The sequence below is a fragment of the Shewanella sp. 4t3-1-2LB genome (assembly GCF_017368415.1).
In the GTDB taxonomy this organism is placed as follows: domain Bacteria; phylum Pseudomonadota; class Gammaproteobacteria; order Enterobacterales; family Shewanellaceae; genus Shewanella; species Shewanella fodinae.
Genome location: NZ_JAFNJD010000040.1, coordinates 1 through 43,036, shown reverse-complemented (window position 1 = coordinate 43,036; position 43,036 = coordinate 1). Strand labels below are relative to the sequence as shown.

35 protein-coding genes and 1 pseudogene are annotated in these 43,036 nt (G+C 48.7%); 30 read left to right on the top strand and 6 right to left on the bottom strand.

The features are described 5' to 3' along the window. Positions 1-155 precede the first annotated feature (155 nt). Together J3L11_RS14355 and J3L11_RS14350 are read left to right on the top strand one after the other, a co-directional pair. Entirely contained in the window at positions 156-2,840 is a 2,685-nt protein-coding gene (locus tag J3L11_RS14355; RefSeq protein ID WP_207571436.1) for a TonB-dependent receptor, read from the top strand. 162 nt (positions 2,841-3,002) lie between these two features. After that, positions 3,003-3,248, top strand: coding sequence for a hypothetical protein (locus J3L11_RS14350; protein ID WP_189615740.1), 246 nt, complete (start codon positions 3,003-3,005; stop codon positions 3,246-3,248). Positions 3,249-3,429: 181 nt separating this feature from the next. On the opposite strand, the pseudogene J3L11_RS19380 reads toward J3L11_RS14350, so the two are convergent. After that, positions 3,430-4,236 (bottom strand): annotated as a pseudogene (locus tag J3L11_RS19380) (IS3 family transposase); the annotation flags it as partial. Positions 4,237-4,481: 245 nt separating this feature from the next. Here J3L11_RS19380 and J3L11_RS14335 point away from each other — a divergent pair. From J3L11_RS14335 to J3L11_RS14310, 6 genes are read left to right on the top strand one after another with little or no spacing between them, the layout of a single operon-like run. Then, positions 4,482-5,264 carry a DUF3450 domain-containing protein gene (locus J3L11_RS14335; protein WP_207571435.1) on the top strand — a complete coding sequence of 261 codons (783 nt, stop codon included), beginning with the start codon at positions 4,482-4,484 and terminating at the stop codon, positions 5,262-5,264. Beyond that, positions 5,264-6,619, top strand: a complete 1,356-nt coding sequence (locus J3L11_RS14330; protein ID WP_133037631.1) for a MotA/TolQ/ExbB proton channel family protein — start codon at positions 5,264-5,266, stop codon at positions 6,617-6,619. Before J3L11_RS14335 ends, J3L11_RS14330 begins: the two co-directional genes overlap by 1 nt. After that, the gene (locus J3L11_RS14325) at positions 6,619-7,146 is read left to right on the top strand and encodes a MotA/TolQ/ExbB proton channel family protein (RefSeq protein ID WP_133037630.1); all 528 of its coding nucleotides are present in this window, start codon (positions 6,619-6,621) and stop codon (positions 7,144-7,146) included. Before J3L11_RS14330 ends, J3L11_RS14325 begins: the two co-directional genes overlap by 1 nt. A gap of 13 nt (positions 7,147-7,159) precedes the next feature. Further along, on the top strand, positions 7,160-7,564 hold the full coding sequence (locus J3L11_RS14320; RefSeq protein WP_133037629.1) for a biopolymer transporter ExbD: 405 nt from the start codon (positions 7,160-7,162) through the stop codon (positions 7,562-7,564). Position 7,565: 1 nt separating this feature from the next. Next, complete coding sequence (locus J3L11_RS14315; protein WP_189615733.1) at positions 7,566-8,186, top strand: energy transducer TonB; 621 nt, start codon at positions 7,566-7,568, stop codon at positions 8,184-8,186. Between the two features lies 1 nt (position 8,187). Beyond that, the gene (locus J3L11_RS14310) at positions 8,188-9,432 is read left to right on the top strand and encodes a tetratricopeptide repeat protein (protein WP_207571434.1); all 1,245 of its coding nucleotides are present in this window, start codon (positions 8,188-8,190) and stop codon (positions 9,430-9,432) included. Between the two features lie 35 nt (positions 9,433-9,467). On the opposite strand, the gene J3L11_RS14305 is transcribed toward J3L11_RS14310, so the two are convergent. Further along, a complete protein-coding gene (locus J3L11_RS14305) occupies positions 9,468-9,974 on the bottom strand; it encodes a deoxycytidylate deaminase (protein ID WP_207571433.1) in 507 nt (168 codons plus the stop codon). Between the two features lie 79 nt (positions 9,975-10,053). Here J3L11_RS14305 and J3L11_RS14300 point away from each other — a divergent pair, with 79 nt between their 5' ends. The 9 genes from J3L11_RS14300 to J3L11_RS14265 all read left to right on the top strand — a co-directional run bounded on the left by J3L11_RS14300 (position 10,054) and on the right by J3L11_RS14265 (position 19,804). Continuing rightward, positions 10,054-11,874, top strand: coding sequence for a DUF885 domain-containing protein (locus J3L11_RS14300; protein WP_207571432.1), 1,821 nt, complete (start codon positions 10,054-10,056; stop codon positions 11,872-11,874). A 97-nt stretch (positions 11,875-11,971) separates the two neighbouring features. Continuing rightward, the gene (locus J3L11_RS14295; RefSeq protein ID WP_207571431.1) at positions 11,972-12,526 is read left to right on the top strand and encodes a GNAT family protein; all 555 of its coding nucleotides are present in this window, start codon (positions 11,972-11,974) and stop codon (positions 12,524-12,526) included. Between the two features lie 57 nt (positions 12,527-12,583). Then, positions 12,584-12,814 carry an RNA-binding S4 domain-containing protein gene (locus tag J3L11_RS14290; protein WP_207571430.1) on the top strand — a complete coding sequence of 77 codons (231 nt, stop codon included), beginning with the start codon at positions 12,584-12,586 and terminating at the stop codon, positions 12,812-12,814. A gap of 13 nt (positions 12,815-12,827) precedes the next feature. Continuing rightward, entirely contained in the window at positions 12,828-13,217 is a 390-nt protein-coding gene (locus tag J3L11_RS14285) for a ribonuclease E inhibitor RraB (protein ID WP_207571440.1), read from the top strand. Then, the gene (locus J3L11_RS19560; protein WP_268244718.1) at positions 13,193-13,318 is read left to right on the top strand and encodes a hypothetical protein; all 126 of its coding nucleotides are present in this window, start codon (positions 13,193-13,195) and stop codon (positions 13,316-13,318) included. Before J3L11_RS14285 ends, J3L11_RS19560 begins: the two co-directional genes overlap by 25 nt. Positions 13,319-13,339: 21 nt before the next feature. Further along, the gene (locus J3L11_RS14280; protein ID WP_207571429.1) at positions 13,340-14,116 is read left to right on the top strand and encodes a TSUP family transporter; all 777 of its coding nucleotides are present in this window, start codon (positions 13,340-13,342) and stop codon (positions 14,114-14,116) included. 36 nt (positions 14,117-14,152) lie between these two features. After that, positions 14,153-15,298 (top strand): exonuclease SbcCD subunit D, encoded by a 1,146-nt coding sequence (locus tag J3L11_RS14275; protein ID WP_207571428.1) that lies wholly within the window; start codon positions 14,153-14,155, stop codon positions 15,296-15,298. Further along, complete coding sequence (locus tag J3L11_RS14270) at positions 15,295-18,375, top strand: SMC family ATPase (RefSeq protein ID WP_207571427.1); 3,081 nt, start codon at positions 15,295-15,297, stop codon at positions 18,373-18,375. The genes J3L11_RS14275 and J3L11_RS14270 overlap by 4 nt, the downstream gene beginning before the upstream one ends. A gap of 145 nt (positions 18,376-18,520) precedes the next feature. Then, positions 18,521-19,804: a peptidoglycan DD-metalloendopeptidase family protein gene (locus J3L11_RS14265; protein ID WP_242695259.1), complete on the top strand. Its 1,284-nt coding sequence runs from the start codon at positions 18,521-18,523 to the stop codon at positions 19,802-19,804. Between the two features lie 90 nt (positions 19,805-19,894). Here J3L11_RS14265 and J3L11_RS14260 read toward each other — a convergent pair whose 3' ends face one another. The 3 genes from J3L11_RS14260 to J3L11_RS14250 are packed head-to-tail and all read right to left on the bottom strand — an operon-like array spanning position 19,895 to position 22,218. Further along, positions 19,895-20,401: a M48 family metallopeptidase gene (locus tag J3L11_RS14260; RefSeq protein WP_207571426.1), complete on the bottom strand. Its 507-nt coding sequence runs from the start codon at positions 20,399-20,401 to the stop codon at positions 19,895-19,897. Continuing rightward, positions 20,401-20,841, bottom strand: coding sequence for a DUF3010 family protein (locus tag J3L11_RS14255; protein ID WP_189615995.1), 441 nt, complete (start codon positions 20,839-20,841; stop codon positions 20,401-20,403). The genes J3L11_RS14260 and J3L11_RS14255 overlap by 1 nt, the downstream gene beginning before the upstream one ends. Positions 20,842-20,877: 36 nt before the next feature. Further along, a complete protein-coding gene (locus tag J3L11_RS14250) occupies positions 20,878-22,218 on the bottom strand; it encodes a DEAD/DEAH box helicase (protein WP_207571425.1) in 1,341 nt (446 codons plus the stop codon). Between the two features lie 190 nt (positions 22,219-22,408). On the opposite strand from J3L11_RS14250, the gene rssA reads away from it, so the two are divergent. The 5 genes from rssA (at position 22,409) to J3L11_RS14225 (ending at position 28,771) form a co-directional block, all read left to right on the top strand. After that, complete coding sequence (gene rssA, locus J3L11_RS14245) at positions 22,409-23,365, top strand: patatin-like phospholipase RssA (RefSeq protein WP_133037616.1); 957 nt, start codon at positions 22,409-22,411, stop codon at positions 23,363-23,365. A gap of 297 nt (positions 23,366-23,662) precedes the next feature. Further along, entirely contained in the window at positions 23,663-25,780 is a 2,118-nt protein-coding gene (gene nrdD, locus J3L11_RS14240; protein ID WP_189615717.1) for an anaerobic ribonucleoside-triphosphate reductase, read from the top strand. A 45-nt stretch (positions 25,781-25,825) separates the two neighbouring features. Beyond that, on the top strand, positions 25,826-26,299 hold the full coding sequence (nrdG, locus tag J3L11_RS14235) for an anaerobic ribonucleoside-triphosphate reductase-activating protein (RefSeq protein ID WP_207571424.1): 474 nt from the start codon (positions 25,826-25,828) through the stop codon (positions 26,297-26,299). A gap of 285 nt (positions 26,300-26,584) precedes the next feature. After that, entirely contained in the window at positions 26,585-27,199 is a 615-nt protein-coding gene (ribA, locus tag J3L11_RS14230) for a GTP cyclohydrolase II (RefSeq protein ID WP_133037613.1), read from the top strand. Between the two features lie 390 nt (positions 27,200-27,589). Further along, positions 27,590-28,771, top strand: coding sequence for a peptidogalycan biosysnthesis protein (locus J3L11_RS14225; protein ID WP_242695258.1), 1,182 nt, complete (start codon positions 27,590-27,592; stop codon positions 28,769-28,771). On the opposite strand, the gene J3L11_RS14220 is transcribed toward J3L11_RS14225, so the two are convergent. Next, positions 28,768-29,307 carry a hypothetical protein gene (locus tag J3L11_RS14220; RefSeq protein WP_133037611.1) on the bottom strand — a complete coding sequence of 180 codons (540 nt, stop codon included), beginning with the start codon at positions 29,305-29,307 and terminating at the stop codon, positions 28,768-28,770. The two genes, J3L11_RS14225 and J3L11_RS14220, sit on opposite strands and share 4 nt — an antisense overlap. Positions 29,308-29,719: 412 nt before the next feature. Here J3L11_RS14220 and J3L11_RS14215 point away from each other — a divergent pair, with 412 nt between their 5' ends. From J3L11_RS14215 to J3L11_RS14180, 8 genes are all read left to right on the top strand, one after another. Continuing rightward, positions 29,720-32,434, top strand: a complete 2,715-nt coding sequence (locus J3L11_RS14215) for a TonB-dependent receptor (RefSeq protein WP_207571423.1) — start codon at positions 29,720-29,722, stop codon at positions 32,432-32,434. 101 nt (positions 32,435-32,535) lie between these two features. Then, positions 32,536-34,905 carry a glycoside hydrolase family 2 TIM barrel-domain containing protein gene (locus J3L11_RS14210; RefSeq protein WP_242695257.1) on the top strand — a complete coding sequence of 790 codons (2,370 nt, stop codon included), beginning with the start codon at positions 32,536-32,538 and terminating at the stop codon, positions 34,903-34,905. Continuing rightward, positions 34,905-35,936: a UDP-glucose 4-epimerase GalE gene (galE, locus tag J3L11_RS14205; RefSeq protein WP_207571422.1), complete on the top strand. Its 1,032-nt coding sequence runs from the start codon at positions 34,905-34,907 to the stop codon at positions 35,934-35,936. Before J3L11_RS14210 ends, galE begins: the two co-directional genes overlap by 1 nt. Before the next feature lie 17 nt (positions 35,937-35,953). Next, a complete protein-coding gene (locus J3L11_RS14200; protein ID WP_207571421.1) occupies positions 35,954-37,024 on the top strand; it encodes a UDP-glucose--hexose-1-phosphate uridylyltransferase in 1,071 nt (356 codons plus the stop codon). Next, the gene (gene galK / locus J3L11_RS14195; protein ID WP_207571420.1) at positions 37,021-38,181 is read left to right on the top strand and encodes a galactokinase; all 1,161 of its coding nucleotides are present in this window, start codon (positions 37,021-37,023) and stop codon (positions 38,179-38,181) included. Before J3L11_RS14200 ends, galK begins: the two co-directional genes overlap by 4 nt. A 21-nt stretch (positions 38,182-38,202) precedes the next feature. After that, positions 38,203-39,768, top strand: coding sequence for a sodium/sugar symporter (locus J3L11_RS14190; protein ID WP_133037605.1), 1,566 nt, complete (start codon positions 38,203-38,205; stop codon positions 39,766-39,768). Positions 39,769-39,770: 2 nt separating this feature from the next. After that, positions 39,771-42,341, top strand: a complete 2,571-nt coding sequence (locus tag J3L11_RS14185; RefSeq protein WP_207571419.1) for a hypothetical protein — start codon at positions 39,771-39,773, stop codon at positions 42,339-42,341. A gap of 97 nt (positions 42,342-42,438) precedes the next feature. Next, on the top strand, positions 42,439-43,036 hold a 598-nt coding region (locus J3L11_RS14180), incomplete at its 3' end, for an MFS transporter (RefSeq protein ID WP_207571418.1).

Sequence of the window (43,036 nt, the reverse complement as noted above, 5' to 3'; positions counted from 1 at the left end):
TCTTAATGGTTCTATTTACGTTGATAAAACGTTTGTTATGTGATTTTATTTGCAGTGGAATTTGCATGATGTTCTTAAATGTGATCATTATGTTTACATAAATTGCGGCTAAAAAGCTGACAATTATAAAATTGAAAAGTCCAAGGGAGAATAGTATGAATAACAAAGGTTTCCTTGCAAAATCGATAAGATATGCATTATTGGGAAGTGTGGTAACGGGTGTTTTTGCAAGTGGTTTTGCTATCGCTGCAGAAGAAGCAAAAAAAACTGATAAGGACGAAAATGCCAAGGTTGAACGCATTGAAGTTACAGGTTCTCGCATTAAACAAGTTGATATGGAATCAGCTTCTCCTGTAACGGTTATCACTGCTGCTGATATTAAAGTTACAGGCGAAACCTCGGTGGCTGACGTACTAAATAACACTAGCGCCAATAGTTTTGGTTCTTGGCGCGGGATGTCTGGCTATGGCGCAGGCGCGAGCGCTACCAGTGATATCAATTTGCGTGGATTAGGGGCTCAAGCGACTCTAGTGCTTTTGGATGGGCGTCGCATGCCTGGTACCTCTTCCAGCTCTGGCACAGTTGCTGATACTTCCACTATCCCTATGGCCATTGTAGAACGCATCGAAATTTTGCGTGATGGAGCATCAGCTGTTTATGGCTCGGATGCAGTTGCTGGGGTAATTAATATTATCACTAAAAAAGATTTTGATGGCGTCGAGCTTAACTACGATGGTGAAGTTCCTAAAGTTGAAGGTGGTAATTCTAACCGTTTTTCCATTGCAACTGGTTTTACAACTGATCGAGGCAATATCAATGTGACTTTTGAACACTATGATACTCAGGCTGTATTCGACCGCGACATATGGAAGGTAAATGACCCAGATTATTATGGGTTTAGCTCTTTCAGTTCAGTGCCAAATGGTTATTACAATACCGGTAATTTAGATGAAGATGGCGACCCAATTTACTCCTTTTACAGCAATTCCGATATGTGTGGTCAAACAGAAAATGTTGTAGATAGTACAGATGGCGTAAATAATGGTCGTTGTTTATATAGTTACGGTCAAGTTACCAAACTATTTGGTGATGTTAATAAAAACAACCTGCTTTCTAATTTTAACTATAAGTTAGCAGATGATCTGACCTTACGTGGACGTTTGATGGCCAGTACTTCTGAAACCCAGGCCCGTTATGCGGGTACTCCTGTCTCCACTAATTATCCAGTGATGGCAGCAGATAATCCAAACAATCCAACTGGTAAAGATATGACGTTGTATATGCGTTCTGTACAGATCGGTGAGCGTGATTCAAGTATTGAAAATACATCAATTGATGCTTTGCTAGGATTACAAGGTTATATTGATGTTGGTAATGGCATTGACTGGGAAGTTAATGCACAACATACACGTTCGAAAACCAATGAATTTAGTTACAATCTGATCAACGACAATATTATTCAGTCGCTGATTGATACTGGTGATTACGATATCTTCAATACTACGGGCATGAGTTATACTGATTGGAATGCGCAGATGGAAGATCTGTATTACCAAGCGTCTCATACTGGTGCATATGAAGGTAAGTTTATCAGCTCACAGATTGATGGGCTTGTATCCACAACACTTGTCACTTCTGGTGATTTCTCCCTGGCTGGTGTAGTTGGTTCTGAGTATGAAAAAATCAAGTATGTGCAGAAGAGTGATCCAGAATCGGCGCAGGGCATTATTTCTGGAGGATCTGGTGGTGATGACGTAGATGCAACGCGTGACCGCACCTCCGTGTATGTTGAGTTACAAGCTAACCTTCCATATAACATAGATCTGTCAGCAGCTGCGCGTTATGAAAAGTATGAGCAGGAAGGGAATATCGCCTCTGGTCATGCATCTTCGACCTTTGATGACTTAGTACCTAAATTGTCTGCCAGCTGGCGGCCAATAGATGATTTGCTAGTTCGAGCTAGCTGGGGTAAATCTTTCCGTGCCCCTAATATGGGTGAAATGTTTTCTGGTGAAGCGCTGAGTTTTGAAAGCACTTATGATACGGTTTATTGTTCCGACAATACGGATGCCAACTATTGTCGTTCTGGTCAACAGCATAAAACTCTCTACGGTGGTAACCCAGATCTGAAAGCAGAAGAAGGTGAATCAGCAACAGTAGGTTTTGTATGGAACATTCTGGACAACCTGAGTTTAGAAACATCTTATTACCACATTACATATGACAACAAAATTGAGGTTGTTGATGTAGCTGATTTGGTTCGCGAAGAAGTTGAAAACGGCGGGTCTCCATATATTGTTCGTGGTGACGATGGAAAGATTGAGACCATTCACTCTCAGTACCGTAACCTGTCAGGTGTGAAGACCAGTGGTATCGATTTAGTCTCACGTTACAAACTCGAAACAGGCGTGGGCGACTTCGGTTTCAAACTGGAAGCTTCGAAGATCTTTGAATACAAGCAACAGAATGAAGCCGGTGCCGAATACTTCGATTATTCTGGGCTGCAAGATTACCCAGAACTTCGTGGTAATATATCGGTAGACTGGAATTATGATAACTGGAGTGCTGCGTGGACAACTTATTATATTAGTTCACAGAATTCTGGTAATGAAGAATATGGCGTTGACTATCTGAAGGATATCCCTTCATATGTTAAGCATAACGTGCAGGTCAGTTATACACATCCATGGAATGGTAGCATTACACTTGGTGTTAATAACTTGTTTGATAAAGAAGCACCAAACTGGTACAACGATGGGTATGATTTCCGTGATGCTAATACTGGACTATATGACGTACTTGGCAGGACTCTTTATGTAACTGTTAATCAGAAGTTCTAGTCATTTTATTGGTTGTTTTAAGGTTAAGTCCTCGGCTTTGCCGGGGACTGTTTCTGAGCTTGATAAACATCCACTGTAGATAAAACATGCAATTAGTGATCTATGTCAGGAATAGAGCCTCGTACGGACATTTGTATTTTTAAGGGTTCTATAGGAGTATTTATGGTAGGTAAAATATTAATGGGGACTTGTGCTGCGGTTATACTGAGCGCTTGCACTTCGACAACAAAAGCTACAAAAGATGAACAAGCAAAAAGTGCGGCTAATGGATATCGTTGCGAAACCGTTACTGTTACTGGGTCAAGAATGCCCCAAAGGCGTTGCACCACTGAACAAGAACGTGAACAAGAGAAACGTGAAGCTGAAGCATTGATGCGTCAAAATAGGGTTCTTACGAAAGAGAATTAAGATTAGGAAGGATGTTTTCTAGCATGCATGCGAGGGCGTTCAAAAGTCTGTGTCAGCTAATTAGAGCTAGATAAGACGGAGGGGGTTCAATATTCCGTGTCAGATATAGTCAGAACTAATACACCAATCACAGTTCGATATGAGCGTCTAAGCGCCCCTCGAAGTGTATCGACAACTGTGACATTGTTAGATTACTGTCCGGTGAATAACTCATTGCCCAGCCTATTGGCTTGCGGGCAAACAGGTCGAGTACCACAGCCAGATAAGCCCAGCGGTTGCCCGTCCAGATGAAACTGACATCACCACACCAGACCTGATCCGGCGTTGTAACGGCGAACTGCCTGTCGAGCAAGTTTGGAATAGCAACGTGCTCCTGCGTTGCTTTCCTGTAAGTATGTTTTGGCAACTGACAGCTGAATAAACTCAGCGCTTTCATCAATTTTCCTGCACGGTATCGGCTCAGCGTAATGTCGTGGGACTCGTCGTTCGTGATAATGTCTGAGAGGGTTCTGGCCCCGGCAGAACCGCCACTCTGTCGATACGCTTCACGTACTAAGCTACGCAGCCGGATAGCTTCCGTCGATGGTCGCTTATCGCGCTGCTGCCAGTATTTAAAGGTGCTACGGTGGACATCCAGTACCGCACACAGATGATTAACCGAATAACGGTGCTTATTTATTGCTCTGACTCAGCTTCTCGATTAACGAGAGTGTTTCATGGAGTCCGACATCAACAGAGCAGAAGCCTTTTTTAAAATTTCCTTTTCTAATTCAAGGCGTTCAATTTGCTTTTTCAGTTCACGAATTTCGCGTTGCTCAGGCGTCATGGGTGAGGCCTGAGGTGTTTTCCCCGCACGCTCTTCTCGCAATTGTTTAACCCATTTACCCAGCGTTGAATAACCAACGCCCATCGCTTCAGCGGCTACTCTATTCGTATAACCTTGGTCAACTACCAGTTGTGCTGTTTCCAGTCTGAATTCAGGGCTGAAATTCGGGCCACTCCATTAAATTTAGGGTTAAATTTTTACTGTTTTTTCGCCTCTCCATTAGTTGACACCGGTCAACATTTTATGAAATGATTCCTGCGGGTCTATGCCTTATATAAGGTATAGAAAGGGAAGAAAAATCTAACAATCACAAGAGAAAGATGTACTTATGGGCGGTAAAAGCTGAGTAAAAAGCAAAAAACGTCGATAAGTTGACCTGTTTATTCACTTCAAATTGGTTGGGAACTATGTCCAAGGTAAGCAATAGAACCAAAATCGCTTCTGCGCTTGTTGGCGCGCTGGCATTAGCCAGCAGCAACTTAGTTGTTGCCGATCCTCTTGCTGATGCCCAAAAAGCAGCTAGTCAGATCCATGCTGATGCTGCGGCGTCTCAGAAGAAGATCGATAAGTACTTTGATCAGGCTCAGGATATGCTTTTTGAATATTCTAACGTAGCAGATCAAAGAGAATCGCTGAAAGCCTATAATGATTATTTGGCAACGCTGGTTGCCGATCAGGAAAGAACCATGAAGGGCATTCAGGACGACATCAACGGCGTAGATAAGCTGCGTCAGGGTGTTGTGCCTTTGATGTTCAAGATGGTAACTGCACTGGAAAAATTCGTAGCGCTGGATCTTCCTTTCAGAAGTGAAGATCGTCATGAGCGTGTAGAAAACCTCAAAAACCTGCTGAATAGCGCCGATGTTACTCTCGCAGAAAAATTCCGTATGATCTTGGATGCGTATAGCATCGAGCGTGATTATGGCAATTTTGTTGACGTTGAAACCGGTAAGCTAAATCTGGATGGTAAAGAAGTGCTGGTTGACTTCTTCCGCTTGGGTCGCGTTGCTCTGTATGCACAGAGTTTGGACCAGAAGACTGCCTGGATGTACAACACTGAAACTAAGGGTTGGGATAAGCTGGACGACGGCTATCTGCGTGACATCACCAAAGGCATTCGTATTGCTCGTAAGCAAGGGGCAATGGATCTGTTCGCGTTACCTATTCCAGCTGCGGAGGCTGCTAAATAATGAAGAAGTTAATCACTACAGCGCTAGTTGCTGCAAGTTTCTCTTTGGTCTCTGGAATGGTTAGCGCTGCTGACGCTCCAAAAACCATTGATCAGTTATTGCAACAAATCAAAACTGAACGTGCCGATCAGGGTAAGATTAACGCGAAACGCGAAGCTGAGTTTCAGGCTGAACGTGGTGACAAAGCTGCTTTGTTACAGCGTGAAAAGAACGCTTTAGCTGCCGAAAAGAAACGTGGCGAAGATCTGAATAAACAATTTAGCGACAACGAACATAAAATCGCCCAGTTAGAAGACGACCTGAAAACTGCTCAGGGTGACCTTGGTGAAATGTTTGGGGTGGTTAAAGGTGAAGCTGGTGATTTTGCCGGTAAGCTGATCAACTCTAACGTCAGTGCTCAATATCCAGGCCGTGACAAGTTCATCGCTGATTTAGGTGCTCGTAAACAGCTGCCAAAAATTGAAGAGCTGGAAAAGTTCTGGGAAGAAGAACTGTTTGAAATGAACCAGAGCGGTAAAGTGGTGAAGTTTGATGGTTCTGTGACTGATATTGATGGTAACGTTCAGACAACCTCTATCACGCGTATTGGTGCTTTCAACTTACTGGCTAACGGCAAGTATGTGGTATGGAACCCTAACCTGAACCTGATTCAGGAACTGTCTCAGCAGCCTGAAGGTTATATGGTTAGCGCTGCCGCTGACTTTGAAAAGGCGACTTCTGGCACTGCAAAGGTCTATATTGATCCGGGTCGTGGTGCTCTGTTGAACATCTTCACTCAGAAAGCCAGCCTTGAAGACCGCATTGAGTCTGCAGGTATTATCGGTTACATCATCATGGCGGTATTGGCTTTAGGTCTGGTGATCGCGATTGAACGTATGATTACTCTGTCAGTTGTTGCTGCCAAAGTTAAATCTCAGGCTAAGCACATTGACAAACCTGGTAATAACCCATTGGGTCGTGTCCTGAAAGTTTACTTCGATAATAAAGATATCGATGTTGAAACTCTGGAGTTGAAACTTGACGAAGCAATTCTGAAAGAAACTCCGGCGTTAGAAGCGCGTATCTCTATCCTGAAAGTGATGGCAGCGATTGCACCAATGTTAGGTCTGCTGGGTACCGTAACAGGTATGATTGCTACCTTCCAGTCAATCCAGCTGTTCGGTACTGGTGATCCAAAACTGATGGCGGGTGGTATCTCTATGGCTCTGGTAACGACAGTTCAGGGTCTGATTGCTGCGTTGCCGCTGATGCTGGCTCATGCTTTGTGCGTAACTCGTAGTAAATCCGTTGTTCAGATTATTGAAGAACAGAGTGCTGGTCTGATCGCGATGCATGCTGAGAAGAGGGCTGACTAATGATGCTATACCTGATGGACGTTTGGGCAACCGTCAGGGGCTTCATGGCCGCCGGGGGAAATATCCTTTGGCTGGTAGCGCTTGTGCTGTTCCTTATGTGGGCATTGATGCTTGAACGTTATTGGTACGTCAATTGGGTCGCACCGAAAGTTCATAAGCAGATCATAGCCTCATGGAATGCCAGAGAGGACAGACATTCTTGGTATGCACACCGCATCCGTGAGGCCTGGGTGTCCCAGGCAACTCAAGAGATTAGAGCTCGTATGCTGATCATTAATACCCTAGTAGCTATCTGCCCGATGATCGGGTTGTTAGGTACGGTAACAGGGATGGTGTCAGTGTTCGATGTGATGGCAGTTCAAGGGACGAGTAATGCTCGTCTAATGGCTGCGGGTATTTCATTAGCAACCATGCCAACTATGGCGGGAATGGTGGCAGCATTGTCAGGTGTGTTTTTTAGCACGCGTCTCGATGCCAAGATGAAGATCCGCATGGAAAAGTTAAAAGACAGACTGCCTCAGCACTAGAGAGAGATTTAACATGGCACGTAAGAAGCATTCCAGTATAGACGAGGAAGCGCAGATCGATATGACCCCGATGCTCGACATCGTGTTCATTATGTTGATCTTCTTCATCGTAACTACGTCGTTTGTGAAGCCATCAGGTTTGGACTACAACAAACCTCAGGCGGCACATGCGACTTCTAAACCATCGGCTAACATCTTTATCGGCGTCAGTAAAACTGGTGTGATTATGATGGAAAACCGTCAGGTTGATATTGAACGGGTGTCAGCAAACGTTGAACGTATGCTGGCTGAGGCTCCTGAAGCCGCAGTGCTGATCCAAGCTGACAAAGAAGCCAAACATGGTTTGGTGGTTCGTGTTATGGATCAGGTTAAAGCTGCTGGTGTAGACAAGATCTCGGTATCTGCGGGGAAAGACTGATATGTTTAGAGCACTAGTATCTATCATTATTGGTGCTGCTGTTACATTTGGTCTGTTTTGGTTTATGGCTACTCTGGTTGGTGGCGGCGCAAAACGTGCCGACACCTCCGCTGACTCGCCGGTCATTGAGATCACAATGGATAAGCAGGACTCCCAGGCGCAGAAGAAGGTCAGAGAAACCCCTAAACCACCACCACCACCAGAGCAACCGCCTCAGATGGATGAAACTCCACCTGATGACTCCTCCAATATTGATACTTCTATGAGTTTCAGTTTTGGCGCTGTTGCATCAGGTCCGGCTAGCACCGGATTTAAGCTGGGCAATATGATGACTCGTGATGGCGATGCGACTCCTATCGTTCGTATCGAACCACAGTATCCGATTGCTGCAGCACGTGACGGTAAAGAAGGTTGGGTGCAGCTGAGTTTCACGATTACTGAAACCGGTAGCGTTGATGACGTAGAAGTTATTGACGCCGATCCTAAGCGTATCTTCGATCGTGAAGCGATCCGGGCGCTGAGGAAGTGGAAATACAAACCAAAGATTGTTGACGGCAAGCCCCAGAGACAGCCTGGTCAGAAAGTTCAGTTGGACTTTAAGCTGAATAAGGGAGGCAACTAAGATGCATAAAGTGACAAAACTTGCTGCAGCTTTAGTGTTGACTTTTTCAGGCAGCATAGTGATGAATACCGCAGTTGCGGCCGAGAAGTGTCCTATTGACCTTCGTCAGTCAAAAGCTGTGGGGGAATCATCTGCGCGTAAGGTTCAGAAGGCTTTTGAAGCATATCAGGCTGGTAAGTTGGATGATGCTATTGCAACATTGCTGGAAGCTGACCCACGTGGCGAGTTTGATAAAGCTTATGTCGACCGTATGCTGGGTAACTTCTACGCAGAAAAGGGCCAGATGGATAAAGCCATCAAGTACCTGAAAGTTGCAGTAGATGCTGATGTGTTGGGCGGTGTAGACCACGCTGCGACCTTGCGGCTTTATTCTGACCTGTTGTTGCAGGAGAAAAAGTACAAGGAAGCCATCACCTACTATCGTAAGTGGATGAATTTCACCTGTAAGAAAGATGCGATTGTCTATCGTCGTATGGCGATTGCTTACACAGAAATGCAGCAATGGGATAATGCGTTAAAGACCGTAAATGAAGGGATATCTGTTATGGATAAACCGGATAAAGGTCTGTATCAGCTGAAATTCCAATCACTGTTCAACCTGAAAAAATACAAAGATGCTGTTGGTGTGTTAGAGGTGATGGTACCGCTGTTCCCTGACGATAAACGTCTGTGGGTACAGTTGGCGCAGCTCTATCTGTTGACAGAAGACTATGACCGTTCTCTGGCTACCTATGAAATCGCCTATGAAGGTGGTTTCTTAGAAAAATCAGACAACATCGTTCGTTTATGTCAGCTGTTGGCTTCTAAAGGGTCACCATATCGTGGTGCAACAATCCTTGAGAAGCATATCAAGAGTGGCGTAGTGCCTAAAGATGAGAAAAACCTTAGCATGCTGGCAGGTTTCTTCCATCAGGCTAAAGATCTGAAGGATGCGGCTAGCTATTATGGTCAAGCCGCGTCTATGAGCACAGGTGGAACCCTTTATCTGAAACAGGGACGTTTGTTGTCTCTGGATCAGAAATATAAAGAGTCTATCCCAGTGTTTGAACAGGCTCTGAAGGCCGGCTTGGATAATCCAGGTGAAGCTCAGTATGAATTGATGTTGGCGTATTTGAATCTGAAGCAATACAAGGAAGCATATCGTTATGCGGAATTGGCTGCCAAAGATAAGAAGACCGCAAAAAGTGCAACCAACTATATCGCCTATATCAAAGATAAGGCGCGTATTCATAAGGTTTCGCTGTAAATTGAAAAGCCCCGTAAGGGGCTTTTTTATGCGCATTAATTCCCAGTGATATACAGCACATCGTTGTTGGTTCTATCATTTTTCATGCAGCGGCTTTCCGCTTCAATAAATAACAACTCCGGCTTTATGTCAGTATTTGGCAGACATAGACAAGCGGCAATTCTGTAGTCCAATCCAATACCATGATGTTGTTTGTATTCGGCTGAAAACTCTCGCAGCTGGAGGTTTATTCTTTCGAGAACGGTGCGAGTACCTGCCTCATCGGTATTAAATAGGCCAACGGCAAAAAGTTGTTGATTCAGCCTGGCGAGTAAGTCGGTGGCTCTTAATAAAGATGCTTGAACTCTGCCAGTGAAAAAATCGAGTAAATGCGGCTGATTAATCATCCCGGGCAATAACGGCGACAAATATAGCAACGCCAAGCTTTGCTGTTCACGTAAATGTCGATACCATTCGCGATGAAAAACTTCCATGAAATAGGTTTGGTTATATACGCCGGTTTCAGGATCACGAAAGCCTGAATTGCTAAATGAATAGATCATGGAGCCCCGCCCATAGTTTGGTGTTTTCAAAGTATAGTGGAGCTTTTGCGACGAAGTGTCGTCTTGGAGAATTATCATAATGAACAAAGGGTTTAAGTTGGCTGTGGTAGGTTTTGCGGCGTTAGTCAGCACAGCATGTAACGAGCGGACAAATTCGGCAGCGGTTGCTCCATTGGCAACAGCAATACAAGCTCAAACGGTAGACAAGCAATATCTGGATATTGTCGATCAATATTTCAAAGCGTACCTGAAGCTGGAACCTCTTTACGCAACTTTTGCTGGTGTTAACGACTATAACGCTGAGTTTGGCGGTGATCTTACCGAACAATATTTGCAGGACAGTCATCAGCTTAATAGTCGGTATTTGGCGCTAGTGACGGCGTTGGATAGAAACAAATTATCGCCACAGTTGCAACTCAGTTATGACATGTTCATCTATGATCGGCAGATGGCTTTAGCAGGAGAAACGTTTCCCAGTTATCTGATGCCTATTAGCCAATTTTACAGCACTGTTATCACTATGGTGCAGCTCGGCAGTGGTGAGAGCGCTCAACCATTTAAAACTTCGACAGATTATGCAAATTGGCATCATCGGGTCACCGGGTTTGTACATTGGATGACATTGGCGCAACAGCGAATGAACGAGGGCATTAGCGCCCGGGTGGTGCTGCCCAAAGTGTTGGTGGAACGCATTATTCCACAATTGGACGCCCAACTTGTCGCTGCACCGGAAGATAGTATCTTCTTTGCTCCCGTAAAACATCTGCCAGCGCAGTTGTCAGATGTAGAGCGTACTAAAATCACGGCAGAATACCGTAATATGATTGTCGCCGAGTTATTGCCGGCATTTAAATCACTGCGTGATTACTTTCAGAACACCTATTTACCAGCCGCCAGAGACTCAGCTGGATTTTGGGATCTGCCCGATGGCAAAGCCTGGTATCAATACTTAGCCAATTATCACACCACGACCACCATGCCCGTTGAGCAGATCCATGCAATAGGTCTGCAAGAAGTGGCGCGTATCCGCCAAGAAATGGATAAAGTACGTCAGCAAGTAGGGTTCCAGGGTGATTTACCCGCGTTTTTTGCCTCGCTGTCTTCTGAACCGCAATATTTTTTCAGTACTCCTGACGAGCTAATTCGCGGTTATGACGTGATTAAACAGCGAATTAATGCAGTATTGCCGCATTACTTTAATGTGATGCCAAAAGCGGATTATGTGGTCAAGCCAGTAGAAGCGTTCCGACAACAGTCTGCGGCGGGTGCATCTTATGATGCGCCTGCGGTAGATGGCAGTCGCCCGGGAATATTCTACATCAACACCTATAATCTCAAGGCGCAACCCAAATGGGGGATGACTACTTTGTCACTGCATGAGGCATCACCTGGGCACCATTTCCAAATCTCTATCAAGCAGGAACTGACCGGTGTCCCCGAATTTCAGCGTTTTGGCAGTTATACTGCCTTTGAAGAAGGCTGGGCACTCTATGCGGAATATTTAGGGATTGAAATGGGGATGTTTAACGATCCGTACCAGTATTTTGGCAAGTTATCAGATGAAATGCTGCGGGCCATGCGCTTAGTGGTCGACACCGGGATGCATGCTAACGGTTGGACTCGTGAACAGGCGATTCAATACATGAAAGACAATTCCCCTATGGCCGAGAGTGACATTATTGCCGAGGTGGAGCGTTACATGGCAATCCCAGGGCAAGCGTTGTCTTACAAAGTCGGACAGTTGAAAATTCTTGAGCTACGGCATAAGGCGGAGCAGACCTTGGGGGATAAATTTGATTTGAAAGCATTTCATGATCAAATGCTGACCTCGGGATCACTGCCACTGGCAGTGATGGAAGCCAAGATAAACAGCTGGATAGCGAGTCAGCAGCAATCCTGAGTTATTGCTCGCCTTCTGGCGGCATTTTGTGGACATTTACCGCTGTTGCAATTAATGATAATTGTCAGAAATTGCAGCTTGGCTGGAGAGTTTACGATTGTCTTCCTACATCGCACTGAGTGAGCGTATTTGTCTGCGGTTGATGGCCGCGCAGGATTGGCCGATTTTTTTACGCCTCAATCAAGATCAACAGCTTAACCAATATATCCGGGAAGTCGATACGGAGGATGTTCTACTAGAACGCTTTAAGCAACGTTGCAAAGGTCTGGACATCGATTGTGGTGAGTGGATTTCATTGGTGGTGGAGTCCGTCAGCGGTGATTTTATCGGACTCATGGGAATTTGCCTGATTGATGAAGCGCTGCAGCAATGGGAAGTAGGTTATCTAATCGCTCAGGACCAGCAAGGAAAGGGTTACGCCACTGAGGCGTTACAACTACTGCTGCCATGGGCTATAGCGCATTTTGCTGTTCATAAGGTCGTTGCTCGTTGTGTTGCAACTAATCTGGGCTCTGCAAGAGTGTTGCAAAAGTGCGGCTTTAAACAGGAGGGGCTGTTACGACACAACCATCGGATTTTTGGTGAGTGGTTGGATGAATGTTATTTTGGTTTACTGGCGGAAGATGAGGTGATTGCCGAGCAATCGAGGTGACGGTTCATATCTGTCATTGTTATAATCAGCCACAGTTTTTCTGATAAGGCAAACCGAGTGTCACAAGTATCTGAATTTTCCCTGAGAGCAGACGAAGCGTTTATTGAGCTTTATAAACTGTTGAAGGCGGAAGGTCTAAGCGCTGATGGCGCTGAAGCCAAACATGTCATTGCCGAAGGCATGGTAACTGTTAACGGCGAAGTTGAAACCCGAAAGCGCAAAAAACTGCAGGCAGGCGATCTGGTGTCATACCAGGGCAAGCAGGTTAAAGTTGTGGCTGCGGCCTAAACGAGGATTAATGATGCAATTTCCTGATGATGATAACGGCCAGATGCTGCAGGCAATGAGCGATTCCGGTATGGATTTGCGCCGTGCGATGGCGGTGGATTTTTTTCTAGTGTTTGCTGACCAGCGTGATGCTGAATCGGCGCTGGAAGACTTAACCGCAACCGGTCACGGTGATGATATAGAACTTAATTTCAATGACGAAATTGAGAAATGGGAAGTGATCGTTTCGGTAGAGATGGTGCCAGAGTATGACGCCATTGTCGCCAAAGAAACGGAATTAAATGATTTCGCAGCAGAATTTGATGGTATGACCGATGGCTGGGGCGTGATGCAGCATCAGGACGGCGATGAATTTGCCGACGATGATGATGAGCATGAATGCGACGAACACTGTCACCATTAGTCACTGTTCCATCTGAAAAAACCACCTTCATCGGTGGTTTTTTTATCGTTGGTTCCTTTGCCTTTTACTACGAAACACCGTCTAATAACGGTCTTGCCTGAATATGCTGACAACAACTCAAGATGGAAATCGAATTTACCCTGCAATTAGTGTTAATTTTATTTTTGGTGGCATTAGTCGCCGGTTTTATTGATTCAATTGCAGGCGGCGGTGGGCTGTTGACCATCCCGGCGCTGATGTGGGCCGGCTTACCGCCTGCAGCCGCTCTGGCAACCAATAAGTTACAAGCTTGCGGTGGCAGTTTTTTTGCCAGCGTGTATTTCGTGCGTAAAGGCACGGTTAAGCTCAGCGACATGAAGCTTGCCATCGGCTGTGCGCTGGTTGGGGCCGCCATCGGTACCACCTTGGTACAGATGATCGATGCCAACATATTGAAGACGATACTGCCATTCCTGATCTTGGCGATTGGCGGCTATTTCTTGTTTTCCAAAAAAGTATCCGACGGTGATCGGGCTCGAGTACTCACTCCCACCGCATTTGCTTTTACTGTAGCGTTGGGGGTGGGGGTATATGATGGCTTCTTTGGCCCTGGAACCGGCAGTTTTTTTGCGTTGGGATTTGTGACGTTGGCTGGCTTTGGCTTGGCGAAAGCTACTGCGCATGCCAAGGTGCTGAATTTTGCTACCAATATCTCATCACTATTATTTTTTGCGCTGGGCGGTAAAGTAGTGTGGCTACTTGGCCTTATCATGCTCGCGGGACAAGCGCTAGGCGCTACACTTGGCTCACGTTTGGTGCTGACACAAGGTACTAAAATCATTCGCCCGCTGGTGGTGACAATGTCACTGGCGATGAGCATCAAATTGCTCGCAGAACAGTACCATTGGCAGCTGTTTTGACCTCAGCGGCATTGTCTTAATTAGCAGGGATAGTCGATGAAATTTATCCATACTTCTGACTGGCATCTTGGACGGCAACTGCATGGTGAATCTCTGCTAGAGCAGCAGCGCCTTGCGCTGGCGCAAATCGGCGCATTGGCCGTTGAACATCAAGTGGATGCACTGATTATTGCGGGGGACATTTATGATCGCGCGATTCCACCTGCTAGTGCAGTGATCTTGCTGTCAGAATTTCTGGATGAGCTGATTGAAAAGCATAAAATCCAAGTACTTATCACTTCCGGTAACCACGATAGTGCCGAGCGTCTAGGCTTCGCCGCCAAGCAGATGCGCAGCAGTGGCCTGCATATGGTGGGCAGTCTGAGCTTGCCACTAACGCCGATAAAACTGCACGGCAAACAATCCGATGCATGGTTTTATCCCATCTCTTATGCGGAACCTGCGGTGGTGCGTCATGCGCTAGCAGATGACACTATCAACAGCCATGAGCTGGCGATGCAAGCGTTGCTAGAACAAGTGACGCAACATGATAGCGAAAACCTCCCCAAAGTGGTGGTGGCGCATTGTTTTTTGGACGGTAGCACTGAATCAGAATCAGAGCGGCCGCTGAGTGTGGGCGGTGCTGACCGTATTGCTCCAGCGTTATTTGCGCCGTTTGATTATGTTGCACTCGGGCACCTGCACGGGCCGCAATATCGCGGTGTTGAACATGTGCGTTACAGCGGCTCACCACTGAAATACTCTTTTAGCGAAGCCACCCAGAAAAAATCTGTCACCTTAGTAGAATTAAGCACCGGTAAGGCACCAACCATCAAACTACTGCCAATCAATACTGGCCGCGATGTGCGCATTATTGAGGGCAACTTGGCCGACCTGCTAGTGCGGGCTAAAGATGATACGCACGCCGATGATTACCTGATGGTACGCCTCAGCGACACCCATGCCTTGCTCGATCCTATGGGTAAACTGCGCAGTGCCTATCCCAACGTGTTGCACCTTGAGCGTACTGGTTTGATGGCGCAGCAGCAACAGCGCGACATCGGCCGTGACCGCATTAAAAAAGGTGAACTGGAGATGTTCAGCGACTTCTTTGAGCAAGTGGCGGGTGAGCCATTATCCGCTGCGCAGCAGCAACATCTACACCATTTGCTGGATGAACTGCATCAGGGAGAAGACGCATGAAACCGCTAGTATTGACCATAAGCGCCTTTGGCCCGTTTGCTGATCGCCAAACTATCGATTTTCGGCGCTTGGGTGATAACCCGCTGTTTTTGATTAACGGCCCAACAGGTGCCGGTAAAACCAGTATCTTAGACGCCATCTGTTTTGCGCTCTACGGCAAAACCACCGGCAATGAACGTGAAGCACCGCAAATGCGCTGCGATTACGCCGATGATAACTTGCTAACAGAAGTAAGCCTTGAATTTACACTAGGCGAACGACGTTACCTGATAAAACGGTTACCGGATCAGCAGCGGCCGAAGGCTCGTGGTGATGGTTTTACCAACCAAAGTGGCGAGGCAGAGCTACAGCGGCTGTATGACGACGGTCGCAGCGAAATTCTGGTCGCCAGTAAAGTGACCGAAGCTACCCAGATGATCGAGTCATTAACCGGGTTGGATGTCGATCAATTCCGCCAAGTGATGGTGTTGCCGCAAGGTAAGTTTCGTGAGTTATTGCTGGCAGATTCCAAAGCGCGCGAGAAGATTTTTAGTCAGTTATTTCAAACCAATATCTATAGCCGTATGGAAGAGCGCTTAAAGCTGCAAGCGGCAACCATTCGTAAAGATGCGCACGATTTGGAGCAAAAACGCCTTGGCATTTTAGAAGCGGCAGGCGTGGCATCAATCGAAGCACTGGCACTAGCTATCAGCGAACTAACACCACAATTCGAACAAGCCAAAGCCCAAAAACAGCAAGCCAACATAGCACTCGAACAAGCAAATAAACAGCTAGAGCAGGGCAAGCAACTCAGCGCTGAACTAGCAGAAAAAACGCGGCTTGCCGCCAGCCTGGCTGAGCAACAAGCACGTAAAGTAGAAATGGATGGCCTAAAGCAACAGTTGTCGTTGGCGCAATTAGCCCAGCAAGTGCTGCCGGTGTATCGGCAGCAACAGCAACGTAGCCAAGAACTCATTAGTCAGCAGCAAGCTCTGCAAGCGGCAGAGCAGCAACTCACCCATGCCACCACGCAAAAGCAGCAGGCAGATAAGCAAGCTGCCAACATTACTGAGTTAGATCAACAGCTACAACACAGCCGCAGTGAGTTGCAGCAAGCTGAGCAACTGCAACCATTGCTGCAGAGCTATTACCAACAGCAACAGCAGCTTAATCAGGCCAATCAGCAACAGCAGCAAGCGGCTAACGCCCAACAAGCGGCGGAACAACAACTGCAGCAATTGCAAACACAAAAGACACAACTGGCGCAAACCATTGCCGAATTACAGCAGCAAGCGAACCGCCAAGCCGAACTGCAAACCCGGCAATATCAGTTAGAGCGGCAGTGCGACCAAGGACGACAAATACTGGAACTACAGCGCCAACAGCAAACCTTGCAGCAACAACTGGAGCACAAGGCGCAGCATGGAAAACAGGCCAAGGCACAGTTTGATGCCGCCGAGCAGCAACTCACTACGTTACGCCTGCAATGGCATCAGGGCCAAGCAGCACTGCTGGCGCAACAGTTGGGGCCGAATACACCATGCCCGGTGTGCGGCAGCGCCGAGCACCCCAATCCGGCCCACAGCGAAGTGGCGATTCCGTCAGAGCAGCAGCTAGAAGACTCACAGCAACGGCTTGAGAGTGAGCGCCGTCGCTGCGAGCAGTTACGTAGTGACTATCGCAGTCTGCGTGAGCAAATTGCCGCGATTGATAAGCAGCTTACGCCGTTATTTACTGCCCTAAATGCTGACAGCAGCGTGGCGCTGCCAGTGACGGAATGGCAGCAGGCGTTGACGCAAACGCAGCAACAGTTGGCCAGCGCGCAGCAGGCCGCGCAACAACTTAAAAACCAGCAACAGCAACTGACGAACTTAGAGCAACAGCTTGAGGTGCAGCGACAACAGCTCAATGACGCCCAGCAGCAATTAGCTGCGCAGCAAAGTCGTAGCAGCAGTTTGCAAGGCGCTTTGCTGGAGATCCAACAGCGCTTGCCGACAGAGCTACAGAATTTGACCGCTGAGGTGGCGCTGGCGCAGTTAACCCAGCAACGAAAAGCGTTACAGCAACAGCAAGCAGCGTTGCAGCAGCAGATACAACAGCTACAGCAGGCGCAGCAAACAACGGCGTCACAGTTGGCACAAGCACAAAGCTCGCTGCGCGAACGTCAGCAGCAGTTGCGCCAAGCAACACAATACCGTGAGCAGGCGCAGCAAGAGCTAGATACCGCGCTGCAACAGGCAGGGTTTACTGATGTGCAAGCGTTAACAGCGGCACAACGCGAGCCGCAGTTGCAGCAACAGTTAACTCAGCAAATTGAACAATGGCAGCAGCAATGCCATGCGTTAGCGGGGCAACTTGAAGCGCTAACACAAAAACTCCAAGGTGTGGTGGCACCAGATATTACCGCGTTAACGGCGCAATTGGCGCAACAACAACAATTGCTACAAGCCGCCGATGAGCAATATCAACAACTCAGTAGCCGCTTGAGTAACCTGAACAACTGCCAGCAAAAGCTCACCACGGATGCCAAGACATTAGCTGCATTAGAGCAGCAGTTCGCGGTGATTGGCACCTTGGCCGATATCGCCAACGGTAACAACCAAAGTAAACTCAGTTTGCAGCGCTTTGTCTTGAGTGTGTTACTGGATGATGTGTTGCTAGAAGCTTCTGAACGGTTGGCGCACATGAGCAAAGGCCGTTATCGCTTGCTGCGTAAAGAGGAACGAGCCAAGGGTAACCGCGCGTCAGGGTTAGATTTAGAAGTTGAAGATGCCTACAGCGGCAAAGTCCGCCCCGTGGCGACCTTAAGTGGTGGCGAGAGCTTTATGGCGGCCTTGTCATTAGCGCTGGGGTTAAGCAATGTGGTGCAAGCATACGCCGGTGGCATCAAGCTCGATACGCTGTTTATTGACGAAGGCTTCGGTAGTTTAGATCAGGATTCGCTAGAGCTAGCGATTCGAACCTTGACCGATCTGCAGTCGGCAGGCCGCATGATTGGGGTTATCTCCCATGTCACCGAAATGAAAGAGCAAATACTGACGCGAGTCGATGTGCATAAGCAGGCACGCGGCAGTCATATTCAGGTGGTTACACCGTGAGATAGTGTACAAAATTGGCGAAATTTGTATCTAATGTGACATAGGTAGCATGTAGCGCTTGTATCTCGACCTTTTTTTGATATAACTTTGGCGTTTCCCCCTATTTCTGAGGGGGTTTTATTGATGTCAGTGCAGGAGAGAAGTGTTGCAAGCAGAGAAAATCTCATGGTTGAATTTTAACCCGGTGATGCGTTTGCAGGCGCTTCCTTCTATTCATAAAACCTTATTGTTGGCTAGCGGCTTGTTAATCGGTGCCGCTATCTTGTGGCCCACGAGTCAGGACGTCAGCCCTCAGCGTGTACCGTTGCAGCTAGATGTTGAATCCATTCTGACCCAGCCCGCACCGATAACTGCCCCTTTAATCAAACATCCTTCCTTTGTGCATACTATTGAGCCTGGTGATACTTTGAGCGCTTTGTTTGCCAAGGCCGGGGTCGATCAGCAAACTATGTATAAAGTGCTAGAAGCGGATCTGGATGTGCTGGCATTAGACACCTTGATGCCGGGTAACCGCATCAGTTTCTGGCAGGATGAGCAGGGCAACCTCAGTAAGTTGGAATTGTACTTTAACGCCGCGCGGCAAGTGGTGTTCAACCGCTATCCCGAAGGTGGTTACGAAGTTAATGAAATCAACATCCCCGGGAATTGGCAGGATCGTATTATCAGTGGTGGCATCCAAGGGTCTTTCTATCGTTCCGCTGAAAAAGTTGGTTTGAGTGCGGCAGAAATTCAGCGTATTGAAATGCTGCTGAAAGATAAACTAAATTTTGCCAGAGATTTACGTGCAGGCGACAGTTTTTCAGTCTTACTCAATGATCAGTATGTGGCAGGAGAATCTACCGGGGTTAGCCGTATTCTTGGTGTCAGCATCAATATGGGCCGGAGCCATGTCACGGCGTTTCAGAACAGTGATGGCAACTTTTATGACGAGAACGGCCAGAGTCTGGTTAGAGCGTTCCAGCGTTTTCCATTATTGAAGCAGTATCGCGTCAGCTCGGCATTTAACCCCCATCGGCACCATCCGGTCACCGGACGTATTGCACCGCATAACGGCACTGATTTCGCGACACCAGTGGGCACCAAAGTGGTTGCGACCGGTGATGGCGTGGTAACGCTGGTGACAAATCACCCTTATGCCGGTAAATACATAGTGATTGAACATGACAGTAAATACACCACCCGTTACTTGCACCTGTCAAAAGCGCTGGTACATAAGGGGCAGCGCGTTAGTCGTGGCGATGTGATTGCCTTATCTGGTGCTACTGGGCGTATTACCGGGCCACATCTGCACTATGAATTCCATATTAATGGTCATCCGGTCAATCCGATGACAGCTCAAATCCCAATGGCAGGGCATTTGGCTGGTCATGATAAACAGTCATTCGAACAGTTAGTCGCTTCCCGTAAGCATATGATGAATCTTGGCTGATGCCATGTGAATGAGATAAAACAAGGCTGCCATCAGGCAGCCTTGTTATTTCTAGCATTGTCAATGCGTATCTGCGTGGGGGGCCGCGGGTTACGACTGATATGGGTCGCTGTCTGTATCTGCCAGCATCAGGTACAGCCGTAATTCAAATTCCAATTGATGGTAATCCGGCTGCATATGGCAGCAAAGCTGATAAAAAGCTTTGTTGTGTTCTTTCTCTTTCAGATGCGCCAGTTCATGTACGACCAACATCCGCAGAAACGCCTCAGGTACCCGTTTCAGCCGTGACGAGATACGGATTTCATTTTTGGTTTTTACCTTATTACCTTGCCACCTAGCGGCGTAGGTATGCAGGCCTAATGCTTGGTGACTAAGGGTGATTCTGTCGTCAAAACATACTTTTGCTAATGGCGCTGCTTGTCGCAGATAACGGTTTTTCAAGGCTATGGTGAAGTCATAAAGCGCACGATCGGAGCGGATTTGATGCACATCTGGATGGCGCTGTAACAAAAATGGCGCTAGCTGGCCCTGCTGCTGCAGTGCGGCGACTTTAGCGCGCACCTCTTCACTGTAATGGGCCAGATAGTCAGTTGCCATCAGTCTTCTTTGGCGAAACGTTTTTGGGTGAGGTAGGCGTAAGCGGCTTCAAAGGCCGGTTGCTGGAACTTACGCAACTCCAATGCTGCAAAATCTACCAGTGGTGGATTCCGTTTGTTCTGTTCGCGGATAGCTTGGGGGGTCAGCATCGCGACTGGTGTCTTTCCGAGCTGGATAGCACTCTCTAGCTTGTAGCTGACGGCACTGCCAACAAACTTACCTTTGTACTCGCGGGCAATCACGACCACTTCGTCAACCTGATAGTCTTCCAGCAATTTATGAAACGCGAAATGAAATTCGCGAATGGCTTCCAAATCAGCCGGGTCAGTCAGGGTAAAAGAGTGGCGGCGGCATTCTGGGACGTTATAGCTGTCACCTTTATAGCTCACCAAACAGATAACAGCTTCGCTGCCTTTTAATTCAACACCACAAACGCGCATAAATATCCTTGCATTGATTGTTGGCTTATCGCCGCATTATTCTTCTGATTCATCAGTATTTACCGTCTGCGCCGGTTTACGGCGCATCGGCATATCCCCAGCATCTACGGCCGTGAGGAAACGCTTGTCGCGAGCCTGTGATTTACGAGGTTTATCAACAGTCGCGCCTAGCTTAGCGGTAGACTTACTCGCAACTCGACGCTTGGCCTGTGACTGTTTGGGTGCCAGTCCGTTAAATGTCGGTTCCAGGCCTGCTATCACCTCTGTTTCCGGCGCTTGTGCCAAGAAGGCAACCACGCGGGTATAGGCCGCCCAGTCCTTTGGGCCCACTAATGATATAGCATCACCTTTTGCACCTGCTCGTCCCGTCCGTCCGATGCGATGCACATACTCTTCGGCAAACTTCGGCATATCGAAGTTTATCACCAGCGACACGTTGAGCAGATCCAAGCCTCGGGAGGCAACATCGGTTGTCACTAGGATCTGCTGCTGACCACGACTGAACTGATCCATAATCTGGTTACGGCTAGCTTGTTTCAGTTCACCACTGAGCGCGATGGCCGAGTAACCTTGCTGATCCAGTTTAGTCGCCAGTCTTTCAGTATCATCTCGGGTAGCGGTAAAAATCATTATCTGCTTGTGTGTCCCCGCTTTTAGTAGTGCCAGCAGCAAGGATTCTTTATGATCTAGATGGTCGCACAGATAGACCCGCTGATGAATGTCCTGATGGGTTTCATGACTGGAACCAATGGCCACATGCTCAGGCGAGTTCAGTAACTCTGCCGCCAGTTCGTGAATATCATCATGAGCCAGTGTGGCAGAAAACATCAAGGTCTGCCGTCGCCGATGATCAGCAGCCTGATGAATAGCGCGCAATTGCGTGGCAAATCCTAGATCCAGCATACGGTCTGCTTCGTCGAGGATCAGCAATTCCAATCCGTTAAGGTAAAGATGACGTTGCGCCAGATGATCAGCGATACGCCCTGGCGTTGCCACAATAATATGGGGATTCCTTGCCAGCGCCTTGGCTTGATCGTTGAAATTCTCGCCACCAAGAATGCTTACGGCTTTGAACTGAGTATTGGCCACCAATAGCCGTAATTGACTGTAAACCTGATTGGCCAACTCACGGGTAGGCAACAGGATCAAAGCGCGCGGGTCTTGTTTGCTGAGGGCGCGTGTCGCCATCAGCCTTTGCAATGCTGGCAACAAAAATGCCAGGGTTTTACCCGAGCCAGTTTGGGATGACGCCATCAAATCGTGTCCTGCCAGCGCTATCGGGATAGCACTAGCTTGGATCTCGGTTGGCTGATCAATACCCAAATGTTTAAGGGATTGCAGCAGGCGTTTATCCAACGAAAAATCGGAAAATTGCAAAGATTGTCTCCATAAAATTCAGCGGCGCGTATTATAGCGGTTTTTACAGCGTTAGGCAGTTTTCATGTTAGTTCTATTGGAATTTTCTGCCAGTCAGCATTTGATATGCTTGAGTTTGATTTTGTCACCCCGATAGAATGGGGGCGCTATAACCTTGCATGAGTTATTGCCAACGAGGAGAAACACACAGATGGAAAACGCTTCACCCATCATAGGTATTGCCTTGGGCAGTGGCGCCGCCAAGGGCTGGGCACACATTGGTGTGCTTAAAGGGTTGGCGGATATGGGGATCCATCCGCAAAAGATTGCCGGTTGTTCCGTTGGTGCTTTGGTCGGGGCTGCCTATGCTAATGACCGACTGGAAGAGTTGGAAGAATGGGTCTGCAGTTTTTCCAGCTGGGATGTGCTTGGGCTAATGGATATTAGTTGGCGCCGAGGTGGACTTATCAGCGGCGATAAGGTTTTCGATGCGATCCAGAGCCGGATTGGTGACTTGTTAATTGAAGATCTGAAAAAACCGTTTATCGCGGTTGCCACAGATCTGTATTCGGGGCAAGAAGTCTGGTTTCGTAATGGCGATTTACGGCAGGCGGTGCGCGCTTCTTGTTCGATGCCGGGCTTCATGTCGCCGGTGCGGCAGGGCAAACGGTGGCTGGTGGATGGTGCGGTGGTGAATCCTATTCCGGTATCTGTGGCGCGAGCGATGGGCTGTCAGGTGGTGATTGGGGTGGATTTACACGGCTACCGACGTGAAAAGCTGCAGGTGTTGCCCGTGAATGTGCAAGGTAAAAATACCCGCCAGGAAGTCGTGACAGCGACTGCAAAATCAGGCAACCACAATGACTCTGGCTTTATGGATCTGTTGGCAAAAGGGAAAGACTACATTGCCGGCCTCACCAACAAGTTCTCCTTGGGGAATAAAACTGAGCCCGGTATGCTGGCGGTGATGTCGCAATCGATGGATATTTTGGAACAGCGTCATAAACGTGCGCGATTGGTGGGCGATCCACCAGACTTCTGCTTGCTGCCCAAAGTATCGGAAATTGGGACTATGGAATTTCATCGCGCAGCAGAAGCCATTGCCGCTGGAGAAAATGCGGTCAAGCAATCAGCGCATTTAATTGATGCGGTATTGGGTGAGTTATAACACGCGATCCAGTTATACACAGCCGCCGGTTCGTATGACCGGCGCTTGTGTTTGGAGTCAGATATTTTCCGCGGAGTTTGCGTTACTATCGCTGACTGGCCATTGGGTCAAGTAGCAAATGGTCACAATTAGCTGACCGCAACAACAATTTCTGCCAAGTTACGACAGCCGTCCTTTTACATGATCCAGATCAATATATCCCTAGTGGTTTTGTAGCCTAATCTTACCACATATAGTGTTTAGCTAAAAAATGAGCACTATATATGGTGATAACAATGACAAAACGGAGTGAAGATCATGCCAGTAGTGATAAAGAGGGATGGGTGCCGTACCCAATTCGATGAAAACAGAATCCGGGATGCGGTGCTGGCAGCCTCGACGCACTGTGGTATTAACGATGTCGACTATGCTGCAACTGTCGCTGCCGTTGTCTCTGCGGCAGTGAGAGAAAAACCAGAGGTTGCTATCCAAGAATTGCAGGACCGAGTAGAAAACCTGCTGATGGATGGCCCCTATAAAACTGTTGCTCGAGCTTATATCGAATACCGTCACGATCGTGACATCTGCCGGGAAACCGGTAGTAAACTGAGCCTAGAAATCCGCGGCTTAGTGGAGCAGACCAATACTTCACTACTGAACGAAAATGCTAACAAAGACGCCAAAGTCATTCCAACTCAACGCGACTTGTTGGCCGGAATTGTGGCAAAACACTATGCCAAGCACCATATCCTGCCCAAAGACGTGGTGGATGCCCATGAACGTGGCGAAATCCATTATCACGACCTGGATTATGCACCTTTCTTTCCGATGTTCAATTGTATGTTGATCGATCTGGGTGGCATGCTGAACCATGGTTTCAAAATGGGTAATGCGGAAATTGAAACCCCTAAATCTATCTCTACCGCCACAGCGGTGACAGCACAGATTATTGCGCAGGTAGCCAGCCATATTTATGGCGGTACTACCATCAACCGTATCGATGAAGTATTGGCACCTTTTGTGACCAAAAGTTATGAAAAACATATGGAAGTGGCGCAAAAGTGGGGTATCGAAAACGCGGCAGCTTACGCTGAAGAACGCACTGAAAAAGAGTGCCACGATGCCTTCCAGTCGCTGGAATATGAAGTCAATACGCTGCACACTGCCAATGGCCAGACTCCCTTCGTTACCCTGGGGTTTGGATTGGGCACTAGCTGGCAGTCGCGTCTGATCCAGCAGTCAATCCTGAAAATCCGCATGGAAGGCTTGGGGAAAAATCATAAGACTGCGGTATTCCCGAAACTGGTATTTGCCATTCGCGATGGCGTTAACCATAAGCCCGGTGATTGCAATTATGATGTGAAACAGTTAGCGCTGAAATGCTCTACCATGCGCATGTACCCAGATATCCTGAACTACGACGAAGTGGTACGGGTAACCGGCTCCTTCAAAACGCCTATGGGATGCCGTAGCTTCCTCGGTGCCTACGAGCAAGATGGCCAGTTACAGCATGAAGGCCGCAATAACCTGGGGGTGGTTAGTCTTAACCTGCCACGGATTGCACTTGAAGCAAAAGGCGATGAAAAAGCTTTTTACCGGATACTGGATGAACGTCTGGCGATTGCCCGCAAAGCGCTGGATACCCGCATTGATCGCCTGAAAAATGTCAAAGCTCGGGTGGCTCCAATCCTGTATATGGAAGGCGCCTGTGGCGTGCGTTTGCAAGCGGATGACTGCATTGCGGATATCTTCAAAAACGGCCGCGCTTCTATTTCACTCGGTTACATTGGTGTGCACGAAGCGATCAATGCCCTGTATGGCACTGCAACCCATGTTTATGACAGTGAACAACTACGGCAAAAGGCGGTAGATATAGTGGCCTACCTAAAAGCGGCTACCGTGCGCTGGAAAGAGGAAACCGGCTATGGTTTCAGCCTGTACGCTACACCTAGCGAAAACCTCTGTAACCGCTTTGCTAAACTCGATGCAAAAGCATTTGGTTTAGTGCCGGGGGTAACTGATAAGGGCTACTATACCAACAGTTTCCATCTGGACGTGGAAAAGTCCGTTAATCCTTACGATAAAATCGACTTTGAACAACCTTATCCAGAGGTTTCGAACGGCGGCTTCATTTGCTACGGTGAATATCCGAATATGCAGCACAATAAGGAAGCGCTGGAAAATGTCTGGGACTACAGTTACAGCCGTGTTCCGTACTATGGTACCAATACACCGATAGATGAATGTTATGACTGCGGCTTTACCGGTGAATTCAGTTGTACCAGTAAAGGCTTTGTCTGCCCGAAATGTGGTAACCATGATCCCGCTCGCGTCTCGGTTATCCGCCGTGTGTGTGGTTATTTGGGAAGCCCTGATGCTCGTCCGTTTAACCAGGGTAAACAGGAAGAAGTCAAACGCCGCGTTAAACATCTCTGAGCTGACACAGGTGCGCCCATCGGGGCGCACTGGAGGGCAAGTACCATGAATTATCATCGTTATTATCAGGTCGATGTTGTTAATGGCCCCGGAACGCGGTGCACGTTGTTTGTTGCTGGCTGTGAACACCAGTGTCGCGGTTGTTATAACCAGTCCACATGGGATCCGCGCTCAGGTCATCTATTTGATCAGCCAATGGAAGATCAGATTATCCATGACTTGAACGATAACCGTATTCATCGGCGAGGATTGTCTTTATCGGGCGGCGATCCATTATTTCCTGGCAACGTTCCGGCGGTGTTGCAGTTAGTGAAACGGGTTCGGCAAGAGTGCGAAGGCAAGGATATCTGGTTATGGACCGGTTACAAACTCAATGAATTAACTGCCGCGCAACGCGCGATATTGCCTTATATTGACGTGTTGATTGACGGTAAATTTGAACAGTCGCTGGCAGACCCTTCACTGCTGTATCGCGGTTCCAGTAACCAGATAGTGCATCATCTGCACGAGCGTCAGTGATGACGTGAGGTTTAATCGGCTATATCGAACAATAAACTTCATTTTTTGCGTCTGCAAAACACTGTCGCGGTGGTTGGAAGTTGCTATACTGCCGAACCAGCAGATTCAGCTAACGGTAAACTCCCGGCAGTGTTATCTGGGTAATCCCAAGCCAATGCCTTCGGGTATTCCTATCCGTTGTGAAACAGCCTAAAATGGCCCGCTTGAATCAATGTATATGTAAAGTCTCTTCAACGAGAGACATTAACCGTCTCATGATCTGAGAGCAGTAGTTAAGGTTAATTCATGTCAATTAAATATATCGCCACCGCCAAGTTGCCCACTCCCTGGGGTATTTTCTCTATGCACGGTTTTGAAGACAGCGAGACCGGCAAGGAACACGTGGCGTTAACCTTTGGTGAACTGAGTGCCGATGAGCCTATGCTTGGACGTATTCACTCTGAATGTTTGACCGGAGATGCGTTATTCAGTCTGCGTTGTGACTGTGGCTTTCAGTTGCAAACCGCGATGCAGAATATTGCGGCTGAAGGTCGTGGATTTATTCTGTATTTGCGTCAAGAAGGACGCGGTATTGGTTTGTTGAACAAAATTCGCGCGTACGCGTTGCAGGATCAAGGTGCCAATACCGTTGAGGCTAACGAGCAGCTCGGATTTCCGGCGGATATGCGTAAATACGATATGATCGCGCCGATGCTGGAAAAAATTGGAGTGCACAAGGTGCGTCTGATGACCAACAATCCGCGTAAAATGAAAGCGATGAAAGATTTCGGGATGGAAGTGGTAGAACGTGTGCCGCTGCAGGTCGGTAAGAACCGCTATAACGAGTTTTATCTTAAAACCAAGTCACACGAATTAGGCCATTTGATCCCCGATTCCTATTTTGAGGAACACCAGGATTAACTGTTGCTCAATTGTCAACTTTAAGGCCGGGATCCCGGCCTTTGTTGTTTTTGCGCCCCATCAATCAACTGTGCGCAGAGAACACCTAATAACCGAGATACCCACTTTTGACGCCAATGCTTCCTGACCGACAACCATGTCATGTTTGGCTCACGCCGGACAAGTGGTAACTATTCCGCTGTCGATAGCAATATCCAGTGTTGCTATCTGTGGGAAAAATAATGTTGCTTGCTAGGCCTGATGTCAGCATCTGTGTGTATAACTGCGCTTGGTGCGAACGAGGTGTGAACCTTTACACTTGCAATCTTTTCTTGGTCGTTATAGATCATGAAAAGCCATGTGCCGAGGACTGCCGCATGACGCAATATCGTTTAGAAAAAAGGAACATAATTGCAAGAATCAATATGGAAATGCCAATTTATTGAGGATATATCCAAGGTTCCTGCCACCGCATGGGATGCCTGTATGGCCTCGACTAATCCATTTACCCATCACGCGTTTCTGCTAGCGTTGGAACTGAGTGGCAGTGTGGGAGGGGACAGCGGCTGGCGCCCATATCATCTGTTGTTATACCGTCATCAGCAATTAGTGGCCGTGATGCCGCTATATCAAAAGTCAGATTCTTGGGGCGAATATGTGTTTGACTGGGCTTGGGCGGATGCTTATCAGCGCTATGGTGTGGCCTATTACCCTAAACTGGTGGCGGCCATTCCATTTACCCCCATCAGCGGTAAGCGCCTGGGTATTCATCCTCAGGCTGCGGCTTATGCTACAGAGATATATCAACGGGTAAATCATATTATTGCGCAACAGTTATCGCAGTTTTCCTCTTGGCATGGCTTGTTTTTAGTGCCAGTTTCCTGTGAACAATGGCAAGGTGCCAGTGGTTTAAAATTGCTGCGCCGTGAAGGGTGTCAGTTTCATTGGTTCAACCGTAACTATAATGATTTTTCAGATTTTTTGGCGGCACTTACGTCGCGTAAGCGTAAGAGTATTCTCAAAGAGCGCGCTAAGGTGCAGCATCTGCATTATCACTGGTTTGACGGCGCGGCGGTCTCTGCTGAACTGTGGCAGCGTTTCTATTACTGCTACCAGATGACATACCTGAAGCGTGCCGGTCATGGCGGCTATCTGTCTGGCGATTTCTTTGTGAAATTAGGGCGCTTGTTGGCGGAGAACGTACGTTTGTTGTTGGTGTGTCGCGATAATGAACCGCCAGAACAAGCAGTTGCTGCTGCGCTGTATCTCACCGACGATCGACAACAAGTACTCTACGGCCGATACTGGGGCACTTTACAGGATGTGGATGGGCTGCATTTTGAAGCCTGCTATTATCAGGGAATTGATTACGCCATCCGTCATGGTTTTAGCTGTTTTAACGCGGGGGCTCAGGGCGAACATAAGCTAATTCGGGGTTTTGAGCCGGTGATAACGCTGTCACTGCACGCGATTGCGGACGAGGCTTTTTGCCAAGCTATTGAGCGTTTTTGTGAACAAGAACGGCAACATAATCAACAATACTTCAGTGCTATGCAGGCGGCGTTGCCGTTCAAGCAGCAAGTGGCTGACTAATCAGCGACGATCAGCACTTGCCGATAATCCAGATGATGCATGATTTCCCGTAGGATCAACAGTGCCGCATAAGCCTGTTTGCTGGTTTGCAAATTGTCGGTCGTGGTTGCGCGTCCCATCGATAACCACGCATAGCGAGTGAACAACTGCTCTACCTGTTCGCGGCTGAACTCCGCCATTCCCTTATCCACGTCAAATAATGCCGCATGCAGCTTGTCGGCACTGATCAGTTTTCGGCCACCACTAGTTAGCACCAAATTGCGCATCAGTTCATCTTCAATACAGTTGATTGCATGGTCCAGTTCCGGTTCACCAGGAATATCGTGCTGAAAATAGTCATTAGCAAGCTGTTCGACGCCGATGTGAATGTCATGGGATAAAATGCCGAACTCGATTTCTTTCGATTGTGGCTGGGGCAGTGGCACAAAGGTGGTGCTGTTTCGCCCCAGATGCACCAACACGCTTTCGTTTTGCGGTAGCCGATGTTGTATTGCGGCAAGTTGCGTATCCAGATTCTGCTCTTCAACAGTATACATAGGTTTCATCTTATGCGGGTGACGTGAGCGCTTTGTGTAAATCATGGCGCGGATACCGGGATCATGAAACCTGTGACCGCCAAAATCCAGTACAAAAACGGTTTTTAGTGGCTTGCTTGCGAGCCATATTTGCTGAAATCCGGTCTGAACCGCTGATAATCGCTAGATTAGAGTAATCGTTTACACTTTATAAATTTATTAAAAAACAATAATATATATTTTCTGTTACCTGATTTTAGACTTTTGTATAGTAAACGTTTACCTTATGCTGCGGTAGATTTGTCTTCGGTGTGGACCTCTGCACATATATTTACAAGTAAAAGCACCGTGCCTGGCGTGATTGGGGATTTTTCGCCAAGTATCTGAATTTCCAGAAAACAAGAACTATTGCCTGCCTAAGAAAGGGGTAAAAATGAAACGACAATTCAAATTGAGTCTGACTGCATTTGCAATCGCTCAATGCTTGTCTCTGGCATCTGCACAAGCACAGGAAACAGTACAAGAACAACAAGCCACCACAACCAATAACGCTCAGAAGGTTAAACCTAAAGACACGGACAAACAGCAGAATATAGAAGTACTGACGGTCCAAGGCTTTGGTGCCACCTTACAGCGTTCCTTACAGAACAAAAAACTGGCGGACTCTACCGTAGAAGTGATTTCCGTAGACGATATCGGCCAGTTACCAGATGTGACTATCACGGATGCACTGGCGCGGCTACCGGGGATTGCCGCTGAACGTGACCGCGGTAATGCCAGTACCATCTCTATTCGTGGTTTGGGGGAACGGCTGAACTTAGCCACCATGAATGGCCGTGAAATCGTGAGTGGCGAACCGAGTCGCAGCGTGCGTTTTGAACAGTTCCCCGCTGAACTGATCAATTCGGTAGAAGTATATAAAAGTCCACTGGCCAGCAATATCGAAGGGGGTATTGCTGGATTGGTGAACATGAATTTTGTCAATCCGCTGGATAAAGACAAACGCCAGGTGAATGTCAGTGGCCATGTTATGGATTATCCGATGGCCGATGATATCCCAACGGCTGATAGCAAGGGTTATCGCACCAGTTTCAGCTACGTGGACCCGATTGCTGACAATTTTGGTGTGGCATTTGGTGTCGCTTATCAGGATCAGCCATCGATTCAACGCGATGTGACTTCTTGGTCTTATAACAAGCTGACAGCGGAGCAAGGAGACGTCAACGGTGACGGTATCACCGAAGCGGCCCCCTGGGGCGCACAAACCGCCACTAAAGGTGGTACTAACAAGCGCCTTGGCGCGATGACCGTTTTACAGTGGTTGCCGACCGACCGCCTGCAACTGAAATATGACCTGTTTTACTCCAAGTTTGATATTAAAGAACGTGAAGATCAGATGTGGTTTGACGGCTGGGGTAACTGGGGAGGCGGAAGTAACTGGGGATATCAAAACTCTTCTCATCCCACGCAGATAGTGACCAAAGCGGATGGCTCGGAGCAGATCACCGCTGGTGGTGTTAAGCTTTGGCGAGGTGATGATAGTAGCCCGATTAGTGCTAATAACTCGACTTGGTTCCAGAAAAATGAGTTAGTGAGTACCGGTCTGAATGCGGAATGGCAGGGCGATGACTGGACCGTGGTTGCTGATGTCGGATATTCCGAAGCGTCTATCAAATCCCGTTGGGTTAACATCTCATCGCTATTTTGGAACGATAGTCTGGGGACTCCTGGAATTGATGTTGGTTGGGATGCCACCGGCGATAAGCTAGGAATTACTACCGATTATGCTTTGGATAATAGCAGCGATTACGGACTCAACTACTTGCAGGTAGATAACGACCGTATTCTAAAAGACGATATGATCAATGCGCGGCTGGATTTCTCGCGGATGGTGGAGTGGGGCATCATTGACAAAGTCAGCTTTGGTGGGCGCTGGGCTGATCGTGAGAAAGATAATGATGTGGTGAGTTGGAAGCAGACCAACCCTAGTGCTGCCAATGTAAACTCATCTTTTTATGGCCTGGGTAGTGGTTACAATGTGCCGGTGATGTACACCATCAATAATTGGTCTGAAGTAGTCGACAGCGCTTTTGGCGGTATCGACAGTCGTAACGATCATGCCAAGCTCACCAGTGATTATTTGGATAACTGGAATGTGCAGGAAACCAATAAGGCCCTGTATGTGATGTTTGATCTCAGGGGCGAGCTTGGTCGTATCCCTTACACCGGTAATATTGGTGTGCGTTATGTGCGTACCAACTCTACCTCCAGTGGTTTCGATCAGGTGCCGAATACCGGCACAGTCACTCCGGTGTCTTTTGACCATGATTATGATGAAATTCTGCCCGCGTTGAACCTGCGTTTCAGCGTTACGGAAGATTCACAGGTTCGCTTGGGACTATCTCGCGCCATGTCTCGACCACCGCTGGTGGAGATGCGTTCTGGATTGGGGTTGAATAAGTCTTCTACGGTAAATAGCGCTTCCAGCGGTAATCCTAATCTGAATCCGTTTATCGCCAATCAGGCGGATCTGGGTTACGAGTACTATTTTGCTGAAGATGCCGCCTTTACAGTGCAATTGTTCTTCAAGGATCTGAAGAAACATATCGGCGAGTCCACCAGTACCATTACCGTGGACGGTGAACAGTATCAACTGAATGCACCGGTCAACGGCGATGGTGGACAAATCCGTGGCTTTGAAGTGCTCTATCAACAGGCCTTTAGCATGCTGCCTGAGCCTTTTGATGGCTTAGGTGTCTATGCCAACTATAGCTATACCAACAGCAACGTTAAGGAATTCCAACCCGTAGATAATCCGTTGCCATTGGCGGGATTGTCAAAAAATGTGGGTAATCTGACGCTGTGGTATTACAAAGCTGGTGTGGATGCCAAGGTGTCTTACAACTACCGCAGTGAATACACTCGCGTGGGGAGTTGGGATCCAACCGAGATATACACCATTGGGTCAGAAGCGACGGTAGATGCCAGCATCTCCTATCAGCTGACTGACAATTTCAAAGTGATGCTGCAAGGGCAGAACCTGACCAATGAAGCATCTACTTCCTACTTTGATAACGATCCATCCCGTCCTCGTGGTTACGTGGAATGGGGCCGCCGTTACTTGCTCGGCTTCCAGTTCAACATGTAATGACACGGCAAGCTGTTCCGGTTGTTTGCCGGAACAGCTTCAACCCAACTGCTGTCGGCAGATGGGCGCAAATTTTATCCGGAGGATGTTTCAGGGTGCGAATGACCAAGCAGTTAACGGCCATATTACTGGGCTTATGTCTTCTCAGTGGGTGTCAGGTAGAAACCGCCGACACTGATATTTCGACCACCAAGGCGACAGCAGCGAGCAGCAGTCAGAACTTGGCGTTCAATCAACACTGGCAGTTTAAGAAATCTGCTCAGGCGCTACCGTTGGCACAGCTGACCGTTCCGTGGCAATCCGTGAGCTTGCCGCATACCCCACGACTAGAACCCGAAGTGGTTAATCAGCAGTGGCAGGGGATTGCCTGGTATCAGAAGCAGTTTGATGTACCTGACGCTTGGTTGCAAAAAGTGGTGTTAATCCGTTTTGAAGCGGCAATGAATCAGGCTGATGTCTGGCTCAACGGCCAGAAAGTGGGTAGCCATTTGGGTGGCTACCTGCCGTTTACCTTAGATCTCAGTCATGCATTAAAGCCTGGTAGCAATACGCTACTGGTGAGATTGGATAACCGCGATAACCCCATAACTGGCCCTAAACCTTTGCATCTGTTGGATTTTAACACTTATGGTGGTCTGTATCGTGGCGTCTCTGTGCAGATCAAAGATAAGCTCATGATCACCGATGAAATGTTGGCTAACAGTGTAGGGGGCGGTGGTGTGTTTGTCACCTATCCTGAAGTGAGCGACCAGCGCGCCACGATTGCGATCAAAACGCAACTACAGAATCAGTATACCGAGAATAAAACGCTGCAATTGACACAAACCTTATTGTGGCAAGGGCAGACGATTGCCAGCACCACCCAGCCGTATCAATTGGCTGCAGGCGAAGTAGCGGATGTCAAGCAGCAGATAACAGTGACAACACCTAAACTGTGGAGCCCGCAGTCACCCAATTTATATACCCTGCAAACAGAGTTGTTCAGTGGTGAGCAACTGATTGAACAGCAACAACGGCAGATAGGCATTCGCAGTTTTACCTTCAACGCCAAGCATCAATTGTTGATCAATGGCAAACAAACGTTTTTGCGCGGGGTGAACCGCCATCAGGAATACCCGTTTGTCGGCTATGCGTTGTCTGCTCAAGCAGATTATCGTGATGCGGTCAAAATCAAGCAAGCCGGTTTTGATTATGTGCGACTGTCACATTATCCCCATTCTCCGGCCTTTATGCAGGCAGCCGATAAGCTGGGGCTGGTGGTGTTGGACGCAGTACTTGGCTGGCAGTATTACAATCCTGATCCTGCTTTTGCCGATCATGTGGTAGACAGTTGTCGCGATCTCATCCGGCGCGATCGTAACCATCCGAGTGTGCTGGCGTGGGAATGCTCGTTAAATGAAACCGAGATGCCAGCAACACTGATCAAACGTCTCAATGATGCGGTACATCAGGAATTTCCCGGCAGTTTTTCCGCTGGCTGGCAAGCTGGCTATGACATTTTTGTACAGGCACGCCAGCATCGGCTGCAGCATTACCAAACGCCGCAGCAGCCCTATATTGTGTCCGAATATGGCGATTGGGAATATTACGCGCAGAATGCGGGTTTTAACCAAGATAGCTGGGGCGACTTGAAAGAAGAACAACGCAGTAGTCGGCAGTTGCTGAACAGAGGCGAAAAACGGCTACTACAGCAAGCGTTGAATATTGAAGAAGCACACAATGACAATTTCACCGTACCAGCGTTTGCTGACGGTTATTGGGTGATGTTTGATTATAACCGCGGTTATACCGACGATATAGAAGCGTCCGGTATTATGAGTCTCTACCGTCAACCCAAGTACAGCTATTACTTTTTTGCCAGTCAGCGTGATGCCTCGGAAGTCAGCCCGCTTTTCCAAAGTGGGCCGATGGTGCATATTGCTAGCGAATGGCAAGCGGACTCCAGTACCGATGTACGGGTGTTCAGTAACGCCGATGCGGTGGCGCTGTATCTCAACGGACAGTTAATCGCTCGGCAAGCTGCAACGCGGGATCACTACTCGCAACATCTGGCGCACCCACCTTTTATCTTTCATCTAGGAAAGTTCACCGCCGGAACATTGCGCGCTGAGGCCATTATTGACGATAAAGTTGTCGCGACCCATGAAGTGTCTACACCCGGTAAAGCGGCTTCCATCCGCTTGCAACTGGATACCAGTGGGGTTGCACCTGTGCCGGGTGTCAACGACATACTGTTTGTTTATGCGCAGTTACAGGATAAAGATGGCCACCCTCTGTGGAGCAATGATATCCCGCTGCAGGCCAAAGCCAGTGGCGATATCGAAATTCTTAACCAAACTCCGATAGTGACTTCTATGGGACAAGGGGCGCTGTTGATCCGTATTGGTAATAGTCTCAAACATGCGCAAGTTACGGTTACGGCCGCAGGCCTGCCGCCCGCTACCTTAATGTTAGCGCCGGAGGCACACTGATGCAGATCCTCGTTACCGGTGGTGCCGGTTATATTGGGACTCATACTTGCGTTGCGTTGTTGCAAGCGGGGCATCAAGTCGTGGTGCTAGATAACTTTAGCAACAGCCAGCCACAGGCGTTAGCGCAGGTACAGCAGATTTGCGGTCAGCCGTTGCCTTTATATCGAGGAGACGTCGGCGATGCTGCACTGTTACAACAGATTTTTGCGGAATGGCAGATTGATGCAGTAATGCATTTTGCGGGTGCTAAAGCGGTTGGTGAGTCGGTGGTGCAACCCTTGGTTTACTACCGTAATAATGTCACTGCGAGCCAAACGTTAATCGAGACGATGACTGCAGCCGGAGTTAGGACATTGGTTTTCAGTTCATCGGCCACGGTTTATGGCGATCCACATAGCGTACCAATTCTTGAGAATTTCCCGTTGGCACCAACCAATCCTTATGGCCGCAGTAAGTTGATGGTGGAGCAGATTATCCGCGATCACTGTACCGCAACCCGTGCAGACCTTGGATTTAATGGTATTATCCTGCGTTATTTTAATCCGGTGGGCGCGCATCCCAGCGGTTTGATTGGCGAAGATCCTCGCGGTATCCCCAATAATCTGATGCCGTTTATTGCTCAGGTTGCCGTGGGGCGACGTCGAGAACTATCGGTGTTTGGCAACGATTATCCAACCGTTGATGGCACCGGTGTGCGCGATTACATCCATGTTAGTGATGTGGCTGAAGGTCATGTGCGGGCGGTAACGCAACTGCACGGGCAGCCGGGCTGCCATGTGTTTAATCTCGGTACTGGCAGTGGCGTCTCGGTGTTGCAACTGCTGCAGGCTTACGCCAAAGCCAGTGGTTGTGACATACCCTATCGGATTGTGGCGCGACGTGCTGGTGATGTGGCGCAGTGTTTTGCCGATGCCAGCCTCGCCCATGACGTGTTGGGATGGCAGGCAACTCGAAATTTAACCGATATGGTGGCTTCCAGCTGGCATTGGCAGTCACAGAATCCCGACGGTTATTGCAGTACAACAGTTTGACAGAAATTGAGGTTTGTATGTCAGAGTTTGACGTAAAAGATCATCCCCATCGCCGTTATAATCCGCTAACGGGTGACTGGGTGTTGGTATCACCGCACCGGGCAAAGCGGCCATGGCAGGGGCAGGTAGAAGCCCCGGCAACGGATGATATTCCGCATTACGACAGCAGTTGTTTCCTGTGCCCGGGAAACAAACGTATCACCGGTGATATCAACCCGGTTTATAGCAAGCCTTATGTATTTACCAACGATTTTGCCGCGTTGCATCAGGATACGCCAGTGGCCAGTCGCAATGATGATGGGCTGTTTGTGTTGGCATCTGAGCGCGGTACCAGTCGGGTGGTGTGTTACTCGCCGGATCACAGCCTGACCATGCCGGAGTTGTCGAACGAACAGCTTGTTGCGCTGATCCATGAATGGATCCAACAGTATCGAGAGCTGTCACAGCACTATGCTTGGGTTCAGGTGTTTGAAAATAAAGGCGCGATTAACGGCTGCTCGAATCCACATCCACACGGACAGATCTGGGCCTGCTCTTCAATACCCACCTTGCCAGCCAGAACCGATGCGGCGCAGCAACAATATTTGGCGCAGCACGGTAAAAATCTGCTGTTAACCTATGTGGAACGTGAACTTGCTGATGGTGCACGTACTGTGGTGCAAAATGAGCATTGGCTGGTGGTTGTGCCTTATTGGGCATCTTGGCCGTTTGAAACGCTACTGCTGCCTAAAGCCCATGTCACGCGGATGGAGGAGTTGTCAGCACCACAACAAGCGGCACTGGCTGATATCCTTAAACAAATCACTATCCGTTATGACAACCTGTTCCAGTGTGCATTCCCGTATTCAATGGGATGGCATGTCGCGCCTTATACTCAACAATTTCAGGAAGCTGCAGCTCGGGCGCACTGGTTACTGCACTGCCATTTCTACCCGCCACTATTGCGTTCTGCTACGGTGAAAAAATTCATGGTGGGTTACGAAATGATGGCGGAAACCCAGCGTGACATGACCCCCGAGCAAGCGGCAGAACGTTTACGCCAACAATCACCCATACATTATAAATCTGCACAAAAAGGTGACGCATGAGTCTGACAGTCGCTGAGTTACATCAGCTATTTTCATCACATTTTTCGGCGACTGCCGATTACCATTTTCGCGCCCCAGGTCGAGTTAACCTGATTGGTGAGCATACCGACTATAACGATGGGTTTGTGCTGCCCTGCGCAATCAACTTTGATACCCATGTACTGGCGCGTAAGAACGGCCTAAACCTTATCCGCGTTGTGGCGGCAGATTATGCTAACCAGGTGGATGAAATCCCGCTGGATCAGGTGATTGCGCATCACCTTGACTATCAATGGGCTAACTATGTTCGCGGGGTAGTGCAGAGTTTACAACGTCAGGACATTAGCTTAGTGGGCTGTGATCTTGCTATCAGCGGCAATGTGCCGCAAGGCGCCGGTCTTAGTTCATCGGCGGCGTTGGAAGTGGCCTTGGGACTGACCTTTACCACGCTAGCCGAACAGGCGATGAGCTTGAGTCAGATCGCGCTCACTGGGCAGCAAGCTGAGAACCATTTTGTGGGCTGTAACAGTGGCATCATGGATCAGTTGATCTCCGCGCAAGGGCAGGCGGGTAACGCGGTGTTGATTGATTGTCGTTCGCTTGAATGCCATGCCGTTGCTATGCCACAGGAACTGTCGGTCGTCATCATCAACTCCAACGTTAAACGAGGACTGGTGGGCAGCGAATACAACACTCGCCGCGCACAATGTGAAGCAGGTGCGGCCCACTATGGTGTGAAGGCGCTGCGGGATCTGGATACTGCGGCTATCGGCAATATCTTCAATGAACTGGATGATGTGACTGCACGCCGTGTCCGTCATGTGGTGACTGAAAATGCCCGGACATTGGCGGCCGCCAAGGCGCTGGCTAATGATGATATTCGTACCCTTAGCCAGTTGATGGCACAATCTCATGCCTCGATGCGTGACGATTTTGAAATCACCGTCGCGCCTATCGACTATCTGGTGTCTATGGTCGACAGCATTATCGGTAATCGTGGCGGTGTACGTATGACCGGCGGCGGATTTGGCGGTTGTGTGGTGGCATTGGTGCCACACGATTTAGTTGCCGACGTCAAAGCGCAGATTGCGGCCAACTATCCTGAACACTTTGGTTTGATGGCCGATGTGTTTGTCTGTCAGCCTTCGGCCGGTGCCGAGATTGTCACCCAACCTTAAAGACGCCAAGGAGAAAGCTGTATGTTGTTAGCCCCATTGGATTTTGCCATTTTGGCGGCCTACGTGGTCATTCTGCTTGGACTGGCCTGGTGGGTGTCGCGGGATAAACCCGGGCACGATAAAAATACCAGCGATTACTTTCTGGCCAGTAACAGTCTGCCGTGGTGGGCCATCGGTGCATCGTTGGTGGCCTCCAATATTTCAGCCGAACAAGTTATCGGTATGTCCGGTTCTGGCTATGCGATAGGTTTGGCGATTGCCTCTTATGAGTGGATGGCGGCCATTACCCTGATCATCGTTGGTGCCTGGTTTTTGCCGATTTTCTTGAAACGCAAGATTTACACCATGCCGCAGTTTTTGTTGCACCGTTATGACAATCGGGTGCGGCTGACGATGGCGCTATTCTGGATGGCGGTGTATGTGTTTGTGAATCTGACGGCGGTACTATGGCTTGGCGCCTTGGCAATTAATACCCTGACCGGACTGAATATTACCGCGAGTCTGGTACTGCTGGCGGCACTATCACTGGCTTATTCGCTTTATGGCGGCCTCAAGGTTGTGGCGCTGACCGACATTATCCAGGTGCTGCTGCTGGTGGCCGGTGGTCTGTTTCTGTCCTATGTGTCGCTGCAGATGGTCAGTGACGGGCAAGGCGTGATCGCTGGTTTTGATATTCTGATGACCCGATTACCGGAAAAATTCGACATGATCCTCACGCCGGATAATCCCAATTACGCCAGCTTGCCGGGGATTTCGGTATTGATTGGCGGGCTGTGGGTCATGAATCTGTCGTACTGGGGCTTTAACCAATACATCATTCAACGAGCGTTGGCAGCCAAGGATTTGAAAGAAGCCCGCAAAGGGATTGCCTTTGCCGCTTTTCTCAAGCTATTGATGCCGGTGTTGGTGGTATTGCCGGGGATTGCCGCGGTGCTGTTGTTACCGCCGCTTGACCGACCGGATCAAGCATATCCACAGTTGATGGGGTTGATGCCCGTAGGTCTGAAAGGGCTCATTTTCGCCGCGCTGGTGGCGGCAATTCTGTCCAGCTTAGCCTCTATGACCAACAGTATTTCCACGATTTTTACCATGGATTTGTATGCGCAGGTGCGCCGCCACCAAAGCCAGCATCATTATGTCAAAGTCGGCCGTATCGCCAGTGTTACTGCACTGGTAATCGCGTTGGTAACCGCGCAGCCACTGCTGGGTAAATCCGAGCAGGCATTCCAGTTTATCCAGGAATTTACTGGGTTCTTCACTCCGGGAATTGTGGTGTTGTTTGTGCTCGGCATGTTTTGGAAAAAGGCGACGGCTAACGGGGCCTTGGCGGCGGCTATCGGTTCGGCGGTGTTATCGGCAGCGGCTAAATTCTGGTTGCCACAAGTGCCATTTATGGATCGGGTTGGCTATGTGTTCCTCTGCTGTTTGCTGCTGGCGGTAGTGATTTCGCTGCTGGAAGGCAAAGGTAAAGACCATGAGCACAGTATTCCGCTACATGATATCGACTTCACGACTGACGGCAGTTATCGCGTTTGTGCTGTGGTGATCAGTCTGATCCTTATTGGTTTCTATACAACTTGGTGGTGAACATGATGCTGACAGTGACCTTCCGACAATCGCTGGTGGCTATCACCGCCACCATACTGACTGCCGTGACCTCGCCACTGTTGGCGCAACCAACGCCGATGAGCGTTAGCGTTAAAGACGGTGTGATGCAATGGCAAGACGGCTCGCAAGTGGCGCTATTTGGCGTAAACTATGCCATGCCGTTTGCCTATGGTTATCGCTCAGTGAAACAATTGGGATTGGACCCTCAAGCGGTTATTGATATGGATGTCGCCCATATTGCGCGTATGGGATTGGATGCTTATCGGGTGCATGTGTGGGACCGGCTTATCAGCGATAAACAGGGCAAGCTGCTGGATAACGAACAGTTACGTTTGTTTGATTATCTGCAACAGCAATTGGCACTGCATGGTATCAAAACCATTATCACGCCCATTGCTTGGTGGGGTTCAGGTTACCCGGCACCCGATCCCCAAGAGCCAGGTTTTTCGGCCGATTACAGCAAAGCGCAGATGAATCAGGATCCGCAAGCCATTGCCGTCACCCAAAATTACTTACGGCAGTTGCTGACTCACAAGAATCCCTATACTGGGAAAACCTTGGCAACCGATGACAATGTTATCGCTTTTGAACTGTTCAATGAGCCGAAACATACGCAATCGGCCGAACAAAGTGCCGCCTATGTGGAACAACTGCTGGCAACTGTACGTGATTTAGGTGTGACTAAACCGCTGTTTTACAATATCAGCGAACAAGGTAATGATCAGGCATTCGCCAGCGCCTTATGTAACAGTTCTGTCGATGGTGTGGCTTATCAGTGGTATCCCACGGGGCTGGTGAAAAACTCGGCACTGCACAGCAATATGTTGCCAGCCGTGGCGCACTACACCGATCCGTTTAAGCAGATCGCCGCCTGTCAGCATAAAGCCAAAATGGTGTACGAATTTGATGCGGCCGATGTGACCAGAAGTGTGATGTATCCGGCGATGGCACGTAGTTTCCGTGAGGCCGGCTTTCAGTGGGCGACTCAGTTTGCTTATGATTCAGCAGCACTCGCTCAGACCAATTCGGAATACAACACTCATTATCTAAATTTGCTGTACACACCTGCTAAAGCTATTAGCTTTATGATTGCTGCCAAGGAGTTCCGGCGGCTGCCTTTGGGGTATCAGGCTAAGGAGTATCCTGCCAGCAATCGCTTTGATTATACCTTGCTGGATTATCAGGCAGATCTCAGTCTGTACGATGATGGCCGTCATTATTACTATTCCAGCAACACTCAGCAGGCACCGGCTGATAAGGCTCAATTACAGCATATTGCTGGGGTCGGCAGTTCGCCACTCGTGACTTACCGTGGTACTGGTGCCTATTTCCTTGATAAACAGCAAGATGGTGTATGGCGACTGGAAGTTTATCCCGATTTATTGCCGTTGCAGGACCCGCATCAGCCACCAAGTTTGCAGCGCGAAATTGGCAGGCTGTATCTGCATCAACGGTCAATGACACTCACATTAGCCGATTTGGGGCCAACCTTCGCGATTAAAGGGATCAACGCCGGTAATCACTATGTTGCTAACGCTGAGCACGGTCAGATAACCGTGCAGCCGGGCGTTTACCTGCTAGGGCGTACGGCAGCACTGGTCAATAGTGCCAAGCAAGCCACGGCTCCTTATTACTTGCCAACCATTCCAGCGCCTGAACTCGCTTTGGTTCATCAGCCGCAACGTCAGCGCAATTTGGGGGATAAACTCAGTTTTACTGCACAAATTGCGGGAAAGTTGCCTCAGTATCAAGTGACGCTATATCTGCGCTATCAGGGGTATAAAGACTTTAAGGCTTTACCCATGACAGCGGTCAATGGTGACACTTATCAACTGACGTTACCCAATACAGCTGAATGGCAACACCCTGGCGTGCTGGAATATGCCATTAGTGTCAGTGATGGTCAGCAGCAGGTCACTTGGCCGGGGGCCAAAGCGGGCACTCCCGCTGATTGGGATTACGTTGACGCCGGTTATTGGCATACCTTGCTGACACCTGAAGGCACACCGGTAACTTTATTGGCACCGGCCACCGATCGCGGCGGTTATTACACACCGAAGAACACGGTTTCTTGGCCCGCGACGTCAGCCACAGTTGAAGGTGCCACCTTAAAATTATCAGTGGAACCACAGGCAATCAGCACCGGCGGCACATTATTGCGGTTGGATCTTGCTAACGACAATCAACTCATAGGCCGTGATTTGCATGGCTACAATGCTTTGGCATTGCGGCTCCGCTCTCTTGGTAAAGATGATCGCTTACAGCTGGGTATTATCGCCAACGATGGCCTAGCTTGGGGCACAGATTTCCCCGTGGCTAATGATTGGAAGACCTTGTTGTTACCACTGGATAAGCTTAAACCGATGGGCATCATGCTTGGTCAGGCTTACCCGACTTTTATGCCGGTTGCCGTGGGGCCATTTGCGTCACAAAAGGCATTTTCGCTGAACGCCATTGAGGGCATGCAACTGCTATTGCCAGCGTTGGGGCCGCACCAGACTATGCAACAGCGTGGTATTGAGATTACAGAGGTGGCGCTGGTACAGATGTAACGTAAGATAACCCTAGGCTAAACCAAAGGCGGACTGGCACCATCGCCCGCGCAGGGTATAATCCTGCCAGTACTGATATTTTTCAGGGAGAGGGTGGTTGGTTGACAGTGTTTTCAACGGGTTAACCCAGCAAAAACTGGCACTGGGTGCTGGTTTTTTTGCCATGCTGTTTGCCAATCAGAGTGTTCAGGTACTTGCGATCCCGTTTTACCAGATGCAGTTAGGCGTAGACCCATTCCTGCTGAGTCTGGCGCTAGCATTGCCAGTGGTTGTTGGCACGCTGATAACGCCCTGGATCGGTTATGTCAGTGATCATTGGCAAGGGGGAACGGCTAAGCGACAGCCGCTGATCATTGCGGGTAGCTTGTTGAGCGCAGTGTTATTTGGTTGTATCTGGATGGTGCCTGCACATTGGCCAATGTTATGGCAGCTTTGCTATTTTGCGTGGTTTTATTTGCTGTTTTCGTTAGCGGCGGCGTTGGTGGCAGTACCGACGACCAGTCTCAGTTATGAGATCACTCACGATGAGCGACAGCGCGCCGCTATCATGGCGGTGAACACCTATTTTATTAAGCTGGCCTCAGTGTTGTATCAGTGGTTATTTCCGTTAGCGAGTTTAGCGCTGTTCGGCTCCGTGGTAATGGGGATCCGCTGGGTTGGTTGGGGGGTTGGGCTGTTGTTGATCGGGGGGCTGG

Coding starts and splice junctions, on each gene's coding strand:
- J3L11_RS14350 (WP_189615740.1), top strand. CDS start 3,003: ATGGTAGGTAAAATATTAATGGGGACTTGTGCTGCGGTTATACTGAGC.
- J3L11_RS14330 (WP_133037631.1), top strand. CDS start 5,264: ATGAAGAAGTTAATCACTACAGCGCTAGTTGCTGCAAGTTTCTCTTTG.
- J3L11_RS14185 (WP_207571419.1), top strand. CDS start 39,771: ATGATGCTGACAGTGACCTTCCGACAATCGCTGGTGGCTATCACCGCC.
- rssA (WP_133037616.1), top strand. CDS start 22,409: ATGGAAAACGCTTCACCCATCATAGGTATTGCCTTGGGCAGTGGCGCC.
- J3L11_RS14325 (WP_133037630.1), top strand. CDS start 6,619: ATGATGCTATACCTGATGGACGTTTGGGCAACCGTCAGGGGCTTCATG.
- J3L11_RS14275 (WP_207571428.1), top strand. CDS start 14,153: ATGAAATTTATCCATACTTCTGACTGGCATCTTGGACGGCAACTGCAT.
- J3L11_RS14305 (WP_207571433.1), bottom strand. CDS start 9,974: ATGATCTATTCATTTAGCAATTCAGGCTTTCGTGATCCTGAAACCGGC.
- J3L11_RS14270 (WP_207571427.1), top strand. CDS start 15,295: ATGAAACCGCTAGTATTGACCATAAGCGCCTTTGGCCCGTTTGCTGAT.
- J3L11_RS14220 (WP_133037611.1), bottom strand. CDS start 29,307: ATGTATACTGTTGAAGAGCAGAATCTGGATACGCAACTTGCCGCAATA.
- J3L11_RS14255 (WP_189615995.1), bottom strand. CDS start 20,841: ATGCGCGTTTGTGGTGTTGAATTAAAAGGCAGCGAAGCTGTTATCTGT.
- J3L11_RS14200 (WP_207571421.1), top strand. CDS start 35,954: ATGTCAGAGTTTGACGTAAAAGATCATCCCCATCGCCGTTATAATCCG.
- J3L11_RS14280 (WP_207571429.1), top strand. CDS start 13,340: ATGGAAATCGAATTTACCCTGCAATTAGTGTTAATTTTATTTTTGGTG.
- J3L11_RS14320 (WP_133037629.1), top strand. CDS start 7,160: ATGGCACGTAAGAAGCATTCCAGTATAGACGAGGAAGCGCAGATCGAT.
- J3L11_RS14300 (WP_207571432.1), top strand. CDS start 10,054: ATGAACAAAGGGTTTAAGTTGGCTGTGGTAGGTTTTGCGGCGTTAGTC.
- ribA (WP_133037613.1), top strand. CDS start 26,585: ATGTCAATTAAATATATCGCCACCGCCAAGTTGCCCACTCCCTGGGGT.
- J3L11_RS14355 (WP_207571436.1), top strand. CDS start 156: ATGAATAACAAAGGTTTCCTTGCAAAATCGATAAGATATGCATTATTG.
- J3L11_RS14310 (WP_207571434.1), top strand. CDS start 8,188: ATGCATAAAGTGACAAAACTTGCTGCAGCTTTAGTGTTGACTTTTTCA.
- J3L11_RS19560 (WP_268244718.1), top strand. CDS start 13,193: ATGCGACGAACACTGTCACCATTAGTCACTGTTCCATCTGAAAAAACC.
- galE (WP_207571422.1), top strand. CDS start 34,905: ATGCAGATCCTCGTTACCGGTGGTGCCGGTTATATTGGGACTCATACT.
- nrdD (WP_189615717.1), top strand. CDS start 23,663: ATGCCAGTAGTGATAAAGAGGGATGGGTGCCGTACCCAATTCGATGAA.
- J3L11_RS14315 (WP_189615733.1), top strand. CDS start 7,566: ATGTTTAGAGCACTAGTATCTATCATTATTGGTGCTGCTGTTACATTT.
- nrdG (WP_207571424.1), top strand. CDS start 25,826: ATGAATTATCATCGTTATTATCAGGTCGATGTTGTTAATGGCCCCGGA.
- J3L11_RS14285 (WP_207571440.1), top strand. CDS start 12,828: ATGCAATTTCCTGATGATGATAACGGCCAGATGCTGCAGGCAATGAGC.
- J3L11_RS14190 (WP_133037605.1), top strand. CDS start 38,203: ATGTTGTTAGCCCCATTGGATTTTGCCATTTTGGCGGCCTACGTGGTC.
- galK (WP_207571420.1), top strand. CDS start 37,021: ATGAGTCTGACAGTCGCTGAGTTACATCAGCTATTTTCATCACATTTT.
- J3L11_RS14215 (WP_207571423.1), top strand. CDS start 29,720: ATGAAACGACAATTCAAATTGAGTCTGACTGCATTTGCAATCGCTCAA.
- J3L11_RS14260 (WP_207571426.1), bottom strand. CDS start 20,401: ATGGCAACTGACTATCTGGCCCATTACAGTGAAGAGGTGCGCGCTAAA.
- J3L11_RS14210 (WP_242695257.1), top strand. CDS start 32,536: ATGACCAAGCAGTTAACGGCCATATTACTGGGCTTATGTCTTCTCAGT.
- J3L11_RS14335 (WP_207571435.1), top strand. CDS start 4,482: ATGTCCAAGGTAAGCAATAGAACCAAAATCGCTTCTGCGCTTGTTGGC.